This is a genomic window from Streptomyces sp. 3-6, assembly GCF_056323165.1.
Map to the genome: position 1 here is coordinate 343,701 of NZ_JBWHZP010000002.1, position 57,671 is coordinate 401,371.

Annotated in this window: 48 protein-coding genes and 1 pseudogene (1 of these 49 only partly in view); 32 read left to right on the forward strand and 17 right to left on the reverse strand. The window is 71.8% G+C overall.

The genetic code is table 11. The features are described from left to right. Positions 1-122, reverse strand: the 5' portion of a protein-coding gene (locus AC02VZ_RS05670; protein ID WP_164332978.1) for a hypothetical protein. The gene continues 79 nt to the left of window position 1, outside the view; 122 of the gene's 201 nt are visible here — the first part of the coding sequence; it begins with the start codon at positions 120-122; its stop codon lies off the left edge, out of view. Positions 123-302: 180 nt separating this feature from the next. On the opposite strand from AC02VZ_RS05670, the gene AC02VZ_RS05675 reads away from it, so the two are divergent. The 3 genes from AC02VZ_RS05675 to AC02VZ_RS05685 all read left to right on the forward strand — a co-directional run bounded on the left by AC02VZ_RS05675 (position 303) and on the right by AC02VZ_RS05685 (position 2,823). Then, entirely contained in the window at positions 303-1,550 is a 1,248-nt protein-coding gene (locus tag AC02VZ_RS05675) for a sensor histidine kinase (protein ID WP_476474698.1), read from the forward strand. Between the two features lie 94 nt (positions 1,551-1,644). Beyond that, positions 1,645-2,322, forward strand: coding sequence for a response regulator transcription factor (locus tag AC02VZ_RS05680; RefSeq protein WP_164438982.1), 678 nt, complete (start codon positions 1,645-1,647; stop codon positions 2,320-2,322). Between the two features lie 72 nt (positions 2,323-2,394). Next, positions 2,395-2,823, forward strand: coding sequence for a PaaI family thioesterase (locus AC02VZ_RS05685; RefSeq protein WP_164332476.1), 429 nt, complete (start codon positions 2,395-2,397; stop codon positions 2,821-2,823). Between the two features lie 73 nt (positions 2,824-2,896). Here AC02VZ_RS05685 and AC02VZ_RS05690 read toward each other — a convergent pair whose 3' ends face one another. Beyond that, a complete protein-coding gene (locus tag AC02VZ_RS05690; protein ID WP_164335503.1) occupies positions 2,897-3,919 on the reverse strand; it encodes a Gfo/Idh/MocA family protein in 1,023 nt (340 codons plus the stop codon). Between the two features lie 116 nt (positions 3,920-4,035). Here AC02VZ_RS05690 and AC02VZ_RS05695 point away from each other — a divergent pair, with 116 nt between their 5' ends. The 5 genes from AC02VZ_RS05695 (at position 4,036) to AC02VZ_RS05715 (ending at position 12,933) form a co-directional block, all read left to right on the forward strand. Then, a complete protein-coding gene (locus AC02VZ_RS05695) occupies positions 4,036-4,785 on the forward strand; it encodes a GntR family transcriptional regulator (protein ID WP_476474748.1) in 750 nt (249 codons plus the stop codon). A gap of 466 nt (positions 4,786-5,251) precedes the next feature. After that, a complete protein-coding gene (locus AC02VZ_RS05700) occupies positions 5,252-6,400 on the forward strand; it encodes an ROK family glucokinase (protein WP_164335501.1) in 1,149 nt (382 codons plus the stop codon). Further along, positions 6,397-6,975, forward strand: coding sequence for a sugar kinase (locus AC02VZ_RS05705; protein WP_476474699.1), 579 nt, complete (start codon positions 6,397-6,399; stop codon positions 6,973-6,975). Before AC02VZ_RS05700 ends, AC02VZ_RS05705 begins: the two co-directional genes overlap by 4 nt. A 274-nt stretch (positions 6,976-7,249) precedes the next feature. After that, the gene (locus AC02VZ_RS05710) at positions 7,250-10,234 is read left to right on the forward strand and encodes a DEAD/DEAH box helicase (protein WP_476474700.1); all 2,985 of its coding nucleotides are present in this window, start codon (positions 7,250-7,252) and stop codon (positions 10,232-10,234) included. 881 nt (positions 10,235-11,115) lie between these two features. Then, positions 11,116-12,933, forward strand: coding sequence for an SWIM zinc finger family protein (locus AC02VZ_RS05715; RefSeq protein WP_476474749.1), 1,818 nt, complete (start codon positions 11,116-11,118; stop codon positions 12,931-12,933). 169 nt (positions 12,934-13,102) lie between these two features. Here AC02VZ_RS05715 and icmF read toward each other — a convergent pair whose 3' ends face one another. Beyond that, positions 13,103-16,330 (reverse strand): fused isobutyryl-CoA mutase/GTPase IcmF, encoded by a 3,228-nt coding sequence (gene icmF / locus AC02VZ_RS05720; RefSeq protein WP_476474701.1) that lies wholly within the window; start codon positions 16,328-16,330, stop codon positions 13,103-13,105. 294 nt (positions 16,331-16,624) lie between these two features. Between icmF and AC02VZ_RS05725 the strand changes: the two are divergent. Continuing rightward, positions 16,625-18,287 (forward strand): annotated as a pseudogene (locus AC02VZ_RS05725) (ABC transporter ATP-binding protein). Positions 18,288-18,513: 226 nt separating this feature from the next. Here the strand turns inward: AC02VZ_RS05725 and AC02VZ_RS05730 are convergent. Continuing rightward, on the reverse strand, positions 18,514-19,629 hold the full coding sequence (locus tag AC02VZ_RS05730; protein WP_476474702.1) for a winged helix DNA-binding domain-containing protein: 1,116 nt from the start codon (positions 19,627-19,629) through the stop codon (positions 18,514-18,516). A gap of 358 nt (positions 19,630-19,987) precedes the next feature. On the opposite strand from AC02VZ_RS05730, the gene AC02VZ_RS05735 reads away from it, so the two are divergent. Further along, positions 19,988-21,055, forward strand: a complete 1,068-nt coding sequence (locus tag AC02VZ_RS05735) for a glucose-1-phosphate thymidylyltransferase (RefSeq protein WP_476474703.1) — start codon at positions 19,988-19,990, stop codon at positions 21,053-21,055. Beyond that, positions 21,052-22,026 (forward strand): dTDP-glucose 4,6-dehydratase, encoded by a 975-nt coding sequence (gene rfbB / locus AC02VZ_RS05740; RefSeq protein WP_432054896.1) that lies wholly within the window; start codon positions 21,052-21,054, stop codon positions 22,024-22,026. The genes AC02VZ_RS05735 and rfbB overlap by 4 nt, the downstream gene beginning before the upstream one ends. A 33-nt stretch (positions 22,027-22,059) precedes the next feature. Here rfbB and AC02VZ_RS05745 read toward each other — a convergent pair whose 3' ends face one another. Continuing rightward, positions 22,060-22,668 carry a response regulator transcription factor gene (locus AC02VZ_RS05745; protein ID WP_432054895.1) on the reverse strand — a complete coding sequence of 203 codons (609 nt, stop codon included), beginning with the start codon at positions 22,666-22,668 and terminating at the stop codon, positions 22,060-22,062. A 413-nt stretch (positions 22,669-23,081) separates the two neighbouring features. On the opposite strand from AC02VZ_RS05745, the gene AC02VZ_RS05750 reads away from it, so the two are divergent. After that, complete coding sequence (locus tag AC02VZ_RS05750) at positions 23,082-24,104, forward strand: helix-turn-helix transcriptional regulator (RefSeq protein WP_432054894.1); 1,023 nt, start codon at positions 23,082-23,084, stop codon at positions 24,102-24,104. On the opposite strand, the gene rdmE is transcribed toward AC02VZ_RS05750, so the two are convergent. Next, complete coding sequence (rdmE, locus tag AC02VZ_RS05755) at positions 24,082-25,692, reverse strand: aklavinone 12-hydroxylase RdmE (protein WP_432054892.1); 1,611 nt, start codon at positions 25,690-25,692, stop codon at positions 24,082-24,084. The two genes, AC02VZ_RS05750 and rdmE, sit on opposite strands and share 23 nt — an antisense overlap. Before the next feature lie 232 nt (positions 25,693-25,924). On the opposite strand from rdmE, the gene drrA reads away from it, so the two are divergent. The 3 genes from drrA (at position 25,925) to AC02VZ_RS05770 (ending at position 29,463) form a co-directional block, all read left to right on the forward strand. Continuing rightward, positions 25,925-26,917, forward strand: a complete 993-nt coding sequence (drrA, locus tag AC02VZ_RS05760) for a daunorubicin/doxorubicin transporter ATP-binding protein DrrA (protein ID WP_432054891.1) — start codon at positions 25,925-25,927, stop codon at positions 26,915-26,917. After that, positions 26,914-27,765, forward strand: coding sequence for a daunorubicin/doxorubicin ABC transporter permease DrrB (gene drrB / locus AC02VZ_RS05765; protein WP_432054890.1), 852 nt, complete (start codon positions 26,914-26,916; stop codon positions 27,763-27,765). Before drrA ends, drrB begins: the two co-directional genes overlap by 4 nt. Positions 27,766-27,888: 123 nt before the next feature. Next, the gene (locus AC02VZ_RS05770) at positions 27,889-29,463 is read left to right on the forward strand and encodes an FAD-binding oxidoreductase (protein WP_476474704.1); all 1,575 of its coding nucleotides are present in this window, start codon (positions 27,889-27,891) and stop codon (positions 29,461-29,463) included. Here AC02VZ_RS05770 and AC02VZ_RS05775 read toward each other — a convergent pair. Both AC02VZ_RS05775 and AC02VZ_RS05780 read right to left on the reverse strand, forming a co-directional pair. Further along, positions 29,456-30,685, reverse strand: a complete 1,230-nt coding sequence (locus AC02VZ_RS05775; RefSeq protein WP_432054888.1) for a methyltransferase domain-containing protein — start codon at positions 30,683-30,685, stop codon at positions 29,456-29,458. The two genes, AC02VZ_RS05770 and AC02VZ_RS05775, sit on opposite strands and share 8 nt — an antisense overlap. Positions 30,686-30,737: 52 nt before the next feature. Beyond that, entirely contained in the window at positions 30,738-31,517 is a 780-nt protein-coding gene (locus tag AC02VZ_RS05780) for a cyclase family protein (RefSeq protein WP_432054887.1), read from the reverse strand. Between the two features lie 164 nt (positions 31,518-31,681). On the opposite strand from AC02VZ_RS05780, the gene dnmZ reads away from it, so the two are divergent. The 3 genes from dnmZ to AC02VZ_RS05795 are packed head-to-tail and all read left to right on the forward strand — an operon-like array spanning position 31,682 to position 34,524. Continuing rightward, positions 31,682-32,899 (forward strand): amino sugar nitrososynthase DnmZ, encoded by a 1,218-nt coding sequence (dnmZ, locus tag AC02VZ_RS05785; protein WP_432054886.1) that lies wholly within the window; start codon positions 31,682-31,684, stop codon positions 32,897-32,899. 46 nt (positions 32,900-32,945) lie between these two features. After that, the gene (locus AC02VZ_RS05790; protein ID WP_432054885.1) at positions 32,946-33,572 is read left to right on the forward strand and encodes a dTDP-4-dehydrorhamnose 3,5-epimerase family protein; all 627 of its coding nucleotides are present in this window, start codon (positions 32,946-32,948) and stop codon (positions 33,570-33,572) included. A gap of 7 nt (positions 33,573-33,579) precedes the next feature. Continuing rightward, a complete protein-coding gene (locus AC02VZ_RS05795) occupies positions 33,580-34,524 on the forward strand; it encodes an NAD-dependent epimerase/dehydratase family protein (RefSeq protein WP_432054884.1) in 945 nt (314 codons plus the stop codon). A gap of 1 nt (position 34,525) precedes the next feature. On the opposite strand, the gene AC02VZ_RS05800 is transcribed toward AC02VZ_RS05795, so the two are convergent. From AC02VZ_RS05800 to AC02VZ_RS05825, 6 genes are all read right to left on the reverse strand, one after another. Continuing rightward, positions 34,526-35,638, reverse strand: a complete 1,113-nt coding sequence (locus tag AC02VZ_RS05800; protein WP_432054883.1) for a DegT/DnrJ/EryC1/StrS family aminotransferase — start codon at positions 35,636-35,638, stop codon at positions 34,526-34,528. Positions 35,639-35,660: 22 nt separating this feature from the next. Next, entirely contained in the window at positions 35,661-36,344 is a 684-nt protein-coding gene (locus AC02VZ_RS05805; RefSeq protein ID WP_432054882.1) for an AfsR/SARP family transcriptional regulator, read from the reverse strand. A gap of 418 nt (positions 36,345-36,762) precedes the next feature. Next, on the reverse strand, positions 36,763-38,031 hold the full coding sequence (locus tag AC02VZ_RS05810) for a cytochrome P450 (RefSeq protein ID WP_432054881.1): 1,269 nt from the start codon (positions 38,029-38,031) through the stop codon (positions 36,763-36,765). Beyond that, positions 38,028-38,855 (reverse strand): VOC family protein, encoded by an 828-nt coding sequence (locus tag AC02VZ_RS05815; RefSeq protein WP_432054880.1) that lies wholly within the window; start codon positions 38,853-38,855, stop codon positions 38,028-38,030. The genes AC02VZ_RS05810 and AC02VZ_RS05815 overlap by 4 nt, the downstream gene beginning before the upstream one ends. An 83-nt stretch (positions 38,856-38,938) precedes the next feature. After that, on the reverse strand, positions 38,939-39,802 hold the full coding sequence (locus AC02VZ_RS05820; protein WP_432054879.1) for an SDR family NAD(P)-dependent oxidoreductase: 864 nt from the start codon (positions 39,800-39,802) through the stop codon (positions 38,939-38,941). Continuing rightward, positions 39,799-40,053 (reverse strand): acyl carrier protein, encoded by a 255-nt coding sequence (locus AC02VZ_RS05825; protein ID WP_432054878.1) that lies wholly within the window; start codon positions 40,051-40,053, stop codon positions 39,799-39,801. Before AC02VZ_RS05825 ends, AC02VZ_RS05820 begins: the two co-directional genes overlap by 4 nt. 227 nt (positions 40,054-40,280) lie before the next feature. On the opposite strand from AC02VZ_RS05825, the gene AC02VZ_RS05830 reads away from it, so the two are divergent. From AC02VZ_RS05830 to AC02VZ_RS05845, 4 genes are read left to right on the forward strand one after another with little or no spacing between them, the layout of a single operon-like run. Then, positions 40,281-40,736, forward strand: coding sequence for a nuclear transport factor 2 family protein (locus tag AC02VZ_RS05830; protein ID WP_432054877.1), 456 nt, complete (start codon positions 40,281-40,283; stop codon positions 40,734-40,736). A gap of 2 nt (positions 40,737-40,738) precedes the next feature. Further along, a complete protein-coding gene (locus tag AC02VZ_RS05835; protein WP_432054876.1) occupies positions 40,739-42,304 on the forward strand; it encodes an NDP-hexose 2,3-dehydratase family protein in 1,566 nt (521 codons plus the stop codon). A gap of 6 nt (positions 42,305-42,310) precedes the next feature. Next, positions 42,311-43,642: an activator-dependent family glycosyltransferase gene (locus AC02VZ_RS05840; RefSeq protein WP_432054875.1), complete on the forward strand. Its 1,332-nt coding sequence runs from the start codon at positions 42,311-42,313 to the stop codon at positions 43,640-43,642. Positions 43,643-43,651: 9 nt separating this feature from the next. Then, positions 43,652-44,407: an SDR family NAD(P)-dependent oxidoreductase gene (locus tag AC02VZ_RS05845; RefSeq protein ID WP_432054874.1), complete on the forward strand. Its 756-nt coding sequence runs from the start codon at positions 43,652-43,654 to the stop codon at positions 44,405-44,407. Between the two features lie 135 nt (positions 44,408-44,542). Here AC02VZ_RS05845 and AC02VZ_RS05850 read toward each other — a convergent pair whose 3' ends face one another. After that, positions 44,543-45,490, reverse strand: coding sequence for an aromatase/cyclase (locus tag AC02VZ_RS05850; protein WP_432054873.1), 948 nt, complete (start codon positions 45,488-45,490; stop codon positions 44,543-44,545). Positions 45,491-45,519: 29 nt separating this feature from the next. Further along, positions 45,520-46,305, reverse strand: a complete 786-nt coding sequence (locus AC02VZ_RS05855) for an SDR family NAD(P)-dependent oxidoreductase (protein ID WP_432054872.1) — start codon at positions 46,303-46,305, stop codon at positions 45,520-45,522. Positions 46,306-46,494: 189 nt separating this feature from the next. On the opposite strand from AC02VZ_RS05855, the gene AC02VZ_RS05860 reads away from it, so the two are divergent. The 5 genes from AC02VZ_RS05860 to AC02VZ_RS05880 all read left to right on the forward strand — a co-directional run bounded on the left by AC02VZ_RS05860 (position 46,495) and on the right by AC02VZ_RS05880 (position 51,502). Further along, positions 46,495-46,878 (forward strand): antibiotic biosynthesis monooxygenase family protein, encoded by a 384-nt coding sequence (locus AC02VZ_RS05860; RefSeq protein ID WP_432054871.1) that lies wholly within the window; start codon positions 46,495-46,497, stop codon positions 46,876-46,878. After that, complete coding sequence (locus tag AC02VZ_RS05865) at positions 46,875-48,134, forward strand: beta-ketoacyl-[acyl-carrier-protein] synthase family protein (protein ID WP_476474705.1); 1,260 nt, start codon at positions 46,875-46,877, stop codon at positions 48,132-48,134. The genes AC02VZ_RS05860 and AC02VZ_RS05865 overlap by 4 nt, the downstream gene beginning before the upstream one ends. An 86-nt stretch (positions 48,135-48,220) precedes the next feature. Continuing rightward, positions 48,221-49,417 (forward strand): ketosynthase chain-length factor, encoded by a 1,197-nt coding sequence (locus tag AC02VZ_RS05870; RefSeq protein WP_476474706.1) that lies wholly within the window; start codon positions 48,221-48,223, stop codon positions 49,415-49,417. Further along, positions 49,414-50,475, forward strand: a complete 1,062-nt coding sequence (locus tag AC02VZ_RS05875; protein WP_432054868.1) for a ketoacyl-ACP synthase III family protein — start codon at positions 49,414-49,416, stop codon at positions 50,473-50,475. Before AC02VZ_RS05870 ends, AC02VZ_RS05875 begins: the two co-directional genes overlap by 4 nt. 10 nt (positions 50,476-50,485) lie before the next feature. Beyond that, positions 50,486-51,502, forward strand: coding sequence for an acyltransferase domain-containing protein (locus tag AC02VZ_RS05880; protein ID WP_432054867.1), 1,017 nt, complete (start codon positions 50,486-50,488; stop codon positions 51,500-51,502). On the opposite strand, the gene AC02VZ_RS05885 is transcribed toward AC02VZ_RS05880, so the two are convergent. Then, positions 51,480-52,340 (reverse strand): class I SAM-dependent methyltransferase, encoded by an 861-nt coding sequence (locus AC02VZ_RS05885; protein ID WP_432054866.1) that lies wholly within the window; start codon positions 52,338-52,340, stop codon positions 51,480-51,482. The genes AC02VZ_RS05880 and AC02VZ_RS05885 overlap by 23 nt on opposite strands. A 189-nt stretch (positions 52,341-52,529) precedes the next feature. Here AC02VZ_RS05885 and AC02VZ_RS05890 point away from each other — a divergent pair, with 189 nt between their 5' ends. Genes AC02VZ_RS05890 through AC02VZ_RS05910 form a run of 5 tightly spaced genes read left to right on the forward strand, consistent with a single transcriptional unit; the run spans position 52,530 to position 57,647 of the window. Beyond that, positions 52,530-52,967 carry an ester cyclase gene (locus AC02VZ_RS05890; RefSeq protein WP_432054865.1) on the forward strand — a complete coding sequence of 146 codons (438 nt, stop codon included), beginning with the start codon at positions 52,530-52,532 and terminating at the stop codon, positions 52,965-52,967. Positions 52,968-53,011: 44 nt separating this feature from the next. Then, positions 53,012-54,082, forward strand: a complete 1,071-nt coding sequence (locus tag AC02VZ_RS05895; protein WP_476474707.1) for a methyltransferase — start codon at positions 53,012-53,014, stop codon at positions 54,080-54,082. Between the two features lie 30 nt (positions 54,083-54,112). Further along, positions 54,113-55,009, forward strand: coding sequence for an alpha/beta fold hydrolase (locus AC02VZ_RS05900; RefSeq protein WP_432054863.1), 897 nt, complete (start codon positions 54,113-54,115; stop codon positions 55,007-55,009). An 11-nt stretch (positions 55,010-55,020) separates the two neighbouring features. Continuing rightward, positions 55,021-56,334: a cytochrome P450 family protein gene (locus tag AC02VZ_RS05905; RefSeq protein ID WP_476474708.1), complete on the forward strand. Its 1,314-nt coding sequence runs from the start codon at positions 55,021-55,023 to the stop codon at positions 56,332-56,334. Positions 56,335-56,351: 17 nt separating this feature from the next. Next, on the forward strand, positions 56,352-57,647 hold the full coding sequence (locus AC02VZ_RS05910; RefSeq protein WP_476474709.1) for an activator-dependent family glycosyltransferase: 1,296 nt from the start codon (positions 56,352-56,354) through the stop codon (positions 57,645-57,647). Positions 57,648-57,671 lie beyond the last annotated feature (24 nt).

The following is a 57,671-nucleotide window of genomic DNA, read 5'->3' on the forward strand; positions in this document are numbered from 1 at the left end:
TAGCCGTCGAGGAAGCCTACGCGCTGCACCACCCCCCAGTGCCAGTCCGTGAACTCGCTCACGAGACCGGCCAGCCCCTGCACCACGGCGAGAAAACCCAGAACCTCCAGCGTCTGCTTCATGCCGTCGACTCTCGCGCGGCCGCGCCCCCGCCCGGATCGGCCGGGGGACGGCCCCGGGGCGACGGAGGACCATGGTCCGAGGCGGCCGGTGCGCCGAAAGTCTGCGCCGCCGCGACTTCGGTATCCGATCCCGCCCGGGACGCGGCGCGCCGCCCGGCCCCCTGCGTAGATTTGTCGACCGTGACTGGTGACAAGGCGGCGCAGACCGCCCCGGTGCTCACGGGGCCCCGATGGTTCTTCCCGTCCGCCCTCCTGCACGAGCTCGACCCCGGCACGGACCGCTCCGGGCGCCGCCCCCGGCGGACCCTGCGGGACTGGGTCGTCGACTTCGGATGCTTCCTGCTGGCCGTGGTGGTGGGCCTGCTGGGTGCCGAGACGCTCAGTCACAGCGATGTGCCGCCCGCCCTGATCGCCGTCGACCAGCTGCTCGGCGCGCTCTCCTGTGCCGCGCTCTGGCTGCGCCGCCGCTGGCCGCTCGGGCTCGCCGTCGCCATGGTCCCGGTCAGCTTCGTCTCGGAGACCTCCGGCGGCGTGGCCATGATCGCCCTGTTCACGCTCGCCGTGCACCGGCCCTTCCGCTACGTGGCCTGGGTGAGCGCGGCACAACTCGCCCTCTTTCCGCTCTACTTCTGGTGGCGTCCGGACCCCGACCTGCCGTACACCGCCGCGGTCGTCCTGCTCGCCGTGCTGACGGGTGCCGTCGTCGGCTGGGGCATGTTCGTCCGCTCCAAGCGGCAGCTCCTGCTGAGCCTGCGGGACCGGGCCCGGCGGGCGGAGACCGAGGCCCGGCTGCGTGCCGAACAGGCGCAGCGGCTGGCCCGGGAGGCCATCGCCCGAGAGATGCACGACGTCCTCGCGCACCGGCTGACCCTGCTGAGCGTGCACGCGGGCGCGCTGGAGTTCCGCCCCGACGCGCCGCGCGAGGAGATCGCGCGGGCGGCCGGCGTGATCCGGGAGAGCTCCCACGAGGCGCTCCAGGACCTGCGGGAGATCATCGGCGTGCTGCGGGCCGGGGACTCCGACGACGGGGGCCGGCCGCAGCCCACGCTGGCCGCCCTGGAGACCCTGGTCGCCGAGTCCCGCGACGCGGGCATGAAGGTCGTCCTCGCCCTGCGCGTCACCGACGCCGACGCCGTGCCCGCCGCCGTCGGCCGCACCGCCTACCGGATCGCCCAGGAGTGCCTGACCAACGCCCGCAAGCACGCCCCCGGCACCGAGGTCACCGTGACCGTCACCGGCGCACCGGGGGAGGGGCTCGACGTGACGGTGGCCAACCCGCCGCCCGGCGACGTCGTACCGCCCGTCCCCGGTGCCGGGCAGGGGCTGATCGGGCTCACCGAACGGGCGACCCTGGCGGGCGGCACCCTGGAGCACGGGCCCACCCCGGACGGCGGGTTCGAGGTGCGGGCCCGGCTGCCGTGGCCGTGACCCGGCCCCGGCACCGCGCGCCGTCCCCCGCCGCCGGACCGGCCGGCCCGCACCCCGTGTCGCCGCACCGCCCCGCCGTGATTACGTACCGCCCATGACTGCGATCAGAGTGCTCCTCGTCGACGACGACCCGCTGGTGCGGGCCGGGCTGTCCTTCATGCTGGGCGGCGCCGACGACATCGACATCGTCGGTGAGGCCGCCGACGGCGGCGAGGTCGGCGCCCTCGTCGACCGCACCCGCCCCGACGTCGTCCTGATGGACATCCGGATGCCGACGGTGGACGGGCTGGCCGCGACCGAGGCGCTGCGCGGCCGCGAGAAGGCCCCGCAGGTCATCGTCCTCACCACGTTCCACGCCGACGAGCAGGTGCTGCGGGCGCTGCGCGCGGGCGCCGCCGGGTTCGTCCTGAAGGACACCCCGCCCGCCGAGATCGTCGCCGCGGTGCGCCGGGTCGCGGCCGGGGATCCCGTGCTGTCGCCCGCGGTCACCCGGCAGCTGATGGCGCACGCGGCCGGCACCGCCGCCGACACCCGGCGCGCCCGCGCGCGGGCACGGATGCAGACCCTCAACGAGCGGGAGCGCGAGGTCGCCGTCGCCGTCGGGCGGGGCCTGGCCAACGCGGAGATCGCGGCGGAGCTCTACCTGAGCGTCGCCACCGTCAAGAGCCACGTATCCCGCATCCTGGCCAAGCTGGACCTCGACAACCGGGTGCAGATCGCCCTGCTTGCCTACGACGCCGGACTCCCCGAGGACCCGCCCGGGACGCCGTAGCACCCGGCGCCCCCGGACCCCCTTCCCTCGTCTTCCTGCACCTTCCGACGCCTCCTGAGGAGCCCCGCCGCCATGACCCCGCCGCCCGCTCTCGACCTGACCGCCGCCCGGCACGTCCTGGACAGCCAGCCCTTCAGCCGGCTCGTGGGCGCGCGGGTGACCGCCTTCGGGGACGGCGGCGCCACCCTGGAGATCGACGTCCGGGAGGAACTGCACCAGCAGAACGGTTTCCTGCACGGCGGTGTGGTGTCCTACGCCGCCGACAACGCGCTCACCTTCGCGGGCGGCACCGTGCTCGGGCCGCACGTGCTCACCGGAGGCTTCTCCATCCAGTACCTGCGCCCGGCCACCGGACGGACCCTGCGGGCCCGCGCCGAGGTGGTGCACGCGGGCCGCCGCCGGGCCGTCGTCCGCTGCGACCTGTTCACGGTGGACGGCGACGGCGCCGAGACCCTGTGCGCCGTCGCCGAGGGCACCGTCCTGCCGGTCGCGACACCCTGAGCCGGGACGGACGCGGCGCGCGTGCCGAGGGGGCCGCCACGGCACCGGTGAAGGGGGCCACGCCCGTCCCGGCTCAGCCGAAGGCCGCCTCCTGCCCGCCCGGGATCTCCGCCGGACGCACCGCCCGGCGCTCCCGCCGGGACAGCTCGCACGCCTCCGCGATGCGCAGCGCCTGGAGCGCCTCCCGCCCGTCGCAGGGGTTGGGCCGCTCGCCGCGCACCACCTCGACGAAGGCGACGAGTTCCGCCTCGTAGGCCGGCGCGAAGCGCTCCAGGAAACCGGTCCACGGCTTGTCCGCGGCCGGCGGGCCGGTCGGCTCCGTGGACGCGATCGGTGTCCGGTCGTCGAGCCCCACGACGATCTGGTCGCGCTCCCCGGCGAGTTCCATCCGCACGTCGTACCCGGCGCCGTTCATGCGGGTCGCCGTGACCGCGGCGAGCGTGCCGTCGTCCAGGGTGAGCAGGACGGCGCCCGTGCCCACGTCGCCGGCCTCGCGGAACACCGCCGGCCCGGCGTCCGACCCGGCCGCGCAGACGTCGGTGATCTCCCGGCCGGTCACCCAGCGCAGGATGTCGAAGTCGTGGATCAGGGTGTCCCGGAACAGGCCGCCGGACTGGGCGAGGTACCCGGCGGGCGGCGGTTCCGCGTCGCTGGTCATCGCCCGGACCGTGTGCAGCCGGCCGAGCCGGCCGGAGCGCACCGCCTCACGCGCACCGGTGTAGCCCGCGTCGAACCGGCGCTGGAATCCCATCTGGAGGACCGTCCCGGCCGTCTCCACCTCCGCGATGGCCTGTAACGTCCCCGCCAGGTCCAGGGCGATGGGCTTCTCGCAGAACACCGGGAGACCCGCGCGTGCCGCCCGGCCGATCAGTTCGGCGTGGGCGGGCGTGGCGGTCGTGATCACCACGGCGTCCACGCCCCACGTGTAGATCTCGTCCACCCCGGGCGCCGCCGTCTCCCCGAGCCGGTGGGCGAGCGCCTGGGCGCGCGCCGGATCGGCGTCCGTGAGGATCAGCGAGCCGACGTCGCGATGCCTGCTGAGCGTGTGGGCGTGAATGGTGCCGATGCGGCCTGTACCGATGACCCCGATGCGCATGGAATCAAGGTGCGGCCCCCGCCCCTCCCTGTCAATCCGTATGTCCGGACAACCGAACTACACTACTTCCCGTCAACAATCAGCGGGGCTACGCTCGGGCCGTGCCGAAACCAGGAGTGGACCCGACCGGCCGGCTGGAGCTGCGCGTCGACCGCAGTTCCCCCGTCCCGCTGTACTTCCAGCTGTCCCAGCAGCTCGAAGCGGCCATCGAGCACGGCGCACTGACCCCCGGCAGCCTGCTGGGCAACGAGATCGAGCTGGCGGCACGGCTGGGACTGTCCCGGCCGACCGTCCGCCAGGCCATCCAGTCCCTGGTCGACAAGGGGCTCCTGGTCCGGCGCCGGGGCGTCGGCACCCAGGTGGTGCACAGCCAGGTCAAGCGCCCCTTGGAACTGAGCAGCCTCTACGACGACCTGGAGGCCGCCGGCCAGCGCCCGGCGACCCGGGTCCTGGTCAACACCGTGGTGACGGCCTCCGCCGAGATCGCCGCCGCGCTGGGCGTTCCCGAGGCGGCCGACGTGCACCGCGTCGAACGGCTCCGGCTGGCCCACGGCGAACCGATGGCGTACCTCTGCAACTACCTCCCCTGCGGGCTCCTCGACCTGGACACCGGGCAGTTGGAGGCGACCGGGCTCTACCGGCTGATGCGGGCCGCGGGCATCACCCTGCACAGCGCCCGTCAGACCATCGGCGCCCGCGCCGCCACCGCCGCCGAGGCCGAGCGGCTCGGCGAGGACACCGGCGACCCGCTGTTGACCATGCAGCGGGTCACCTTCGACGACACCGGCCGCGCCGTCGAGTACGGCACCCACACCTACCGGCCGGACCGCTACTCCTTCGAGTTCCAGCTGCTCGTCCGGTCCTGAGGGGGTGAGGTCGGGAGACTTCGGGAGTCCGAGACGCCGGGGGGCCGAGTCCTGTGATGCCGAGGGCTCGGGGGCTCAGGGCCTGAGGTCCTGCCGTCGTCGGATCCCCGGACTCGCCGTCGTCGGGTCCCTCAGGTTGTGCCGCCGTGAGGTAGCGGGGGCGCGAGCCCGGGAATCCGCGCCGTCCCGTCTCCGAGACACCGCGCCGTCCTGTCCTCACGGCCCGGGTCCGTGTCCGGTCACATTGTCCGGACAAGTGGACGTTCGCATCCGTGGCACCCGCCGAGCGCTCCCCACGCGCTCCCGCCGAGCGCTCCCCCCGGCCTCCCGCCGAGCCCTCCCCGGTGCCTCCCGTGACGCTCCGTACCGCACCGGGCAACCGACGGTCCGCGGCGGAAAATGATCCACACCACCCTGACCCTGCGCGTACCGCAATCGGGCCACGCGTGCGGCAGAATCGCACCCGATGAGCACCTACCGCGACCTCACCGCCCCCATCGGCTCCCGCCGTGCCCCGGTCCTGAGAACCGTCGGCACCCGGGAGCGACGCTCACACCTGTCGGCACCCCGGGTGCCGACCGTGGGCATCGACATCGGCGGCACGAAAGTCATGGCGGGTGTCGTCGACGCCGACGGCAACATCCTGGAGAAGCTGCGCACGGAGACGCCGGACAAGTCCAAGAGTCCCAAAGTGGTCGAGGACACCATCGTCGAACTGGTGCTGGACCTGTCCGACCGGCACGACGTGCACGCCGTCGGGATCGGCGCGGCCGGCTGGGTCGACGCCGACCGCAACCGGGTGCTCTTCGCCCCCCACCTGTCCTGGCGCAACGAGCCCCTGCGGGACCGCCTCGCCGGCCGTCTCGCCGTCCCCGTCCTGGTCGACAACGACGCCAACTCCGCCGCCTGGGCCGAGTGGCGCTTCGGCGCCGGACGCGGCGAGGACCACCTCGTGATGATCACGCTGGGCACCGGCATCGGCGGCGCGATCCTGGAGGACGGCCAGGTCAAACGCGGCAAGTACGGCGTCGCCGGCGAGTTCGGGCACATGCAGGTCGTGCCCGGCGGCCACCGCTGCCCGTGCGGCAACCGCGGCTGCTGGGAGCAGTACAGCTCCGGCAACGCCCTGGTCCGCGAGGCACGCGAACTGGCCGCCGCCGACTCGCCCGTCGCCTACGGGATCATCGAGCACGTCAAAGGGAACATCGCCGAGATCAGCGGCCCGATGATCACCGAACTCGCGCGGGACGGCGACGCCATGTGCGTCGAACTGCTCCAGGACATCGGCCAGTGGCTCGGCGTCGGCATCGCCAACCTGGCCGCCGCCCTCGACCCGTCCTGCTTCGTCGTCGGCGGTGGTGTCTCGGCCGCCGACGACCTGCTCATCGGCCCCGCCCGCGACGCCTTCAAGCGCCACCTGACCGGCCGCGGCTACCGCCCCGAGGCCCACATCGTCCGCGCCCAGCTCGGCCCCGAGGCCGGCATGGTCGGCGCCGCCGACCTCGCGCGCCTGGTCGCCCGCCGCTTCCGCCGCGCCAAGCGCCGCCGGGTCGAGCGGTACGAGCGCTACGAGCGGTACGTGGAGGCCCGCCGTACCGCCAGGGAGGCGATGTGAGCGCCGACCTCGCCCACCGCAACGGGCTGCCCGGCAGGCCCCGCCCGCCCGAGGACCGGCGGCACATGATCCGCCGCCGGGCCCTCACCCTGCTCATCATCGTGCTGCTGATCGGCATCCCCGCCGGCTACCTGGTGGTCTCCGGGGCGCAGAGCCGCGCCAGCGGCAAGGACAAGGCGGCCAAGTACGCGGCCACCGGCCTGACCGAGGGCTGGCCGTCGAAGGTGCAGCGGCGCATCTACCAGGTGCCCGTCCCGCACCCGGCGTCGTGGGTGGCGTACTACGAGACCAACAACTGGAAGACCAGCCGCCTCTACGTCGAGTTCGAGACCACCGACGCGGGCCTGAACACCTTCCTCACCAGCCTCGGCACCACGGTGGGGGACCTCGACGAGGGCAAGGTCCCCATCAACGAGCGGGACCGCGGGATCACCGGCTGGCGGTTCGACGGCCCCGGCGCCTGGTCGGGCGTCACCCTCGAGCGGAAGGACCCGGCGCCCTCGCACGACATCGTGGTCAACCGGTCCAAGCCCGGCCTGCCCCGGGTGTACGTCGTCGCCGAGACGGTGCCCTGAGCCGTCGACACGGACGCCGACGTCGACACCGTCGCCCTCGCCGACGCGCTCCGACGCCCGGCCGGGAGCCCGCCCCCGTCCCCCGTCCCCCGTGCCCCGTGCCCCGTGCCCCGTGCCCCGTGCCCGGGGCCCGGTGGTCGCCGGAACCTGAGTCCCGGTATCGATGTCAGACCCCGCCCGTAGAGTCGGAGACAGGTGAACGGGCACGTCGACGACACGATCGGCGTGGCCGTGTCGAGGAGTGGGCACGCGCGGGCGGAGGTGATCAGGAGCGATGAGCGGCGACAGCGCACGGGTCGGCACCGCTACGAGGACCGGTACCGGGACGACGGGCGACGCCGAGGGCGGCGGGGCCCCGGTCTCCGTGCGGCTCGCGGCCGTCTTCCTGCCCGCGCCGGTCCCGCGCGAGGGCCGCGTCGCCTTCTGGGACCCGGACGGGACGGACGGGACGCACGGTACGCCCGGGACGGACGGGAAGGGCGGCCCGGAGCGCGCCAACGGCGCCGACAGCACCGACATCCCTGATGCCGCCCACCTCACCGACCTCACCGACCTCACGGTCGTCCGCCCGCACGGCTCCGGTGTACGGCGGCGCACCGCCCCCGCCCGCACCCTTCCCCTCGACGAGGCCCTGCCGCTGCTGGTCGCCGCGCGCCACGACCCCGCCGCCCACCCCGCCACCGCCTGCTGGGGCGCCGCCGCCCTGCACGCGCTGCGGCTCACGGCCCGCGGGCGGCTGCTGCCCGGCCTCACCGCCGACGGCCACGACGCCTGGCGCGCGGGTCCCCTCGACCCGGACGACGTGGCCCACCTGCGCGCGGTGGCCGCCGCCCTGCCCCCGGAGGGGCACGCCGCCCCGCTGCCCGGCCCCGGGCCGATCCGGCTGCCCACCCCGGAGGCCCTCGTCCGCGCCTTCCTGGACGCCGTGGCCGACCTCCTGCCCCGCACCCCGGCGGCGGCCCACGCCTGCGGACCGGCGTTCGCCGGCCGTGAACCCCGGCGCCTGCCCGGCGCCCGCGACTGGGCCGCCGAGGTCGCCGCCGGGATGGACGCGGGCGTCCGCATCTCACTGCGGCTGGACCTGGCGGCGTACGACCTGTTCGACGGCTCCGGGGACACGGCGGGGGAGGAGGGGGAGGGCCGCCGCGCCGCCCGGCACGCGGGCGCGGCGGTCGTGCAGGTGCACAGCCTGGCCGACCCGACCCTGGTCGCCGACGCGGCGTCCCTGTGGGCGGGCGAGGCCGAGGGCGCCTTCGGACCGCGGGCCCGGGTGGACGCCGCCCTCGCCGTCCGCCGCGCGGCCCGCGTCTGGCCGCCGCTGGACCGGCTGTCCGACCAGGACGTCCCCGACGTACTGGCCCTGTCCGAGGACGAGTTGACCGACCTGCTGGGAGTCGCCGCGACCCGGCTCGCCGCGGCCGGCGTCGCCGTGCACTGGCCCCGGGACCTCGCGCAGGATCTCACCGCCACCGCCGTCGTCCGCCCGGCCCCCGGCTCCGCGACCGACGGCAGCGGCTTCCTGGAGAGCGACCAGCTGCTGACCTTCGGCTGGCAGGTCGCGCTGCGCGGCGACCCGCTCACCGAGGCCGAGATGGACGTCCTGGCCGAGGCCCACCGCCCGGTGGTGCGGCTGCGCGACCAGTGGGTGCTGGTCGACCCCGCCCTCGTCCGCAAGGCCCGCAAACGGGACCTGGGCCTGCTCGACCCGGTCGACGCGCTGTCCGTCGCCCTCACTGGCAGCGCCGAGGTCGACGGCGAGACCGTCGAGGCCGTCCCCGCCGGGGCGCTCGCCGCCCTCCGCGACCGTCTGACCGCCGGCGTCCGCCCCGCCGCCCCGCCCCCCGGTCTCGCCGCCACCCTGCGCGACTACCAACTCCACGGCCTGGCCTGGCTGGACCTCATGACCTCCCTCGGGCTGGGCGGCTGCCTGGCCGACGACATGGGCCTCGGCAAGACGATCACCCTCATCGCGCTGCACCTGAAGCGGGCCCGCCCCGAGCCGACCCTGGTGGTCTGCCCGGCCTCCCTCCTCGGCAACTGGCAGCGGGAGATCACCCGCTTCGCGCCGGGCGTCCCCGTACGCCGTTTCCACGGCCCCGACCGCAGCCTGGACGACCTGGCCGGAGGCTTCGTCCTCACCACCTACGGCACCATGCGCTCGGCCGCCCCCGACCTGGCCGAGCGGCACTGGGGCATGGTCGTCGCCGACGAGGCGCAGCACGTCAAGAACCCGCACTCGGCCACCGCCAAGGCCCTGCGCACCATCCCGGCGCCCGCCCGCGTCGCCCTCACCGGCACCCCCGTCGAGAACAACCTCTCCGAACTGTGGGCCCTGCTCGACTGGACGACCCCCGGCCTGCTCGGCCCCCTGAAGTCCTTCCGCGCCCGGCACGCGCGCGCCGTGGAGAGCGGCGAGGACGACGAGGCCGCCCAGCGGCTGGCCCGCCTGGTGCGCCCCTTCCTGCTGCGGCGCAAGAAGTCCGACCCGGGCATCGTCCCCGAACTCCCGCCCAAGACCGAGACCGACCACCCCGTGCCCCTCACCCGTGAACAGGCCGCGCTGTACGAGGCGGTGGTGCGCGAGTCGATGCTCGCCATCGAGACCGCCCGGGGCATGGGGCGCCGTGGCCTGGTGCTGAAGCTGCTGACCGCCCTCAAGCAGATCTGCGACCACCCGGCGCTGTACCTCAAGGAGGACCACGCGAGGACGGACGACGGCCGGCTCGCCCAGCGGTCCGGCAAACTGGCGCTGCTGGACGAGCTGTTGGACACCGTCCTCGCCGAGGACGGCTCGGCCCTGGTGTTCACCCAGTACGTCGGGATGGCCCGCCTGATCACCACCCACCTCACCGGGCGCGCGGTGCCCGTCGAACTCCTCCACGGGGCCACGCCGGTGGCCGAGCGCGAGCGCATGGTGGACCGCTTCCAGAGCGGGGCCACCCCCGTCCTCGTCCTCTCGCTGAAGGCGGCCGGCACCGGCCTGAACCTCACCCGCGCGGGCCACGTGGTGCACGTCGACCGCTGGTGGAACCCGGCCGTCGAGGAACAGGCCACCGACCGGGCCTACCGCATCGGCCAGACCCAGCCCGTCCAGGTGCACCGCCTGGTCACGGAGGGCACGGTGGAGGACCGCATCGCCGAGATGCTCCAGGCCAAGCGCGCCCTCGCCGACGCGATCCTCGGCTCCGGGGAGTCCGCGCTGACCGAACTGACCGACCGCGAGCTGACCGACCTGGTCTCCCTGAGGAGGCCGTCATGACCCCGCCCCCCGCGGCCGACGCCCCCCGCCCGTCGGACCGGGCCCGCGAAGCTCTCCGGGCGGCCCGCGCGGCGATGCGCGCACGCGAGGAGGCGGGCCCGGGCGCCGACGCGAGCCCGGTCCCCGACGCCGACGTCCCGGCCGACGTGGCCGGCACGGCGGACGCGGCGGACCCGGCGACGGACACCGGCGCCGTGGACCTGCCCTCCCCGGAGCCTGCCGATCCCGCTCACCGGGCTGCGGAGGCCGCCGACCCGGGGGCTTCGGCCCCGGCCCCGGACGCCGTCGGAACGCGGGACGCGGGGGGACCGCCTGGACGGGGCGAGGAGCGCCCTGAGCCCGACCGTGCCACGACCGCAGACCCCGCCGGGAGCACCGCCGTTCCGGGTCCCGCGCGCGGCGACAGCCGGCCCGCGGACGTCGCCCGCGAGGCACTGCGCCGTGCCAGGAGCGCCCGGCGGACGGCCGGGTCGGGTACGGCCCCCGAGCCGCTCCCCGGGACCGCGGAGCACGGCGCCACCGCCGCGCAGGCGGCCCCCGGCACCCGCGAGGCGCCGGCGGACCGTGCCGACGCGGTGTCCCGCACGGGCACCGCGCCCGGCCCCGCCGACGTGACGCCCGGCCCCGCCGACGTGACGCCCGGCCCCGACGACGAGACGTCAGGCCCCGACGTGACGTCCCGCCCCCACGAGGAGACGTCAGGCCCCGTCGGCACGGCATCCCGGGCTGCCGACGAGACGTCCGGTGCGGTCGCCGAGGCTCCCGGGACTGCCGGCCGGGCTTCCGGAGGCGCCCGCGACGCCGCCGGGGACGAGACCCCGGCCGGCCGCTCCGGCGCGGCGGCCCCGGAGCGCCGCCCCGGCGACGTCGCGCGCGAGGCGTTGCGTTCGGCCCGTCAGGAGGCGCTGCACGCCCGCGCCGAGGCCGGGCGTCGCGGTGACCGCGCCGCGCCCCGCCGTACCGGAGCCGTACCCGCTCCGGCCCCCCGGCTGCCCCGTACGTCGCGCGGTGACCGGGTGGCCGACGCGCGGGCCCGTGCGGTGCGGGAGGCGCTCGCGGACGCCTTCCGCATGCCCGCGGACCTCGACGAAGCCCCGGACCCGGACCAACTCCCGCCTCCGGACGGGCCCTCGATCTCCTACGAACCCCCAGCTCCGGACGGGCCCTCGGTGTCGTACGACCCTTCGGCCCCGCACGCGTCCTCGGCTCAGTACGACTCCTCGGCGATGTACGAACGCCCGGCTCCGTACGACCCCCGTGCTCCGTACGACCCCCCGGCTCCCGAACCGCGCCCGGGGGACACAGCCCCCGGGGCGTCCCCCGCCCCGCCGCCGGACCGAGGCGCCCCGCACGCCCCGGCGCCCACCGGGCGGCAGCCGTCCACCGGGACGCCGGCCCCGGCGGGTGCGCCCGCCCCGGGCGCGGAGCCCCGCACGCCCCGTTCCATGGCCGCCCCCGACCGCGACGGCGACCACCGCCGCACCTTCCCGGCCTTCCCGCCCCGCGAGAGCGGCGCGGACGGCATCGCCGACACCTGGTGGGGCAACGCCTGGGTGACCGCGCTGGAGGAGGGCGCGCTGGACGCCGCGCGGCTGGCGCGGGGACGGGCGTACGCGCAGCGCGGACACGTCGACGCGATCACCGTGACGCCGGGCCTCGTCCTCGCATACGTCCGGGGCAGCCGCCCGCGGCCGTACCGCGTGCAGGTGGGGCTGCGGACGTTCTCGGACACAGAGTGGGACAGGTTCCTGGACGCGGCCGCCGACCGGCCCGGTCACATCGCCGCCCTGCTGGACAAGGTGATGCCCCAGTCCCTCGCCGACTGCGGCGTCCCGCTGCTGCCGGGCCCCCGAGACCTCGCCCCGAGGTGCAGCTGCCCGGACTCCGGTCACCCCTGCAAGCACGCCGCCGCGCTCTGCTATGCGACCGCGCGTCTCCTCGACGCCGACCCGTTCGTCCTGCTGCTCCTGCGCGGCAGGGGCGAACGCGAGGTGGTCGACGACCTGTCCCGGCGCAGCGCCGCGCGGGCGGCCCGGGACACGCGGCCCGGACCGCTCCCCGGAGTCCGCGCCACCGAGGTCCTCGCCCGGCGCGACCGGCCGCCGCTCCCCGCGCCGCTGCCGCCGCCCTCGCACCCGGAACAGCCGCCGGTGTACCCGGGGGTGCCGGGCGGGCCGGACGCGTTCGCGCTGGACCAGCTGGCCACCGACGCCGCCGCCCGCGCCCACGCCCTGCTGACGACCGGCCGCGATCCGGTCGGGGGTCTCACGCTGTGGCAGGACGCGGTACGGCTCGCCGCGGCCCGCCCCGGATCGGGGCTCACGGCCGCCACCCGCTCCCTCTACGCCTCCCTCGCCACCGCCGCCGGGCGCACCCCCGCCGACCTGGCCCGCGCGGTCGCCGCCTGGCGCCAGGGCGGCCCGGCGGGACTGGACGCGCTGGAGGAGCCGTGGGACCCGCCGGCCGGACGCTTCGACCGGGCCCGTCCGCTGCTGCTGGCCGCCGACCTGCCCGCGTTCCGCCCGTGGCGCAACCGCCTCACCCACCCGCGCGGCCACGTCCAGCTCCGCCTCGGACGCGACCACCTCTGGTACGCCTACGAGTCCGAGCCCGGCCGCGACGACTGGTGGCCGCGCGGCACCCCCGACCCGGACCCGGTCGGGGCCCTGACGGGGATGGACACCCCGGGCCCGTTGTAGGCGCCCCGGGCAGCGGCGAACGCGATGCCGGGGCGGGCCACCGTCCCTCGGCGGGTCACCGTCCCGGGGTGGGCCACCGTCGCTCGGCGGGCCACTGTCTCTGGGCAGGCGACGCCCCGCCGGCACGGTGACGGGGGCGCCCCCGCCCGCCCCCGTGCCGGCCGGGTCGTCAGACGTTGCGCCGGTACTGCCCGCCGACCTCGAAGAACGCCTCGGTCACCTGCTGCAGCGAGCAGACCCGGGCGGCGTCCATGAGGACCTCGAAGACGTTGTCCCCGTTGATCGCGGCCTCCTTGAGCCGGGCGATCGCCCGCTCCGCCTCCTCGGCGTGGGTGGTCCGGAACTCGTGGACCCGCTTGAGCTGGGACTCCTTCTCCCGCTCGGTGGCGCGGGCCAGTTCGAGCTCCTGGGGTTCGGCGTCGCCGCCGGGCCGGCGGAAGGTGTTGACGCCGATGATGGGCAGCGAGCCGTCGTGCTTGCGCTGCTCGTAGAGCATCGACTCGTCCTGGATGCGGCCGCGCTGGTAGCCGGTCTCCATGGCGCCGAGCACGCCGCCGCGCTCGTTGATGCGGTCGAACTCGGCGAGCACCGCGTCCTCGACCAGGTCGGTCAGCTGGTCGATGATGAACGAGCCCTGCAGCGGGTTCTCGTTCATCGCCAGCCCCCATTCCCGGTTGATGATCAGCTGGATCGCCAGCGCGCGGCGCACCGACTCGGCCGACGGGGTCGTGACGGCCTCGTCGTAGGCGTTGGTGTGCAGCGAGTTGGCGTTGTCGTAGATGGCGATCAACGCCTGGAGCGTGGTGCGGATGTCGTTGAAGTCCATCTCCTGGGCGTGCAGGGAGCGTCCGGAGGTCTGGACGTGGTACTTCAGCTTCTGGCTGCGCTCGTTGGCGCCGTACTTCTCCTTCATGGCGATGGCCCAGATGCGGCGGGCGACCCGGCCGAGGACCGAGTACTCGGGGTCCATGCCGTTGGAGAAGAAGAACGACAGGTTCGGGGCGAAGTCGTCGATGTGCATGCCGCGCGCCAGGTACGCCTCGACGTAGGTGAACCCGTTGGCGAGGGTGAACGCGAGCTGGCTGATGGGGTTCGCGCCGGCCTCGGCGATGTGGTACCCGGAGATCGACACCGAGTAGAAGTTGCGCACCCGCTGCCGGATGAACCACTCCTGGATGTCGGCCATCATCCGCAGGGAGAACTCGGTGGAGAACAGGCAGGTGTTCTGCCCCTGGTCCTCCTTGAGGATGTCGGCCTGCACGGTGCCGCGCACGGTGGCCAGGGCGTGCGCGCGCAGTTCCTCCGCCTCCGACGGGGACGGCTCGCGGCCCTGGTCGGCACGGAACCGCTCGATCTGCTGGTCGACGACCGCGTTGAGGAAGAAGGCCAGCACGGTGGGTGCCGGGCCGTTGATCGTCATCGACACCGAGGTGGTGGGCGCGACCAGGTCGAAGCCGTCGTACAGCGCCTTCATGTCGTCCAGCGTCGCGACGGAGACTCCGGAGGTGCCGACCTTGCCGTAGATGTCCGGGCGCGGGTCGGGATCGCGCCCGTACAGCGTCACCGAGTCGAAGGCGGTGGACAGCCGGGTGGCGGGCTGGTCCTCGGACAGCAGCTTGAACCGCCGGTTGGTGCGGAACGGGTCGCCCTCACCGGCGAACATCCGGGCGGGGTCCTCGCCGTCGCGCTTGAACGGGAACACCCCGGCGGTGAACGGGAAGTGACCCGGCAGGTTCTCCCGCCGCCAGAACCGCACCAGTTCCCCGTGGTCGGTGAAGGCGGGCAGCGCGACCCGCGGCACCTTGTTGCCCGACAGGGACTCCCGGGTCAGCTTGGTGCGGATCTCCTTGTCCCGGATCCTCACGACCTGCTCGTCACCCGAGTAGGACTCCACGACGGCGGGCCAGTCGGCGATCTGCTGCACGACCTCGTGCGGAAGCTGCCTGCGCGCGCCCTCCAGCAGCGACTCCACGTCCCCGCCGTCGGACCCGGCCCGGACCAGTTCGCCGTGCACGAGGTCCAGGCGCTGCACCCGCCGGGCCGCCTCGGCGAGCCGTTCCGTCTCGGCGTGGTAGGCGCGGACCGTCTCGGTGATCTCGGAGAGGTAGCGCACCCGCTCGGCGGGCACCACCTGCCGGATGCCGGAGGAGTGCCGCACGTCGACGGCCGGCAGGGTGCCCTCGGTCAGCGGGAGCCCCTTGTCGCCCAGGGCGTCCCGCAGGTGCTGGTAGAGGGCGGTCACGCCGTCGTCGTTGAAGGTGGCCGCCGCGGTGCCGAACACCGGCATGTCCTCGGGGCGCTTGTCGAACGCCTCGCGGTTGCGGACGAGTTGGCGGGCCACGTCGCGCAGGGCGTCCTTGGCGCCGCGCCGCTCGAACTTGTTGATCGCCACCACCTCGGCGAAGTCGAGCATGTCGATCTTCTCGAGCTGCGAGGCGGCGCCGAACTCCGGCGTCATCACGTACATCGGGATGTCCACGAACGGCACGATCGCCGCGTCGCCCTGGCCGATGCCCGGCGTCTCCACGACCACCAGGTCGAAGCCGGCGGCCTTGACGACGTCGATGACCTCCGACAGGTGCTCGGGCAGTTCGTGGCTGCCGCGGGTGGCGAGGCTGCGGAAGAAGATCCGGTCCCCGTCGAGGGAGTTCATCCGGATCCGGTCGCCGAGCAGCGCGCCGCCGCCGCGCCGGCGCGTCGGGTCGACGGCGATCACCGCGATCCGCAGCCGGTCCCGCTGGTCGACCCGGAACCGGCGGACCAGCTCGTCCGTCAGGGAGGACTTGCCGGAGCCGCCGGTCCCGGTGATCCCGAGGACGGGCACGACCCGCTCGGCCACCGCGGCACGCAGCCGCCCGAGGAAGTCGGCGGGCAGCTTGCCGAGTTCGGCGCCCGTGATGGCCCGGGCGATCGCGAACCGGTCGCCGGCCAGGACGGCGTCGGCGTCGGCCGCCCCGCTGTCCCACAGGTCGGTGTCGCAGTCCCGGATCACGGAGTTGACCATCCCGGCCAGGCCCATCCGCTGGCCGTCCTCCGGGGAGAAGATGGTCACGCCGCTCCCGCGCAGCCGGTCGATCTCCTCGGGCACGATCACGCCCCCGCCGCCGCCGACCACCCGGATGTGGCCCGCCCCCCGCTCGCGCAGCGACTCAACGAGGTACTCGAAGTACTCGACGTGCCCGCCCTGGTACGACGAGACCGCCACGCCGTGCACGTCCTCCTCCAGCGCGGCGTCCACGACCTCCCGCACCGACCGGTTGTGTCCGAGATGGATCACCTCGGCGCCCTGGGACTGGAAGATCCGCCGCATGATGTTGATCGACGCGTCGTGCCCGTCGAACAGCGCCGAAGCGGTGACCAGGCGGACGGGGTGCACGGGGCGGTGCAGAGCGTTCATCGGTGCCTTCCCGGACAGGACGGGGGAGTGGTGGCCGAGGAGATATTAGGACGTCCTAGTAAATTGCCGTAGGCGAGAGGAGTGTGACGGCGAGCACATGGGTGCGGAGGCCGGCGCGTACGCAAGGCCGGGCGACCCGGGCGTGCGCCCTCCCGGCGACATCACCACCTGATACCTCCCTCGCGATCCCCTGCACTCCCATATGTCCATTTCTGGTCGGTCCTCCGTAAATGCGTGGACCGGCATCTCGCCCCGACGGGACACTGCCTCCTTTCACGCACCCCGGGGAGAGTGATGGGAACCACAGAGACACCAGGGCCCGCGCCGGGCCGGAGCGCGGTCCTCCTGGCGCTGCGCCTCTACGGCCGGGAACTGAACCGCTTACGGCGGTTCGCCGCACCCGCACTGCAAGGACGCGACGTTCTTCCACGACAACTTCGCCGGCTCCCTCACCAAGCGGGTGCTGAGCTTCGGCAAGCGCTTCGAGGACTTCGTCGACACCCTCGCCTTCCGGATCGTGGGCAGTCTCGTCCCCCTGGTGTTCGGCGTGGTCGTGCTGTGGAGCTACGCGCCGATGCTGGTCGCCGGCCTCCTGCTGATGATCACGATCACGGTCGTCGCCGTCGTCCCGCTGATCCGTCGGCGACAGCGGCTCGTCAACCGCCGCGAGGCCGCCGTCGCGCGCGTTTCCGGCCATGTCGCCGACAGCCTCATGAACATGGAGACCATCCGGGCGTTCGCCGCCGAGGGCCGGGAGGCCGACGAACACCGCAGCCGGGTCGCGCACGCCCGGCGCCTGACGCTGAAGTCGTTCGACTACGCCAACCTGCGCGTCGACGTCCTGGTCGCGCCCATGTCCGTGCTGACCAACGTGCTGGGCCTGTTGGTCGCCGTGGCCTTCGGCGGCTCCGGGCAGGGCGTGGAGGCGGTCGTGGTGGCGTTCACGTACTACTCCAACGCCACCCGGATCATGTTCGAGTTCAACCAGATCTACCGGCGCCTGGAGAGCTCGATGACCGAGGCCGCCCAGTTCACCGAGCTGCTCCTGGACCCGCCCACGGTGCTCGACCCGCCGGACCCCGAGCCGCTCGCACCCCGCGACAGCTCCGTCCGCTTCGAGGCGGTCACCTTCGCCCACGCGGGCGCGCCACCCATCTTCGAGAAGCTGGACCTGGACGTCCCCCCGGGCGCCCGGATCGGCCTGGTCGGCAGGTCCGGCGGCGGCAAGACCACCCTCACCCGGCTCCTGCTGCGCATGTCCGACCTGGACGGCGGGCGCATCCTCGTCGGCGGGCAGGACATCAGCCGCCTGCGCCAGAGCGACCTGCGCTCACTGATCGCCTACGTCCCCCAGGAACCGGCCATGTTCCACCGCAGCCTGCGCGACAACATCGCCTTCGCGCGGCCCGGCGCCACCGACGAGGAGATCCACGCGGCGGCGGACGCCGCCCACGTCACCGAGTTCGCCGACCAGCTCCCCGACGGTTTCGCCACCCTGGTGGGGGAGCGGGGCGTCAAACTCTCCGGCGGCCAGCGCCAGCGCGTCGCGCTCGCCCGGGCCATCCTGCGCGACGCCCCGATCCTGCTCCTCGACGAGGCGACCAGCGCGCTCGACTCGGAGAGCGAACTCCTCGTCCAGGACGCACTGTGGCGCCTGATGGAGGGCCGCACCGCCCTCGTGGTCGCCCACCGCCTGAGCACCGTCGCCGGCATGGACCGCCTCGTCGTCCTCGACCGGGGCACCGTCGTCGAACAGGGCAGCCACGACCAGCTCCTCGCCGCCGAAGGCCCCTACGCCCGGCTCTGGCGCCACCAGTCGGGCGGTTTCCTCGGCGCGACCGAGGAGGGTGCCGGCGAGGGGGCGGACGGCACCGGGCTGGACGAAGACCCCGCGCCCGAGGGCACGATGGTGCCGACGGGGGCAGGGCGGGACGGTACGGGCCCGGCCGGCGTCTGACGGGCAGCCGGTAAGCGGCGAGGCCCGGGCAACCGGAGGTGCCGCTGGGCAGGTGAGGATGACGGCGGGGACCGGCATGGGGGGCGAGCGCGGGAGACGGCGGAGGACGGGCTCCGGACGCCTTGCAGGGGTACCGAGCCCGGCCCTCACCGCCGAGGGCGTGTCTTTCGCTCCCGTGTCCTCCCGGTCCGTCCACCGGGTATCCGACCGGAACCGGGGCGGGGCATCAGACGGTCCGCACCGACATCGTGTACGACCGGCCGTGGCACGCCTCCAGGTGCCCGACCTCCGCCTCCAGCGCCTCCTTCGGCACCTCGCCGCTCTCGGAGAACAGCTGCACGTCCACGGTCCCGTCGGAGACCTCCCACACCCCGGCGACCCGCCCCCGGTGCACCACCACGGGCGTGATCCAGCCGGACGTGCGGCTCACCGCCTTGCGCCGCTGCGACCGCAGGACGCGCGTGTCGGCCGTGCCCGGACCCAGCACGTACTGGTCGAACCCGGCCAGCAGCCGCACCTCCTCGGACGGCTCGGCGGCCGCCAGCGCGTCCACGTCCTCAGCGCGCAGGTAGCACACCGTCCCGTCCACCTCAACCTGCGCCAGCTCCTCACCGAGCGAGGCGAACCAGCCGCGGACCGCGGTCTTGCGGTGCGCGTTGCGCGTGAGCCAGGCGTCGAAGGTCTCCGGTGTCGCCGGCCCGTGCGCCCCGAGATACGCGGGGATCACGATGCGGGCCGCCTCCTCCGGCTCCATCGTCCCGGACCAGCCGGGCACCCGGTCGCGCGGTGAGGCGAAGGTGATGCGGTTGCCCTGGTTCGGTCCGTGACACAGCTTCCCCGTCCAGGCCAGCGGCTTGAGCACCGTCCCCCACCCGGAGGTCAGCTGCCCCTCCAGGGACGCGAACTCCTTCTGGGCGACCAGTGCCTCGGTGAGTTCCTGACGGGTCAGGGACCGGCCGACGAGGAGCTCGTCGACGGCTTCGCCCAGGGCCGTCATCTGCTCCGGCGTGACCCCGAAGGTCCGCTGCCAGGCGGGCTTCTCCCAGGTCTTGGCCGCCGCCATCAACGACAGGTAGGCCGCCGCGTGTTCCACCGCCACGAGATGCAGCGTGCCCCGCATGACCCAGGTCTTGACGACCTCGCGAGCGTCGAGCGCCTGCTGGACGGCGTCGGCCTTCGGCTTCCGCTGCCGGACGGCGAGGGCGAGCTCCGCCGACGAGGCCACCTGCGCCTGAACGCCCGCCAGTTCCCGCACGAGGGTGGCGACGGACGACGTCCCCCGCGGGGCCAGGCTCTGCTGTCGCAGCCGCCAGGCGAGCACCTGGTCATGGGTCACGTGCATGTTGCGCTCCTCGTCGACTTGGTCATGGACCGCTCGCCATCGTGCCCGAACGGCGTCCCGGGACGCGCTCGTTCCGCTGGAGAACGGCTGAAGTGATGCGGTGCATGCTCGGCTCGGCGCCTGCGCACGGTGGCGCGCAGGCACAGCCCGTCCCCTCGGCGTGGTCCGGGCGCGTCGCGATGTCCGCCGAGTCGTCACTCGGGACTCGGCCCGGAGGCGAGGTCAGGCCGTCGGCGACCGCCGCTCCATGAGGGAATCGTCACCTCCGCGGGCCTCGGAAGGTGCCTCACCGTCAGCTGTCGCGCCCCACGATCCGGACACCAGTCGGGCTTGAGAGGTGACGCCTAGGCTCCGGGGCATGAAGGCTCTCGTCCTGTCCGGAAGGCCGGGCACGCGCCTGCGGCCCTTCACACACACGTCTCCCAGGCAGTTGGTGCCGGTGGCGAACAAGCCGGTCCTCTGTCACGTCCTCGAGGACATCGCTCAGGCCGGCATCACCGAGGTCGCCATCGTCGTCGGGGAAACGTCCAACGAGATTCGCAAGGCCGTCGGGAGCGGCGACGGTTTCGGACTCCGTGTCACCTACCTCCCGCAGAAGGCGCCGCTGGGGCCGGCTCACGCTGTCCTCATCGCCCGCGACTATCTCGGGGAGGAGGACTTTGTCGTGTATCTCGGGGACAGCTTCGTCGTCGGCGGCATCGCTGACATCGTCGACGCGTTCCGCGCGGAGCGTCCGGATGCCCAGACCCTGCTCACCCGTGTCTCCGACCCGTCCGACTTCGTCGTGGCGGAAATAGCCCGGGACGGCACGGTCGTCGGGCTGGAGGAAAAGCCGGGGCACCCGCGCAGTGATCTCGCCGTGGTCGGGATCTACTTGTTCACCCCGGTCGTACACGAGGCGGTGCGCGCCCTCACGCCGTCGCGGCGGGGCCGGCTGGACATCACGGACGCCCTCCAGTGGCTCCTCGACGGACCCTACGACGTACGGTCCACCACCATCTCCGGACACTGGAAGGACACGGGAAACGTCGCCGACATGCTGGAAGCGAACCGCACCGTTCTGGAGGGGATCGAGCCGGGCATGGAAGGCCAGGTCGACGCGGCGAGCGAGCTGGTGGGGCGGGTGCGGATCGAGAAGGGTGCGCGGATCCGGGCGTCGCGCATCGTGGGACCCGCCGTCATCGGGTCCGGGACGGTGGTGACGGGATCGTACGTCGGGCCCTACACGTCGATCGCGGAGAACTGCTCGATCGAGGACAGCGCGATCGAGTTCTCCATCATGCTGAGCGATTCCCGGCTCACGGGCACGCGCCGGGTCCAGCATTCGCTCCTGGGGCGGAACGTGACCGTCGCACCGGCCCCCCGCGTGCCCGCAGGTTCCCGTCTCATCCTCGGTGACGACAGCAGGGTGGAGATCCGCTCATGACCACGAAGATCTTGGTGACAGGCGGTGCCGGTTTCATCGGCTCTCACTACGTCCGCGCGCTGCTCGGCCCGCGCGGCGACGGTTCGGTCCAGGTCACCGTTCTGGACGGTTTGACCTATGCGGGCAATCCGGCCAACCTGGACTCCGTCCGCGGCCACGAGCGGTTCGCCTTCGTCCACGGTGACGTCTGCGACGCCCCACTCGTCGACCGGCTGGTCGCCGAGCACGACGAGATCGTCCATTTCGCAGCCGAGTCACACGTCGACCGCTCCGTGCGCGGGGCCGCGGAGTTCGTGCGCACGAATGTGATGGGTACGCAAACACTGCTGGACGCGGCCCTGCGCCACGGCCCCAGGACCTTCGTCCACATCTCCACTGACGAGGTGTACGGCTCCGTCGATGCCGGTGCCAGCACGGAGACCGATCCGCTGCGCCCCAGTTCCGCGTACGCGGCCACGAAGGCGTCGAGCGATCTGCTGGCGCTGTCGTACCACTGCACGCACGGGCTGGACGTCCGGATCACCCGGTGCTCGAACAACTACGGCACCCATCAGCATCCGGAGAAGGTCATTCCGCGCTTTGTGACGACTCTGCTGAGCGGTGGGCGGGTGCCGCTCTACGGTGACGGCGGCAATCTGAGGAACTGGCTGCATGTCGGGGACCACGTCGACGCGGTGGAACTGGTGAGAGAGAAGGGCTCCCCGGGGGAGATCTACAACATCGGCGGCGGCACGGAGCTGTCCAACAAGGAACTGACGGCTCTCCTGCTGGACGCGGTGGGTGCCGGCTGGGACGCCGTGGAGTTCGTCGCCGACCGCAAGGGACACGACCGGCGCTACGCCGTCGACCACGGGAAGATCAGCGCGCTGCTCGGGTACCGGCCACGCCGGGACTTCCAGGACTCGCTCGCCGAGACGGTGGCCTGGTACCGCGGCAACCGCTCCTGGTGGGCACCACTCACCGGATCCTGAGCCGACGGGCCTCCGTCGCCGGTTGTCGGTGGTTCAGATCCAGCCGGACCTACTGGCGATGCGTACCGCGTCGAGCCGGTTGCGCGCGTCCATCTTCCGGACGGCCGTCGCCAGGTAGTTGCGGACCGTCCCGGGGGACAGCGACAGCTTGACCGCGATCTCGTTGACGTCGTCCCCCGCGGCGGCGAGCTGGAGTATCTCCATCTCCCGCTCCGTGAGTGGACATCCGGTGTTGCCCCAGGCGGCGAGGGTGAGTTCGGTGTCGAAGACGCGGCGGCCCTCGTGGACGCTGCGTATGGCATCGCTGAGGTGCGCCGGCGGGGCGTTCTTCAGCACCAGGCCGCCGAGGCCGGATGCCAGCGACTGGCGGACTGTGGCCAGCCGGGCGAAACTCGCGGTGAGCAGTGTGCGGCAGTCCGGGAGATGCTCCTGAATCGCCAACGCGGAGAGAAGCCCCTCCTGCTCGTGCGTGTCGACGTCGATGACCGTCACGTCGGGGCTGTACTCCAGAGCGGTCCGGATCAACTCACTGCCGACGCCTGCGGAAGCGATGACTTTGATGTCCGGTTCACGTTCCACCAGGAGAACCATGGCGGCACGCACCATTTCCAGTTGTTCAGCTATCACGACTCTGATGGTCATGAAATTCCCTTCCCCCGTCGATGCGAATTCGCCCCTCCGCTATGTCATTTCGGCCACCATGACCGAATCGCCATGAGCGGATTCTGCGGCCGGGGGCGCAGCGATCGGTCCTCGAGGGACCGGCCCGCCCTCTCAGGTACCCTCCCCGTTTGTGCTGTCTGTTCGGCAAGGCCCCGGCGGACTCTCCCGGGAGTAAACGGGCAGGCGAGTTCCCAGCAAAGGCCCGCGACCGAGTGCTGCTCATCGACTCCCCCGTCTTCTCGGCAAGAAACTGGCGTGGTCTCCGCAAACCGATCTTGCGTACGACTATAAGACGTGATTCAGGGAGTTGCTACGGGCGCCTGTGAGGCCCGGAGGAAGAATGACGGGAATCGAGGCCATGGCTTGACCGCGATTCGTGTCACCCTGGAAACATGACCGAGACGCCATCCCGCATGCTCCGTCTGCTGTCCCTCCTGCAGAACAGCCGGGACTGGCCAGGACGCGAGCTGGCGAAGCGGCTCGGCGTCAGTCCGCGAACACTGCGTCGGGACGTGGAGCGATTGCGGGATCTCGGATATCCGGTTCAGGCCATACCGGGCGTCGGCGGGGGCTACCGTCTGGAGGCGGGCGCCAGTCTCCCGCCACTGCTCCTCGACGACGACGAGGCGGTCGCCATCGCGGTCGGGTTGCGAACGGCCGCGGGGGGAAGCGTGGCGGACATCGAGAACACCTCGATCCGCGCGCTGGCCAAGCTGGAGCAGGTGCTGCCCAAGCGGCTGCGGAGCCGGGTCAACGCCCTTCAGGCGTACACGGTTCCGATGTTCACGGTGACCCCGACCGTGAGCCCCGAGTGTCTCGCGTCGGTGGCTCAGGCGTGCCGTGACCAGCAGCGGCTGAGATTTACCTATCGCAAGCGCGACGGGGAGACGAGCAGCCGTCTGGTGGAGCCGTACCGTCTGGTCCATGTGAACCGGAAGTGGTACGTGCTGTCCTATGACATGGGACGGCAGGACTGGCGCACCTTCCGCGTGGACCGCATGGAATCGCTGCTGTTGACGGGGGTGCGTTTCCAGCAGCGCGAGTTGCCTGCCGAGGACGCGGCGGCCTACGTGGCGCAGTCGATCACCTCCTCGCTGGCCCGATTCCGGGCGCTGGTCACCCTGCACGCACCGGTCGAGGTGGTGGCGGAGCGGATCCGCCCGCGCGACGGAATCCTCACGGCGGTCGATCACCGGACGTGCCGGCTGCGTTCGGCCGCCGATTCGCTGGAGTGGCTGGCGCTCACCATCGGGATGTTCGGCGTCGAGTTCGAGGTGCACGAACCGCCCGAACTGATCGATTATTTGCAGGAGTTGTCGGGGCGTCTGGCCCGCGCCGCGGCGCCGGGTGCGGGTCGCATGGTGACGGCGCCGTCGGCGCGGGACACTCCGGTCAGCGGGCCAGCAGCCGGGTGAGCAGGGTGTTCAGCTGGTCCTGTGCCTCTGCTCCCGGTGCTGCCGCTGTACGCCAGGCGACCACACCGTCCGGGCGCACCAAGCCGGCTCCGGCCCGGCCGATCCCATAGGTCCGCGTCAGTTCCCCGGAGGGGGCGGTGACATCGCGGCCGACGAGGTGGACGTCGAGGCGGACGCCCAGATCCCCGGCGACGCGGGCAGCCGCCCGGCCCCAGGCGTCGCCCTCCGGCGCGGCCAGGAGCACCCAGCTATCGCCGAACAACTCGACGGTGGAACGCCGTGTCCCGTCCTGCTCGATCCAGACGTGGGGTGCGCGGAAGCCGGGGCGCCCGGAGGGGCGTCGCGGGTCCTCGGTCGGCTCGGGGTCGTCGTTCTCGGCGGCAACGGCGTCGGAGCGGTAGCGGAAGCCCATGACGACCTGGGCCGTACCGCGTTCCTCGGGAACACTGCCGAGCAGGTGGGGGGCCATGCGCTGGGCGTAGATGGCGAGTGACTCGTCGACGACGAGGCGGGCCACGAGCGACCGCTCCGTTCCGTAGCTGTCGAGGAGCCGCTCGCCCGCCTCGCCGCGCAGCACGGCGGCCAGCTTCCAGGCCACGTCGAACCCGTCACCGATGGCGGTGTTGCCGCCCATGCCCCCGGTGGGCGGGGTGACCTTGGCGGCATCGCCGACCAGCAGCACCGGCCCTTCGCGCCACCGGTCAGCGATGTACGCGGCCATGTCCCAAACCTGGATGTCGAGGATGTCCGGGACGAGCCCAGGCGCGTCGACAGCCAGCCGGATCAGCTCGGTGCAGCGCTGCGGACTGTAGTCCTCGGGCCTCTCACCACGTTCCGGGTCGTAGCGGACGTAGAAGGTATGCCGGTTGGGCCGGTCGGTGGGCCCGAATGTGCCGGTGAAGTCCGGGTGCTGGAGGTAGTACCAGCCGGTGGACCCGGGCGGTACGACGGCAGTGAGGTCGGCCTCGAAGATGACGCCCACGAAGCGGGCCAGGGTCCCCTGACCGTGCCGGGTGATGCCCAGATTCTCCCGGATCGCGCTGCGGGGTCCGTCGGCGGCGACCAGGTAGCGGGCTCGCACGGTGCTTTCCGCTCCCGTGCCCAGGTCGCGCAGGCGTGCCGTGACACCGTCGTCGCCCGTCTGGAAAGAGGTCAGTTCGGTGGCGAACCGGATCTCCGCGCCGTGCTTGGCGGCGTGGGCCACCAGGACGGGCTCCACCCGGTCCTGGGGAGCGAGCGCCCAGGGCATGGGCGTGCACTGTTCCGTCGCGCCCACCAGTTCCTCGAAGCTCTCCGCGAAGCTGTGCAGGACGCGACCGCCCACGCGCTCCACGACCTTGATGGTGAAGTCGCCCTGAGCGCCGCGGATGTCGTCCGTGGCCAGGATCTCGTCGGCCACGCCGCCGAAGTGGAACAGTTCCATGGTGCGCGGGTTCTGGCCCGCCGCCTTGGGCAGGACCGAGGTGGTGGCGTGCCGTTCCACCAGCAGCACCCGCACCCCCCGGCGGGCGAGGAACAGGGCGGTGGACAGCCCCCCGAGACCGCCGCCCACCACGAGGACTTCGACATCCGACGTCGTCAAGGCCACCTCAAACCTCCCGGTTCGCGGCGCGTGCCGCCGCACCCCCAGCGTCGGGCGCCCCACTCGAAGGGGTCACGAGGCTCGGTGGAGCCTCGTACGGAAAATGGCTCGGCGGACGAGGCCATCGCGGCCATGAAGTGTCCTCATTGGGGTCTACGGTACTCAACGTGAACCCGATCGACCGAAATGAATTACCGTGCACGCTTTGTCCGCTCCGTGCGACTCCTGGGGGCGTTCTGTGAACACGCAGCCGACATCGGCCATCGAAACGTCCGGCCTCGTCAAGGTCTACAGCGGGACGAGGGCGGTGGACGGCCTGGACCTCGACGTCCCGGCCGGTCTCGTCTACGGCATCCTTGGGCCGAACGGCGCCGGCAAGTCCACCACGATCCGCATGCTGGCGACGCTGCTGCGTCCGGACGGCGGTACGGCCCGGGTCTTCGGTCACGACGTGACGAGGGAACCCGATACGGTCCGGCGCAGAATCAGTGTGACCGGCCAGTACGCCTCCGTCGACGAGGGCCTGACCGGTACGGAGAACCTCATCATGATGGGCCGGCTCCAGGGCTATTCCTGGGCCCGGGCCAGGGAGCGCGCCGCCGAGCTGATCGACGGCTTCGGGCTGGGCGACGCCCGCGACCGGCTTCTGAAGACCTACTCCGGTGGCATGCGACGTCGGCTCGACATCGCCGCGAGCATCGTCGTCACCCCCGACCTGCTGTTCCTGGACGAACCGACCACCGGTCTCGACCCGCGCAGCCGGAACCAGGTCTGGGACATCGTGCGGGCCCTGGTGGACGCCGGCACGACGGTGCTGCTGACGACGCAGTATCTCGACGAGGCGGACCAACTGGCCGACCGCATCGCGGTCATCGACCACGGCCGGGTGATCGCGGAGGGCACCACCGGAGAGCTGAAGTCCTCGCTCGGGTCCAACGTCCTGCGGCTGCGCCTGCACGACGCCCGGTCGCGCGCCGAGGCGGAGCGGCTGCTGAGCGCGGAACTGGGCGTAGCGGTCCACCGAGACTCCGATCCGACGGCGCTGAGCGCGAGGATCGACGACCCCAGGCAGGGCATGCGTGCCCTGGCCGTGCTGTCACACACGCAGGTGGAGGTACGCAGTTTCTCCCTCGGCCAGTCCAGCCTCGACGAGGTCTTCCTGGCGCTGACCGGCCGGCCCGCGATTGACCGGCCCGCGGAAGAAGCGGCCGAAGAGGAGAAGGTGGCATGACGACGTCCCCCGACACCATGGAATCCACGACCCCTGTGAGCGACCGGCTGAGGACCGTGCTGTCCACAGGTGAACGGCCGGCCCGCGCGACGGCGGTGTCCGCCACCACGACCCATCTGTGGCGGGCGATGATGGCGTTCAAGCATTTTCCGGTGCAGCTGATCGACATCGTCCTGATGCCGCTGATCTTCCTGCTGATGTTCACGTACCTGTTCGGCGGGGCGTTCGCGGACTCTACCGAGGAGTACCTGCAGTTCTACCTCCCGGGCGTCACGGTGCAGGCGGTCGTCATGATGACGGTCTACACCGGCACCTCGCTCAACACGGACATCCACAAGGGCGTGTTCGACCGTTTCCGGACACTCCCCTTCTGGCAGCCGGCGACGCTCGCGGGCAGTCTCCTCGGTGACGTGCTCCGGTACGTCGTCGCCCTGGCGACCACGGTGTCCCTCGGGCTGCTGCTGGGCTTCCGCCCCGACGGCGGTTTCCTCGGCGTGGTCGGCGCGATGCTGGTACTGATCCTCTTCGGGTTCAGCGTGAGCTGGATCTTCGCCGCCCTGGGCGTGGTTGCCAGCGAGCCCGAACGGGTCTCCGGGACCAGCATGATCGTGCTGTATCCGCTGTTGTTCATGAGCAACATCTTCGTCATGCCGGAGACGATGCCCGGCTGGATGCAGACCATCGTCGACGCCAATCCGATGAGCCACGCGGCGACGGCCTCGCGGGAGCTCATGCACGGCACGGCCGGCTTCTGGGACGTGGGTCTGGTCCTGTGCGTGTCGGCAGGACTGGTGGCCGTCTTCGCACCGCTGACCATGCGTCTGTACCGCAACAAGAACGCTCACTGACCACAGGTACCGGAGTGCCGCTCGCACCGCGCTGGAGCTTCGTTGAGGGGTGTGAGCGGCACACCTACTGTCCCCGGAGACACATCCCGGAGATTTGACAGACACCTGGAAGGGGCGTCTCCCGTGGCCCGGTACCCACAGGTTCCCTCGGCACCGCATACACAGGTCCGGCCGTCCTCCGTCGTCGGCCGGCACGATCCCCGATATCCCGATCTGGTCAGTCGCGGCATCAACGCCCGCTTCACCCCCGACCCCGACACCGTCCGGGTGGTGGCCACCGCGGAGCAGGCCGTGCAGGCGGTGCGGGACAGCGTGCGCGACGGCCCCCGGCTGGCGGTGCGCAGCGGGGGGCACTGCTTCGAGTCGCTCGTGGACGACCCTGCTGTCACCACGGTGATCGACGTGTCGGAGATGCGTTCGGTGTACTTCGACGAGGAACTGAACGCGTTCTCCGTCGACTCGGGAGCCACCCTCGGCACCATGTACCGGAGCCTGTACCTCGGGTGGGGCGTGACCGTCCCGGCCGGACGCTGCCCCGAGGTCGGGGTCGGCGGCCACATCGCGGGAGGCGGGGGCGGAGCGTTGTCCCGCACGTACGGACTGTCGGTCGACCATCTCCACGGAGTCGAGGTCGTGGTGGTGGACTCCGGCGGGCGGGCCCGGCTGGTGCGGGCCACGCGGGAACCGTCGGACCCGCACCGTGACCTGTGGTGGGCGCACACCGGTGGGGGCGCCGGCAGCTTCGGTCTGGTCACGCGCTATCTGTTCCGTTCCCCCGGCACGGACGCGGGGTCCCGGCTCCCGGACCCGGGCCGGCTGCTGCCCAGGCCGCCGGGTTCAGTGCTGCGCAAGACGGTGCGCTGGAACTGGGACAGCGTCGACGAGACCGCCTTCTGCACGCTCGTACGGAACTTCGGGGCGTGGCACGAGCGGCACGCGGCCCCCGGTGATCCGGGAGCCCGGCTCGACAACAGTCTCGCCCTGCCCCGTACGGGCGGCGGCCCTCTGACGCTGGAGACGGCAGTCGATGCCACGCGGCCCGACGCGGAGGAGCTCACCGACCTGTTCATCCGTGAGGTGTCGCAAGGCGTCGGCGCCCGCCCCGAGGTGTCGGTGACGACGCTGCCGTGGCTCGCCGCGACGCTTGTCCCTGACGAATTCGCCGGGATGAAGGGCCGGTTCAAGTCCAAGGCGGCCTTCCTGCGCACCGGCTGGAGCGAACGGCAGGCCCGGATGGTGTACCAGCGGCTCACAGACACCGCCGACTACCACAACCCCGCCGCGACGGTCTACCTGCTCTCGCACGGGGGTGAGGTGAACCGGCCCGGCCCGGCGGACACGGCCATGGCACACCGCGACGCGGTACTCAAGACCTACTGGTCGGTGTTCTGGTTCGACGAGCGGGAGGACGCCCTCCACCTGGACTGGATTCGGGCGTGCTACGCGGAGTTCTTCGGTGACGCCGGCGGAGTGCCCGATCCGCGCCGCGGCTACGGGGGCGCTTTCGTGAACTACGCCGACGCCGACCTGACCGACCCGGACCTCAACCGCAGTGGCGTGCCCTGGCACCATCTCTACTTCCGGGACAACTACGCCGCGCTTCAGCGGGTCAAGGAGCGCTGGGACCCGGACGACGTCTTCCGGCACGCCCTCTCTGTCCGGAGGTCCGGGGACGGCTCCGCCCCCGGCATCAGCTGATCCGGAACTCCGGGACGTACAGGATCCAGCGACCCCCCTGCTTCGTGAACTCTGCTTCCCGGCACTGGACTTCGTCCAGGTGGTTCCACGCGAAGAGCAGCGCATAGTCGGGGTAGGGCGCCCGGAACTCCTCGGCGGAGCGAATGGGGATGTGGGACCCAGGCAGCCGACGGCCGATCTTGGCCGGCGTGGTGTCGTAGACGCACGGCAGCAGATCGGGGCCGATCCCCGCGTAGTTGAGTACGGTGGCGCTCTTGGCGGTCGCCCCGTACCCGACGACGTAGAAGCCGAGGTCGCGCAGCTCGCGCAGACGGGCCACCAGGTCCCAGCAGGCCCGTTTGACCTGGGCGCCGAACTTCTCCAGCGTCGTCAGGTCGGCGAGTCCGCGGCGACTCTCCTCGGCGATCAGCTCGCCGACCCGGCAGCTCGGCTGCCGCCGTCCCGCGCGGGCGATGGTGTAGCGGACCTCGCCGCCGTGCACCGGGAGCCGCTCCACATCGACCAGTTCGAACCCGAAGCGCTGGGCCGTGGTGCTGACCGAGCGGGCGGTGAACAGATAGAAGTGCTCGTCGTAGATCTGGTCGAAGGTGTTCTTCTCGACGATGTCGCCGAGGTAGGGGTCCTCGAAGACGAAGACGCCGTCCGGCGCGAGGAGGGCGTCGACCCCGCGGAAAACGGAGTCGAGGTACGGGATGTGGCAGATCGTGTTGGCAGCGTAGATGACGTGCGCGGGCCCGTGTTCCCGCTCGATCTCGCGGGCGGTGGACTCCTCGAAGAACGCCGTCCGCACGTGGATGCCCTCGGCCCGGGAGGCGTCGGCGACACCGCCGGAAGGTTCTACGCCGAGGTGCCGGACACCGGCGTCGCGCATCGTGCGGAGCATCACTCCGTCGTTGCTGCCGATCTCCACGCAGAACGAGTCCGGTCCGGTCAGTTCTGTACCGATCAGCCGACGGGCGGTCGCCGCGAAGTGCTCACGCATCCGCTCGGACCCCGAGGAGTGGTACGGGTAGTCGTAGCGGAACATGCGTTCCCTGGGCACCTCCTCCAGCAGCTGGACCATGGTGCACGCGACGCACATCCCGACCGCGAGCCGGAAGAAGAACTCGTTGTCGAGCTCCTCCTCCGACGGGAAGTAGTCGGACAGCGGCTGGCGGCCGAAGTCGAAGAACTCCCGTACACGGCCACCGCAGATACGACATGTCGATTCGTTCGGCTCCATGATCCCTCTCGATGCTGGGTGGCCGCCGCTCCGGGGCCACCGCCCGGAACGTTCATTCGTCGACGAAGGCGACCGCGCGGGTCCAGCCGGCCCCCGCGCCGGTGATCTTCACGGGGAAACAAGCGACCTGGAAGCCGTCGCACCCCGGCAGCGCGGCCAGGTTCCCCAGCCGCTCGATCTGGCAGTACTCCCGGTGGCGGCCGGTGACATGAACCGGCCAGAGCACCGACCGGTCACCTGTCTCCCGGTACCGCCGGATGACGGCGCCGAACGGCGCGTCCAGGCTGAACGCGTCGGTCCCGATGACCCGCACGCCGTGGTCGAGCAGCAGGTTGACGGCGGGGCCGTCCAGACCGGTGAAGTCGGTGAAGTACTGCTCGCTCCCGGCACGCTCGGCGGCACCGGTGCGGAGCAGGACGATGGTGCCCGGCTCCGGCACCCGGCCGATGCGGGCCAGTTCCTTCTCCAGGTCCCCGGCGCCGGCCGTCGGTCCCTCGCAACCGGTGAGGTCGAGGAGCAGCCCTGGCCCGTAGAACCAGTCGAGCGGTAGCTCGTCGATGTTCCGCGGCCTGCCGTCGCCGTAGTGCGTCCGTGAGCCGTAGTGGGAGGGAGCGTCGATGTGCGTGCCGGTGTGGGACGTGAGCGTGAGCCGGTCCAGCGACAGGAACTCGCCGTCGGGCAGCTCGTCGGGGTCGAACGCGACACCGAAGTGACGCCGCATCTCCTCGCTCATGTGGACGGCGCCCTCCCGAGGGCTGAGCACCTCGTGCCGTACCTCGTCGGGCTCCCACCCCGACGCGTCCACCGCGCTGGAGATGTCGATGATCCGCATGGTCGTCGCCTCCGCTCCTCTCGGCCCACCACAGCACACCGGCCATTGCTCGAACGGTGGCGGAACACGGGTGGACCACGTGCCCGGGACCTTCGCTCCAGTGACGCTCGAAGGCCGATCGGCAACCTGCTCCCAGGAGTTGTCCGCGATCCGTACGAGGAGTCATGACGAAGCCATCTGTGCACGATCACCCCGGCGTCCTGGCTGACAACGGCCTCCGGGACCCCAAAACGCCGGCCGGGCGACGGCTGCTCGACCTTCTGGAGCGTTACCTGCCGACCCTGGAGGCGGAGAGCCGCACCAACGACCGCGAAGCCGCTCTGCCGGTCCACCTTTTCGACCGGATGCGCAAGGAAGGCGTACTGGGGGCCACCGTCCCGGAGGACCTCGGGGGGCTCGGCGTTCACTCGTTGCACGACGTCGCACTGGCTCTGGCCAGGATCGCCGGCCGGGACGCGGGCGTGGCGCTGGCTCTGCACATGCAGTTCAGTCGGGGCCTGACCCTGGACTTCGAGTGGCGGCACGGGGCACCGTCGACGCGACCGCTCGCGGAGGACCTGCTCCGGCAGATGGGTGCGGGCGAGGCGGTGATCTGCGGAGCGGTGAAGGACGTGCGCGGCACCACCGTACTGACCCGTGCGACGGACGGGTCCTACCGCTTGAACGGCCGCAAGACGCTGGTCAGCATGGCCGGCATCGCCACTCACTACGTGGTGTCGACCCGACTGGAGGAAGAGGGCTCCCCGGTCCGGCTGGCCGCACCTGTCGTCGCGCGCACCACCCCGGGCCTGAGCGTACTGGACAACTGGGACGGAATGGGCATGCGGTCGTCGGGCAGTGTGGACATCGTCTTCGACAACTGTCCCGTGGACCGGGACCGGGTACTGCCACGCGGCGAGCCGGGCGTCCGCGACGACGCTGCGCTCGCCGGCCAGACGGTCAGCTCGATCGCCATGTTGGGCATCTACGTCGGCATCGCCGAGGCTGCTCGCACCATCGCCCTCACCGAACTGCGCAGGCGCGGCGGGGCGCCGGCCGGGGTACGGACCACCGTGGCGGAGATGGACGCCCGCCTGTTCGCGCTGCACACGGCGGTGGCGAGCGCGCTGACCACCGCCGACCGGCTCGCCAACGACCTGAGCGGCGACCTCGCCGCCCGCGGCCGAGCCATGATGACGCCCTTCCAGTACGCCAAGTTGCTGGTCAACCGGCACTCGGTGGGAGTGGTGGACGACTGCCTGATGCTCGTGGGCGGGGCAGGATACAGCAACTCCCACCCGCTGGCTCGCTTGTACCGCGACGTCCGGGCAGGCGGATTCATGCATCCTTACAACTTCACGGACGGCGTCGACTACCTGAGCGAAGTGGCGTTGGGCCGATGAGCAGCGAGCGATGGGGGACCGGGAACCCTGGAGCCGGAGGACGCGGATGAAGGCGCGGGAGCTGGCGGTGCGCGGGGCGTACACGTTCGAGCCGGAGGTGTTTCCTGACGAGCGGGGGCTGTTCGTCTCACCGTTCCGGGAGGATGCGTTCACGGCCGCGGTCGGCCACCCGCTCTTCCCGGTGAGGCAGTCGAATCACAGCCGGTCCCGGCGTGGGGTGGTGCGGGGCGTGCACTACACCGTGACGCCGCCGGGCTCGGCCAAGTACGTGTACTGCGCTCGTGGCAGGTCGCTGGACATTGTCGTCGACGTGCGGGTCGGCTCCCCGACGTACGGCCGGTGGGACGCCGTCGAGCTGGAGCCGTGTGCGTTCCGTGCGGTGTACTTCCCGGTCGGGGTGGGACACGCCTTCGTGGCCCTGGAGGACGACACCGTCATGTCCTACATGCTGTCCGGGGAGTACGTGCAGGCCAACGAACTCGCCGTGTCCGTGCTGGACCAGGCCCTCGGACTGCCCGTGCCGGACGATCTGGAGCCCGTACTGTCCGGACGGGACCGGGCCGCGCCGCTCCTGGAACAGGCACGGGCCGACGGGACCCTTCCGGACTACGCCGTGTGCCGCGCGGTCGAGGCGAAGCTGTGGCCGTCGGCCGGACCACGCGGAGACGGGTGAGGCAGACATGCGGGTCGTGGTTCTGGGGGCGACGGGCAGCGTCGGCCGGCAGGTGTGCGCTGCGTACCAGGCGCACGGGTGGGACGTGCACGGGGTGGCCCGCCGCCCGGCGCCGTTTCTGAGCGGGTGCGGGTTCACGGCGCTGGACCTCGCGGCCGCTGCGCCCGGGCGGATCGCCACGGTGTTGGGCGATCCCCCGACGGACGTCGTGGTCAACGCCGCGGGCGGCTGGGGCGACACTGAGGAGGAGATGACGTACTCGCATCTGCGCCTGGTGCGGCGCCTGGTGGATGCGCTCGCGCTGCTCCCGTTCCGGACCCGGCTGGTCCATCTGGGGTCGGTGCACGAATACGGTCCCGTACCGGCCGGTACCTTGTTGCGGGAGGACCTGCTGCCGGAGCCGATCACGCCGTACGCGCGGGTCAAACTGGAGACTTCGTCGGCCGTCCTGACCGCAGCGCGGGCCGGTGTCCTGGACGCGGTGGTGCTGCGCGCGGCGAACATGTCGGGCCCACATCCGCCGCAGGAGAGTTTTCTGGCCGCCTTGATGACCCGTGTCGGCACAGCCCTCGCGCAGGGCGGGCGGCTGGAGTTGAGCGTCGCGGACGCACGACGCGACTTCGTCGACGTGCGGGACGTCGCGCAGGCGGTGGTGCGTGCCGGGCAGGCTGCGGCGGTCGGCGGGCTGGTCGTCAACATCGGGCGCGGGGACGCCGTGCCGATCGGTGATCTGGTCGGCTGGCTGCTGGAGGCCGCCGCTTTTCCGGAGGACCGGGTGGACCGCCGGACGGCACCGGTGCGGAGCAAGGGCGGCGACTGGACCCGGCTCGACATCGGGCGGGCCCGGCGGTTGCTGCCCTGGGCGCCGCGCATCGGCCTGCGGGACTCCGTCCACAGCATGTGGCGGACCGCGCACGGCGCCCCGGCCCAGGGGGTGTCCGACAGCCCCTAGCTCACAGGCTTCCGACGACCTCCCGCACCGCGTCGATCACCTTCTCCTGAGCGTCGGGACGCAGCGAGGGATACATCGGCAGGGAGAAGATCTCGCCGGCCAGCCGTTCGGTCACCGGCAGGTCGCCGGAGCCGTAGCCGAGGTGGGCGAATCCGCTCATGGTGTGGACGGGCCAGGGGTAGCTGATGTTGAGATGTATGTCGTAGGCGGTGAGCGCCTCCAGGATGCGGTCACGTTCGGGGTGACGTACCACATACACGTAATAGACGTGGTCGTTCCCCTCGGCGGTCGTGGGCAGCACCAGACCGTCGAGGTCACCGAGTCCCTCCTCGTAGCGTCGGGCGACGGCTCGGCGGCCCTCGACATACGTTTCGAGGCGGCGCAGTTTCCGGCGCAGGATCTCGGCCTGCACTTCGTCGAGCCTGCTGTTGTGGCCGGGGGTCTCCACGACGTAGTAGCGCTCCTCCATGCCGTAGTAGCGCAACCGTCGCAGCCGCCGGTCGACTTCCTCGTCCGGCGTGACGACGGCACCGCCGTCACCGTAGGCGCCGAGGACCTTGGTCGGGTAGAAGGAGAAAGCCGCCGCATGACCCTGAGTGCCGACCAACTGTCCGTGGCGGCGGGCACCGTGGGCCTGGGCGCAGTCCTCCAGCACCTTCAGATCATGTTCGGCGGCGAGCTCGAGCACGGGCGTCATGTCCACGCTTTGTCCGTAGAGATGGACGGGCAGCAGACACCGGGTGCGCGGTCCGATCACCGACCGGAGCCGGCCGGTGTCCATGAGCTGGCTGTCCTCGTGCACGTCGACGAAGACGGGGGTGGCGCCCACGGCGTCGATGGCCACCACAGTGGGGGCCGCGGTGTTGGAGACCGTCACGACCTCATCGCCCTGGCCGACGCCGAGCGCCCGCAGGCCGAGGACCAGTGCGTTCGTGCCGTTGTCGACGCCGGTGCAGTAGGGCACTCCGTGAAAGGCGGCGAACTCCTCCTCGAAAGAGCGCACGCTGGTCCCGAGGATGAGCTGGCCGGACTCGAATACGGTTTCCACCGCATCGAGAATGTCGGCGCGTTCTTCCCTGTATTCATCGAGGTATTGCCAGACGTGGGTGGACACGTGACTCCTTGTCGGGGCGCGGTCAGGCAAGTGCGGCGGACACGGCTGCCGGGACGTCCGGACCGATTCGGTCGATTCCGGGGTCGGCCCGCAGTATGGCGTGCTGCAGGTGCTGGAGACGGGCGGACGGTTCCACCCCCAGCTCGTTCACCAATGTCCTGCGGAGTTTGATGAAGGCCTCGAGTGCCTGGCTCGTCCGCCCCGAGCGATGGAGCGCGATCATGAACTGTGCCCACAGGTTCTCGTGCATGGGGTGGCGGGCGGTGAGCGCCGACAGCTCGGGCAGCAGGCCCGCGTGCCGACCCAGCCTCAGGTCGGTCTCCATCCGGGCCTCCAGGACGCCGAGCCGACTCTCCTCCAGACGCGCCACCTCCATGCCGATCCGCATGCCGGCGTGCACGTCCACCAGCGCGTCTCCGCGCCACAGGTCGAGGGCCTGGCGGAAGTGTGCGGAGGCCGGTTCCAGCTCCCCGCGCTCGCACGCCCGCTTGCCCTCCTCGGCGAGACGCTCGAAGGCGTATACGTCGGTGTGGGTGGGGTCCACGTCGAGCAGGTAGCCGCCGTAGCAGGTGCGCAGCATGTCCTTGGCGGGTCCGTTGTGACTTGCGCCGAGGGCCACGGTGATGCCCCGGCGCACTTGAAGGATGTAGGTCTGAAGAGTGGTCAGCGCGCTTGCCGGAGGCTGGGTTCCCCAGAGCTCCTCCATCAGCGCGGGGACCGGAACGACGGTTCCTGCCTGAAGAGCGAGCAGTGAGAATACCTGCCGGGGTTTTCTGGCTATCGGGGTCACCGACGTGCCATTGTGATGTGCAACGAGCGGGCCCAACATATTGATCTGCATTGCCGGTGCTCCCTCTGTGGCGTTCCATTCGCGTCAACAGGTGGCATACTTCCGGCGGCCGTAGGGTGTCTCGGGCGGCCCCGTGTGCTCACTCCATCCTCGCAAGTGAATGTCCGCCATGAAAGTGTGCATGGCACTTGCTGGGATTATTTCGTCACGTCTCGATGTGAGAAAGTCACAGGGGGAGCGAGCGTCGGGAGAGGACCGCACCGGGCGACCGGCACGGGACCGCCCACCGCGCGATGGGCGGTGGGCGGTCCCGTGCCGGGTCGCGGTCGGCCCATCAACGCAGCCAGACGGGCAGGTCAGTGAGCCGCGCTGTCTGGGCCCCCTTCCTGCACCACCGCAACTCCTCGTACGGCACGGCCAGTCGGGCTTGGGGGAACCTGCTGCGCAGTACGCCGATCATCGTGCGCGATTCCAGCTGGGCGAGCTGCTCCCCGATGCAGTAGTGCGGCCCGTCGCCGAAGGTGAGCCGCCGCCTCGAAGGGCGGTCCGGGTGGAAAGCGTGCGGGGCGTCGTGATGGCGGCCGTCGGTGTTGGTGCCCTCGATGTCCACCAGTACCGGCGCTCCGCGGGGCAGCCGGACACCGCGGATGACCACCTCCGTGGCAGCGAACCTCCACAACGTGTAGGGCACCGGCGGGTGGTGGCGCAGCGCCTCCTCCACGAACCGGGAGATGGCGTCCCCGTCGGCGTCCGCCGCGAGACGGCCCGCCAGGACCTCCGCAAGCAGGAAGCCCAGGAACGAGCCGGTGGTGTCGTGGCCGGCGAAGATGAGTCCGGTGATCATGTAGACGAGCTGGTCGTCGGAGACCGAGCCGAACTCTGCCTGTGCGCGTTCATAGAGCACGCGGGTCATGGTCCGGGTGTCTTTCCGCCGGGCCGCGTGCACGGCTTCGAGGAGAAGGCTCTCCAGCGCCGACGTGTCCGGCACGTCCCCGGCAGGGTCCGTGCCGTCACCGCCGGCGCTCTGCGGGCCGCCGAGGCCGAGTGCCTTGAGCACGCCGACGGCCTCGCGGGCCATTGCCGGATCGGTGACCGGCACGCCGAGCAGTTCGCAGATGACCAACAGCGGGAAGTGGTACGCGAAGCCGCCGATCAGCTCGGCCGGTTCGCCCGACCGGTCGGAGGAGCCGGCGAGTTCGGTGAGCAGCCGGTCGGCGATGGCGGCGATGCGATCCGTCCGCTCGGCCAGCCGGCGCGGGTTGAACGCCGGTGCGTGGATGCGGCGCAGACGCCGGTGGTCCTCACCGTCCACGGCGATGAGCGTGAACGGACGCAGCTCCGGAACGGGGATGTCGAGACCGTCGTCCACCCCCCGCCAGGCGGTGGGCGCGAGATCGGGGTCCTTCACGAACCGGGGATCGGCCAGCACCTCGCGGGCGAGGGCGTCATCGGTGATGACCCAGGCGGGTCCGCCCGCGGGGGCGTTCACCTCGACGACGGGGCCCGCCTCTCGGAATGCGTCGTGCACCTCGGGTTTGCGCTGCATGGTCATCATGGGACACGAGAACGGGTCGACGGCCACCCGCGGCGCCTCGCCGCTCATGAGGCACCGTCCGCCGCCGCGGGGTACGCCTCCCGCAGTTCGACCACCGAGAAGCCGGCCCCGTGCGGGTCGAGCAGGTCCGCCCGCCGCCCCCTGGGGGTGTCGACGGGCTCGTTCTCGACGGAGCCGCCGAGTTCGACGGCCCGCCGGACCGTCGCGTCGCAGTCGTGCACGGAGAACAGCACGGCCCAGTGGGGCCGTACCGCGCCGGTCGTGCCCAGTTCCCGGGTGCCGGCGACCGGTGTGTCATGGATGTGCCAAACCGGGTCGGTGACGCCCTTGCGTCCGGTGTCGGCCGGAGCCAGGCCGAGGGTCGCACGGTAGAAGCCACGGGCGGTCCCGATGTCGTCGGTCACCAGTTCCACCCAGCCGACCGAGCCGGGCACGCCCGTCACCTCCGCGCCCTCCATGACGCCCTTGCGCCACACCGCGAACGCGGCCCCCGATGGGTCGGCGAAGACCGCCATCCGGCCGAGACCGAGGACGTCCATCGGGGTCATGATGACGTCGCCACCCGCCGTCTCGACCCGTTTGGTCAGTGCGTCGGCGTCGTTGGTGGCGAAGTACACGGTCCAGATGGCCGGCATGCCGTGCTGGTCGTTGCCGGGCCCGTACGGACGGTGGTAGGGCGTGTCGATCTGATGGCGGGCGACCGCGGCGACCAGCTTCCCGTCGGAGCTGAACGTCGTGTATCCCCCGGCACCCGGGTCGCTGACCACGGTCGCGGTCCAGCCGAAGAGGCCGGTGTAGAAGTCGGCCGAGGCGGCGACATCGGGCGACCCGAGGTCGAACCATGCGGGGGCGCCGGGCGCGAACCTGGTCACGAATCGTTCCTTTCGACGGATCGGCACACGAGCGTCTGCGCTCGCGGATGAGACGGGCATGCGGGCGGGGAGGCCCGCCGCGGTCAGCGCGCGGTGTCGCCGACGGCGGCCGCGCTGGCCTCCCAGAGCTTGGCCGCGAGGCCGGCGTCGGCGGTCGGGCCGCTCACCGGGGACAGCCGCCGGTCGCTGTAGTAGCCGCCCGTGGTCAACTCCTCGGCCGGCGCGGCCGCCAGCCACACGAGAGTGTCGGCGCCCTTGGCCGCGGACCGCAGGAAGGGGTTGAACCGGAAGTAGGTCGAGGCGACTGTGCCCCGCCCGATGCGGGTGCGGACCTCGCCGGGGTGGTAGCTGACCGTCAGCACGTCCGGCCAGCGCCGGGCGGCCTCCGTGGCGGTCATGATGTTGGCCTGTTTGGACGTGCCGTACGCCTGGCCCGCGCTGTAGCGGTGACGGTCGCCGTTGAGATCGTCCGGGTCGATCCGGCCCTGGGTGTACGCGTCGGACGAGGTGAGGATCAACCGCCCGCCCGCGAGCCGCTCCCGCAGCAGCCGTGCCAGCAGGAAGCCCGCGAGATGATTGACCTGGAGGGTGGCCTCGAACCCGTCCTGGGTCGTGGTGCGCGACCAGAACATGCCGCCGGCGTTGCCGGCCATGACATCGATGCGCATGTACCGGTCCCGCAGCCGCTCTCCCAGCTCGCGTACCTGGCGCAGCTCGGCGAAGTCCGCGCGGAAGGCGTCCGGGGCCGGGCCGGCGGTCCGGGCCACCTCGTTCGTGACGGTCCGAAGACGCTCGGGGTCCCGGCCGACGAGCACGACGCGGGCCCCCTGGCGGGCGATCGCGAGGGCCGCCGCCCGGCCGATGCCGGACGTGGCCCCGGTGATCAGCACCGTCCGGCCCGACAGGCCGCCGTGTGGTGTCCCGTGGCGCGGGGTGGGGGCCGTCATACCGCGGCTCGCAGCCTCTCGTTGACGAAAATCAGCATGCTGTGAGGCGTCCTGATCTCCGCCAGTTCCTCCTCGGGCAGCTTCACGCCATAGGTCCGCTCGATGTGGTTGACCGTTTCCAGGACGGCCAGGGAGTCGAGCCCGAGATCCTCGAAGGTCACGGTGTCGGCGTCCGCCAGGTCGGGGACCTCGTCCTCTCCCAGGCTCTGCCGCATGATCTCCCGCAGTTCCGCCAGGCTGAGCTCAGCCATCCCTGCTCCTCCGCACCGGTTGCTGCACGACATGTACGGCCCGGTCAGGACCGCGGCGACCACCCTCGGTTCCGCAGGTCCAGTCGCACTGGAGCGGTGGTGGACCGGCGATTGTCCGTTCTGCCTCGAGACGCGCGGAACAGGTTGGGCACGGCCCGGCCGGCAGGCGCACGCGATCAAACCGGGACCGGGCCACCCGAGGCCATCACACGACCCTAGGGGCAACCATGGACGCGCTTCCGGCGGACGACGCGCCGACGACAGAGTCGGCGGATTCTGCGGACCCCGGCATCTACCTCCAGGTACAGCGGTTCTACGCCCGTCAGATGCAACTCCTGGACGACGGCAGGGCCGAGGACTGGGCGCGCACGTTCGTGCACGACGGTGTCTTCGCGGTGGGCGGCGAGGCCGTACGCGGGGTCGCGGACATCGCGCGTGCGGCACGGCGGACCACGGACCGGTTCGCCGCCGAGGGGATTACCCGGCGGCACTGGATCGGCATGCTCACCGTCGACGGCAAGCCCGACGAGGTCACGGCCCGGAGCTACGCGGTGGTGCTGGAGACGCCGCCCGACGGTGACCCGGTGTTCCGGCGCAGCACGGTGTGCACGGACATCCTGGTGCGAGAAGCGGGCGAGTGGCGCGTCAGGCACCGCACCGTCACCCGGGACGGGCTGGATTGACCATGCGTGCTCTCCCGGCCCTTTCCGTGCGCCGGCACAGTGCTGCCGCGACGACCGTCCAGATCGCCCGCTCCGTCCTCGCCCGGGACGGCCTGGGCAGCGGCATGGACCGGTTCTGGGCGTGGTACGCCGAGCGCTCGGCGCGGGTGGTGCACCGCACCGAGCGGATTCCGCTGGATGCCCTCAAGGGGTGGAGTCGCCACCCGGTCACCGGGACCATCTCCCATCACACCGGAAGGTTCTTCAGCATCGAGGGACTGGACGTGCACATCCCGGGCGCCCCGGTGCCACGCTGGTCCCAGCCGATCGTGAACCAGCCCGAAGTGGGCATCCTGGGCTTCCTGGTGAAGGAACGCGGCGGGATCCTCCACTGCCTCGTCCAGGCCAAGTTCGAGCCGGGCAACCCCGGCGGACTTCAGCTCTCCCCCACGGTCCAGGCCACACGGAGCAACTACACGCGGGTGCACGGCGGCAAGACCATCCCGTACCTGGAGCACTTCCGCGACACCTCCGGACGGCAGGTGGTCGCCGATGTGCTCCAGTCGGAACAGGGCTCCTGGTTCTACCGCAAACGCAACCGCAACATGATCGTCCAGGTGTTCGACGAGGTCCCGCTGCGCGAGGACTTCCACTGGCTCACGCTGGGTCAGCTGCACCGGCTGCTGGGGGTCGAGAACCTCGTGAACATGGACGCCAGGACGGTGCTGGCCTGCCTGCCGTTCGCGAGCGAGGGAGCGCACCCGCTGGCCGACGCGGAGCCCGCCGGAGCTGACGGCCCCGGGGGCGGCCACCCCGTGGTCCCCGCTCGGCCCGACGGCGGCGGGTCTCCGGTGGACGCCGGTTTCCACCACTCCCTCGTGCGATCGTGCGCGGCGGCCGAGGGCAGCCTGCACAGCACGGTGGACATCGTCAGCTGGATCGCCGACCTGCGCAGCCGGACCGATGTGGTCACCCGCCCGACAGGGCTGAACTCGCTGCCGCACTGGTACGAGCGGGACGGCGTGATCGCCCACGAGAGCGGGCGCTTCCTGGAGGTGATGGCCGTGGATGTGACGGCCGCCTCGCGAGAGGTGCCCGGTTGGAGTCAGCCGATGATCGAACCCAAGGACCGAGGGGTCGCGGCCTTCCTGGTCCGGCGGATCGACGGGGTTCTCCACGCCCTGGCGCACGCGCGTGTGGAGCCCGGCTACGTCGACGTGGTGGAGATCGCGCCGACCGTGCAGTGCACCCCCGGCAGTCTGCACGCCCTGCCGGCCGGAGCCAGGCCCCGCTTCCTCGACGCCGTCCTGGAGGCGCCCCCCGAGCGCGTGCGCTACGCGACCGACCTCGCGGAGGAGGGAGGACGCTTCCACCACGCGGTGAACACTTACATGATCGTCGAAGCCGACGATGACATCCCGGACGGTGGTGAGTTCCGGTGGCTGACGCTCCACCAACTCGTCGAGCTGCTGCGTCACTCCCACTACGTCAACGTCCAGGCCCGCACCCTGGTCGCCTGCCTGCACAGCCTGTCCGTGGGCACGCCCGTCACCCGCTCGGCCGTGCCGTCCGCCCCGCCTCGGAGGTGAGTTCCCGTGCGCGTCCTGTTCGCCACCATGGCCGCGCGGTCCCACGTCTACGCCCAGGTCACCTTGGCGTCGGCACTGCGGACCGCGGGGCACGAGGTGCTCGTGGCCAGCCAGCCCGACGTCCTCGACGACATCGTCCGGGCCGGTCTCACCGCCGTGCGGATCGGAGAAGACCTCAACATCGAGGAGGAGACCCGGGAGGCCAACGCCAGCTTTGAGGACGACCGCAACCTCGGCGGCCTCGCTATGAGCAACACCCGTGACGATCCCTTACCGTGGGACCACGCCCTCGGCATGTTCACCGCGATGACCGCCATGGTCTTCCAGAACGTGTGCCCCGAACCCATGGTCGACGACCTCGTCGGCCTCGCCCGCGACTGGCGGCCGGACCTCGTGGTCTGGGATCCGCTGACCCTGGCCGGGCCGGTGGCAGCCCGGCTCAGCGGCGCGGCGCACGCCCGGCTGCTGTTCGGCCCGGATCAGATGGGCCGGAACAGGACGGCGTTCCGCGCCCTGCTCGACCGGCAACCGCCCGAGCTGCGTGACGACCCGCTGGCCGAGTGGCTCACCTGGACGCTGGAGCGGTGCGGCGGCAGCGCCTGGGACATGAGCGAGGAACTGGTGCTCGGGCAGTGGACGATCGACCCCACACCACCGTCCATGCGCATTCCCCTGGACCTGCCCTGCGTGCCGGTGCGCTACGTGCCGTACAACGGGCCCTCCCTGCTTCCCGACTGGCTGCGCGAGCCGCCCCGCCACCCGCGGCGCCTGTGCCTGACGCTCGGTGTGTCCCTCGGCGAGGCGACGGGCGCCGGTACGGTCGCCGCCTCCGACGTCCTGGCAGCCGTGGACGGCCTGGACGTGGAGGTCGTCGCCACCCTGTCGCGGGAACTGCGCGAGGAACTCGGCACCCTGCCGGCGAACGTACGGGCGGTGGACTTCGTCCCGTTGAACGCCCTGCTGCCGTCCTGCTCGGGCATCATCCATCACGGCGGGTCCGGCACGTTCATGACGGCCCTGGCGCACGCGACGCCGCAGCTGATCGTGCCCGACATGATGTGGGACGCCATGGAGAAGGCACACGGCCTGGCCCGCAGCGGTGCGGGCGGTTACGTGGACGCGAAGGACGTCTCGCCCGAACTGCTGCGTGAGCGCGTCCTCGACCTGTTCGACGATCCGTCCTATGCCGTCGGGGCACGCCGCGTGCGCGCCGAGATCGTCGGAACGCCGAGCCCGAACGACATCGTGCCCGTGCTGGAACGGCTGACCGCCGAGCACCAGGCCGGCGGGCCGGAGCGGAGCCCGGCGCTCAAGTCGCCTTCCACCGGCGGTGCCTAGCCTCGCCGTATGGAGAACACACAGCGATCCGTGATCGTGACCGGCGGCGGCTCCGGCATCGGACGAGCCGTCGCCCGCGCTTTCGCCGCCCGGGGCGACCGCGTCCTCGTCGTGGGTAGGACCGCCGGTCCGCTGGCCGAGACGGTCGACGGGCACAAGGACGCGCACACGCTGGCCGTGGACATCACCGACCCCGCAGCGCCGCAGGCCGTCGTCCGGGAGGTGCGCGAGCGGCTCGGCGGCGTGGTCGACGTGCTCGTGAACAATGCCGCCACTGCCGTCTTCGGGCACCTGGGGGAGCTGGACCGCACCGCGGTGGAGGCGCAGGTGGCCACGAACCTCGTGGCCCCCGTGCTGCTGACCCAAGCACTGCTCGACCCCCTGGAGACCGCCTCCGGGCTGGTCGTGAACATCGGTTCGGCGGGCGCGCTGGGCCGGCGGGCCTGGCCGGGGAACGCCGTGTACGGAGCGGCCAAGGCCGGGCTGGACCTGCTGACGCGGTCCTGGGCCGTGGAACTCGGCCCCCGCGGAATTCGCGTGATCGGGGTCGCCCCGGGAGTGATCGAGACGGGCGCGGGAGTCCGGGCCGGGATGTCCCAGGAGGCGTACGACGGGTTCCTGGAAGCCATGGGACAACGCGTCCCGCTCGGCCGGGTGGGCCGGCCCGAGGACGTCGCGTGGTGGGTGGTGCGGCTCGCCGATCCCGAAGCCGCGTACGCCAGCGGTGCCGTGCTCGCCGTGGACGGGGGGCTGTCGGTGACCTGAGAGGCCCGGTCGGACCTGCACAGGTCGCCCTCGCTCGCCGGAGGGCGACCTGCGGGGTGGTGTCCTGCCGGGGACACGGAGGCCCCCGCCCGAGGGGGTCGGGACGGGGGTTCCGTACGGGTCGGGACGCTCGTCTCAGGCGCTGGACTCGGCGTACCGTCTGGCCGCTTCCAGGGTCAGCAGACTGTTGCGGCCCAGGGCCCGGCGGACGAAGTCCACGGCGTCCGTCTCATTCGCCCCCGCACCTAGGATGCCGGGGATCGCCGAGCGGGCCACGGACACGGTGTGGGCCGACGTGACGGCGATCCCGTCCCCGTCGCCGGCGGGACGGACCGACCAGCGGCCGAGATGGAGCGCCAGCAGCGGCGGCGTGCGCAGTTGCTTGTAGACGATGAGGCGGCGTTCGGGGAAGCACACGCGCACCGACGCGGTGGTGTGTACCGAGCCGTCCGCGGTGAGGGTGTCCATCTCCATGTGCTGCAGGCCCGGTTCCTCCTCCTTGACCGCGATCCGCGCGACGTGGGAGAGCCGCTTCTCCCAGAGGTCGCTGCGATGGAGGAAGCGGTAGATGTCCTCGGCACTGCCACGGACGACGACGGTGTCCTCGAAGGTCGTCGGAGCGGTGCCGTCGGGTCCTTCCAGCGCGGTGCGCAGCGACGCCAGTTCCGCTTCGCTGTTGCGGTCCACGGCCCGATGGATCCAGCCGATCGTCTCCGGGTCGTCGTCCACGGCCCGGAAGTCGTGCGTCAGCCGCACGCGGGTGCCGCCGTCACCGGCTTCCTCGACGATCCATTCGCCGCCCATGGCTGCGACGGGGTGGGCGGACGTCTCCTGCCGGAAACGGATGCGCCGGACCCGCTCGTCGAGCTCGCGCCGCGACGTCCAGGTACGAAGCGAGCCGTTGGCAGTGGCCCAGATGCGGATGCGTTCGCTGGAGTCCGCGCACTCCAACTGTTCGACGTGGACACTGGGCGGGAACACGGCGGGCCAGGACCGCACGTCGGCCAGCACGGCGAACACGGCGTCCGGCGCGGCCGAGGTATGGATCTCGTGCTCGGTCTGCTGAAGCGGCGACTCGGACATCTGCCCTCCTGAGCTCGGGTCGTGGACGGTCAGTAACTGCCGAGGCCACCACAGACATTGATGGCCTGGGCCGTGATCGAGTCGGCGCTGTCGGAGACCAGGTAGTGCACCATTCCGGCCACCTCGTCGGACGTCGAGTAGCGTCCGAGCGGGATCTTCGCCCGGAACTTCTCCAGGACGTCGTCCTCGGTGATCCCCCAGAAGGCGGCGTATCGCTGCCGCACGCCTTGGGCCATGGGCGTCTCGACGTACCCCGGGCAGACGGCGTTGACCGTGATGCCCGTCCTGGCCAGCTCCAGTGCAACAGCCTTCGTGAAGCCGATCAGGCCGCTCTTGGAGGCGGAGTAGGGAGCGCCGAGGGCCACTCCCTGCTTGCCGCCGGTAGAGGCGATGTTGATGATCCGGCCCCAGCCGTGCTCCTGCATGCCGCCGCCGGTGAGGACGGCGCGGGTGACCCGGAAGGCCCCGCCGAGGTTGGTGTCGACGACATCGGACCACAGGTCGTCCGTGATCTGGGCGGTCACTCCTCCACCACCGCGGCCGGCGTTGTTGACGACGATGTCGATCGGCCCGAAGCGGTTCCGGGCCGTTCGGACCAGCCGGTCGACGTCGTCGGTGCTCCGCACGTCGCAGGACGTGCCCTCCACCTCCAGTCCCGATGCCTGAAGTTCCTTCACGGTGCCGGTGACGGCGCTCTCGTCACGAGCGCACAGGAACACCCGGGTCCCGTCCAGGGCGAGCTTGCGCGCCACCGCGAGACCGATGCCGCTGGTTCCCCCGGTGACAAGTGCGACCCGGTCGGCTGCGTCGGACATGATCCTCCCTTCGACGGAGGGCCCACCCTCACACCTCGCGCTCGAGCCGCGCTTGACGACCCGGCTTCCAGAGGAGGTCGAGCGGCGCCGCAGAACCTCGGAGTCCGGCGTGACCGCACCTGCGGACGCGGCCGCACCGTCGCACCGACGTCCACCCCACACCTGGACCAACGGACCCGTGGAGCAGCGATGCCTCTGCCAGAACCGAACGACGCCGGCTCCGGGTCGGTGACCTTCGTCAACCGATTCACCCTGAGCGGATCAGCCGAGGACTTCGAGGCGGCGTTCGCCGAAACGGCCGAGTTCCTGTGTCGCCGACCCGGCTTCCGCTGGCACGTCCTGCTGGCGCCGACCGGCTCCGGCTCGGCCGACGTCCGCCCGCAGTACGTGAACATCGCGGTCTGGGACGACGAGGCCTCCTTCCGTGCCGCTGTGGCGCACCCGCAGTTCCCGGCCCACGCGGCCGTCCTGCGGGCGCTGAGCACCAGCGAACCGACCCTGTACCGGTCCCGTCAGATCCGTGTCGCGCCGGGCGCCCCGGCCATGAGCAGGCCCGAAGGGCGGACGACGTGAACCGACGGGTCGTCATCACCGGGATGGGTGTGGTGGCCCCGGGAGCCATCGGCATCAAGTCGTTCTGGGAGCTGCTGCTGTCCGGGACCACCGCCACCCGGGCCATCACCACGTTCGACGCCACGCCCTTCCGTTCCCGGATCGCCGCCGAGTGCGACTTCGATCCGGTCGCGGCAGGGCTGTCCGCGGAGCAGGCCCGGCGCCTCGACCGGGCCGGGCAGTTCGCGCTGGTCGCCGGTCAGGAGGCGCTCACTGACAGCGGGCTGCGCATCGGGGAGGACTCCGCCCACCGGGTCGGGGTGTGCGTGGGTACCGCTGTCGGCTGCACGCAGAAACTGGAGTCCGAGTACGTGGCTCTCAGCGCGGGCGGTGCGAACTGGGTCGTGGACCCCCACCGGGGGGCGCCCGAGCTGTACGACTACTTCGTGCCGAGTTCCCTCGCCGCCGAAGTGGCTTGGCTCGCCGGGGCGGAAGGGCCCGTGAACATCGTCTCGGCCGGGTGCACCTCGGGGATCGACTCCATCGGGTACGCCTGCGAACTCATCCGCGAGGGGACGGTGGACGTCATGCTCGCGGGAGGCGTGGACGCCCCCATCGCACCGATCACGGTGGCCTGCTTCGACGCCATCAGGGCGACCTCCGACCACAACGACACACCCGAGACCGCCTCGCGCCCCTTCAGCCGCAGCCGCAACGGCTTCGTGCTGGGCGAGGGTGGTGCGATCGTGGTTCTGGAAGAGGCAGAGGCGGCCGTGCGCAGGGGCGCGCGAATCTACGCCGAGATCGGCGGGTACGCCTCACGCGGCAACGCATACCACATGACGGGGCTGCGCGCAGACGGCGCCGAGATGGCTGCGGCGATTACCGCGGCCCTCGACGAAGCCCGCCGCGCCCCCTCGGACGTGGACTATGTCAACGCCCACGGAACAGCGACGCAGCAGAACGACCGGCACGAAACCTCCGCGTTCAAGCGCTCGCTGGGGGATCACGCATACCGGGTTCCCATCAGCTCCGTGAAGTCGATGATCGGTCACTCCCTGGGGGCCGCCGGCTCGCTCGAAGTGGCGGCGACCGCACTGGCGGTGGAGTACGGGGCGATCCCGCCGACCGCGAATCTGCACGACCCGGATCCCGAACTCGACCTGGACTACGTGCCGTTGACGGCGCGAGAAAAGCGGGTGCGGCATGCGCTGACGGTGGGCAGCGGCTTCGGCGGCTTCCAGAGCGCCATGCTGTTGAGCCGTCCCGAGAGGTGAGCGCCATGACACGTCCAGCTGAAGGGGCCGCATCCTCGCGGATCCGCGCATCATCCTCGGGCCGGCGGTGCCTCAAGGGCCGCGCGGTGGTGACGGGTCTCGGGATCGTCGCCCCCAACGGGCTCGGTGTGGGCGCGTACTGGGACGCCGTCCTGAACGGCCGCAACGGCATCGGACCGCTGAGGCGGTTCGCCGACGACGGTCGCCTGGGGCGGCTGGCCGGTGAGGTGAGCGACTTCGTCCCCGAGGACCATCTGCCGAAGCGGCTGCTGGTGCAGACAGATCCGATGACCCAGTACGCGCTGGCCGCCGCCGAGTGGGCCCTGCGGGAGGCCGGCTGCTCGCCGTCGTCGCCGCTGGAGGCGGGGGTGATCACGGCCAGCGCTTCCGGCGGCTTCGCGTTCGGCCAGCGGGAATTGCAGAACCTGTGGAGCAAGGGGCCGGCCCACGTCAGCGCCTACATGTCGTTCGCCTGGTTCTACGCCGTCAACACCGGGCAGATCGCCATCCGCCACGACCTGCGTGGTCCGGTCGGAGTGGTGGTGGCCGAGCAGGCGGGCGGCCTTGACGCCCTCGCCCACGCCCGCCGCAAGGTCCGGGGCGGAGCCGAGCTGATCGTCTCGGGCGCCATGGACTCGTCATTGTGCCCGTACGGTATGGCGGCCCAGGTGAGGTCCGGTCGGCTGAGCGGCTCGGACGACCCGACGGCCGGGTATCTGCCGTTCGACCGGCGAGCGGCCGGACACGTGCCCGGTGAGGGGGGCGCGATCCTCGCCGTCGAGGACGCGGAGCGCGTCGCCGAACGGGGCGGGAAGGTGTACGGGTCGATCGCCGGGTACGGCGCGAGCTTCGACCCGCCCCCCGGCTCCGGCCGCCCCTCCGCCCTCGCCCGTGCCGTCGAGACGGCGCTGGCCGACGCGGGGCTGGACCGCTCCGACATAGCCGTGGTGTTCGCCGACGGCGCGGCCGTCGGCGAACTGGACGTGGCCGAGGCGGAGGCCCTGGCGGCGGTCTTCGGACCGCGCCGGGTGCCGGTGACCGTCCCCAAGACGCTCACCGGCCGACTGTACTCGGGCGCCGGGCCGCTGGACGTGGCCACCGCACTGCTGGCGCTGCGGGACGAGGTGGTCCCGGCGACCGCCCACGTCCACCCGGACCCCGATCTGCCGCTGGACGTGGTGACCGGGCGGCCCCGGGCGATGGCCGACGCCAGGGCGGCTCTCGTCGTCGCCCGGGGCCACGGGGGTTTCAATAGCGCTCTGGTCGTCCGGAGGGCGGCGTGAGCACGCTGCCGGGAGCACCTGGGGACCTCTACGTGGCCGGTTGCGGTGTCTGGCTGCCCCCGCCGGTGACCACGGATCAGGCCCTGGCCGCCGGTCACTGCGACCGCAGGCTCGCCTCCTCGACGCGGATGCTGTCGGTGGCGGTCGCCGACAAGGAGACACCGGCGGAGATGGCGGCCTCGGCGGCCCGGACCGCTGTGGACCGCTCCGGCGTCCCCCCGGCCCGCATCGTCCTCGTCCTGCACGCCAGCCTGTACTTCCAGGGGCACCATCTGTGGGCTCCCGCCTCCTACGTCCAGCGGGTGGCCCTCGGGAACCGTTGCCCCGCCATGGAGGTGCGGCAGGTGTCCAACGGCGGCATGGCCGCCCTGGAGCTCGCCCGCGCGTACCTGCTCGCCGCCCCGGACCGGACGGCCGCTCTCGTCACGACGGGCGACCGGATGAGTCCGCCGGGCTTCGACCGCTGGAACAGCGACCCCGGCACGGTGTACGCCGACGGCGGCACCGCCCTCGTACTGTCCCGGCAGGGAGGCTTCGCCCGGCTGCGTAGCCTGGTGACGGTCTCCGAACCGGTGCTGGAGGGCATGCACCGGGGCGGACACCCGTTCGGCCCGCCGTCCGCGGAGGAGCAGCGGACCGTCGACCTGGACGCGCACAAGCGGGCGTACGTGGCCGAGGCGGGAGGCTCGTTCAGCGTCGCGCGGGTCTCGGCGGGCCAGGAGGAGGCTCTGGCCGGCGCGCTGAAGGCCGCCGGGGTCGGACTCGACGACATCAGCCGGGTCGTGCTGCCGCACATGGGCTGGCGCAGGCTGAGCGCCGCCTACTTCGGAAAGTGGCCGGTTCCGCCCGAGCGGACCACGTGGGAGTTCGGGCGACGGACCGGCCATCTGGGCGGCGGCGACCCGATCGCCGGGTTCGACCACCTCGTGGGCTCCGGCCGCCTCGCCCCGGGGGAATTGTGTCTGCTGGTCAGCGTCGGTGCCGGCTTTAGCTGGTCGTGCGCCGTCGTGGAGTTGCTGGAACGCCCGTCGTGGGCGGCCGCCCCGGCCGCCCGGTGAGGAGACCGTCATGGACGTGCCCGCGATTCTCCTGATGTTCCCGGGGCAGGGGTCCCAGCACGCGCGGATGGCAGCCGGGCTGTACGGATCCGAACCGGTCTTCACCGCTGCCATGGACGAGGTCCTCGCCGCGTACGATGCCGCCGGCGACTGTGAGGGCCAGCGGCTGCGTGCCGACTGGCTGAGCGACCGTCCAGCCGTGCCGCTGGACCACGTCACCCGGTCCCAGCCGCTGTTGTTCGCGGTGGACTACGCCCTCGGCAGGATGGTACTGGCCACGACGGGCCGGCCGTGGGCCCTGCTCGGGCACAGTGTCGGCGAGATGGCGGGGGCCGCGCTCGCCGGGGTGTTCACGCTGCGCGACGCGGCCTGCCTCCTGCTGGACCGGGTGCGACGGCTGGCCCAGGCACCGCCCGGGGGGATGCTGGCGGTCGCCGCGGGCGAGGACGTGCTGGGCCCGTATCTCGTGGAGGGGGAGGTGGCGGTCGCGGCCGTCAACTCGCCCCGCCAGACCATCCTCGCCGGCCCCGTCGCACCGCTCGCCGCGGTCGCCCGGGCACTGCGGGAGGCGGGGCTCACATGCCGTGAGGTGCCCTCGCTGACCGCATTCCACAGTCCGGTGCTGGCCCCGTACACGACGGGGGCGGCCGAGCGGTTCGCATCGACGCGCGTGGCGGCGCCGTCCATCCCTCTCCGCTCCGGGTACCGGCCGGGCGCGGTGACCGGGCGACTGGCCGCCGACCCGTCCTACTGGGCCGGACATCCCGTGGAGACGGTCCGCTTCTGGCCGGCACTGGACGCGATGCTCCGCTCCCGCACGGGCGTCGTCTGCCTGGAGACCGGGCCGGGGCAGGGGCTCAGCACCGTCGCCCGCCGCCATCCGACGGTGCGGTCGGGGAGGAACGCGGTGGTGTCGCTGCTGCCGCCGCGGGCCGGCACCGCCGAGATGGACCGGACGTCCGTGGCGGCGGCGCTGACCGCAGTGCGCGAGCGGGGCGCTGTGCTCAGTGGGCGACCCGGGCGGTGACGAAGCGGACAGGCACGTCGATGGCGAGGGCCCCGGTGGCGTCGCTCAGCTTGTCGAGTCCCTCGACGAGCCGTGCGCGCAGTTCCGTTCGCTGCGGCTGCGGGAGGTTCTGCCACAGCAGACGCATGCCCTGGGTGTGGGACCAGTCCACCCACGTCTCGCTGGACGGGGCCGTCATCCGCACCGGCTCGTCGATGACGGAGACCGAGGCGTAACCGCAGCCTTCAAGGGTACGGACAAGATCCTCGGCTCGCTCCAGCCAGCTGTTGAACCGCCGGACCAGCGCCTCGGGCCGCCACTGCTCGGGGAGGTGCTCCAGCAATGCCTGGGGGATGAGCGGGGTGAACTCCGGCGGCAGGAACGGGAACGTGCCGGCACGGAAGACCGGGCTGGTGAACGCGATCCTGCCGCCGTGGTCCAGGATGTCGGCGTAGCGCGCGAGGGCGCCCACGGCATCCGGCAGGAAAATGACGCTGTAGCTCCCCATGACCAGGTCGAAGGAACGCGCCGGAAATCCGGGTGTCTCCGCATCCATCACCATGAGGCTGATATTCCGCAGACCGCGTTCGGTGGCTTCCTTGCGAGCTTCCTCGATCATTCCGGGAGCGATGTCGATACCGTGGACGCACCCCTGGGAGCCGACCTTTTCCGCAGCCGGGAAAAGGCATGCGCCGCGCCCGCAGCCGATGTCGAGCACTCGTTCACCCGTGACCGGCTCCGAGATGTCCACCAGGCGGCGACCCATGGGCGTGAAGAATTCCACCCCCAGTCGATCATAAGTGGACGACGACTGGTCGAAGGCCTGAGTCACCTGTTTCTTGTAGGACGAATCCTGCACCTTCGGCTCCTGCCTCTGCGATGTGGGCTCTTCCCTGATCACCAGTGTTCGACCTGCACTTGAAGGGCGGTGGAGTGCCGTTCGAGGTGCCCCGGAAGCACTTGTACGCCGTCCCTGGAAGAAACAACAATCGCTGACGCGGTCACCGCTGGTGCCGCCGTTTCCGATACGGCTTTCGGGAGGGAAACCATGAGCCCGCAGATCGATCTGGTCCGCCGCATGGTGGAGGCGTACAACACGGGAAAAACCGATGATGTCGCGGAGTTCATTCATCACGAGTACCTGAACCCCGGCGCGCTGGAGCACAACCCGGAGCTGCGAGGCCCGGAGGCGTTCGCAGCTGCCGTCACGTGGCTTAAGTACGCCTTCTCCGAGGAGGCGCACCTGGAGGAGATCGGGTACGAGGAGAACGGCCCGTGGGTCCGCGCGAAGCTCGCCCTCTACGGGCGGCACGTCGGCAACCTCGTCGGCATGCCGGCAACGGGGCGCCGGTTCTCCGGTGAGCAGATCCACCTCATCCGCATCGTCGACGGCAAGATCCGTGATCACCGCGACTGGCCCGACTATCTCGGCACCTACCGCCAGCTCGGCGAGCCCTGGCCCACTCCCGAGGGCTGGCGACCCTGACCCCCACCGCCCCGCCGACGCCACGACAGGAGCACGGACACACCATGACAGCCGAACCGACGGTCGCGGCCCGGCCGCAGCAGATCGACGCCCTCAGGACCCTGATCCGCCTCGGAAGCCTGCACACGCCCATGGTCGTCCGGACGGCTGCCACCCTGCGGCTCGTCGACCACATCCTGGCGGGGGCCCGCACCGTGGAAGCCCTGGCGGCCAGAACCGACACGCGGCCGGAAGCACTCCTGCGACTGATCCGCCACCTGGTGGCGATCGGCCTGCTCGAGGAGGACGCACCGGGCGAGTTCGCCCCGACCGAGGTCGGCAAGCTGCTCGCCGACGACCACCCGGCCGCTCAGCGTGCCTGGCACGACCTGACGCAGGCCGTGGCGCGTGCCGACATCTCCTTCACCCGCCTCCCCGAAGCCATCCGTAGCGGCCGCCCCACGTACGAGTCCGTCTACGGCAAGCCGTTCTACGAAGATCTGGCCGGCCGCCCCGACCTGCGCGCGTCCTTCGACTCGCTGCTCGCCTGCGACCAGGACGTCGCCTTCGACGCTCCGGCCGCCGCTCACGACTGGACGAACGTCCGGCACGTGCTCGACGTGGGGGGTGGCAAGGGGGGGTTCGCCGCGGCCATCGCGCGCCGGGCCCCACATGTGTCGGCCACCGTGCTGGAGATGGCGGGCACCGTGGACACCGCCCGCTCCTACCTGAGGGACGCGGGCCTCTCGGACCGTGTCGACGTCGTCGAAGGGGACTTCTTCGAGCCGCTGCCCCGCAGGGCGGACGCGATCATCCTCTCCTTCGTCCTCCTCAACTGGCCGGATCACGATGCTGTCCGAATCCTTACCCGCTGTGCCGAGGCCCTGGAGCCCGGCGGGCGGATCCTGATCCACGAGCGCGACGACCTCCACGAGAACTCGTTCAACGAACAGTTCACCGAGCTCGATCTGCGGATGCTGGTCTTCCTCGGCGGTGCCCTGCGCACCCGCGAGAAGTGGGACGGCCTGGCCGCGTCGGCGGGCCTCGTGGTCGAGGAGGTACGGCAACTGCCTTCGCCGACCATCCCGTACGACCTCTCGCTCCTCGTCCTCGCCCCCGCGTCCACCGGCGCTTGACACACGAGGTACGGGAAGGAGCCATCAGCAATGCCGACACGCATGATCACCAAGGACGAGGTGACCTTGTGGAGCGAAGGAATCGGCGATCCGGCCGACGCTCCGTTGCTCCTGATCGCCGGCGGCAACCTTTCGGCCAGGTCATGGCCGGACGAGTTCGTTGAACGCCTCGCCGCGGCCGGGCACTTCGTGATCCGCTACGACCACCGGGACACAGGGCGCTCCTCCCGGTGCGACTTCGCGCTCCACCCCTACGGCTTCGACGAGCTGGCCACCGACGCGCTGGCCGTCCTGGACGCCTGGCAGGTCCGCGCCGCCCATGTGGTGGGCATGTCGCTGGGCCATACCGTCGGCCAGTTGCTCGCCCTGGACGCTCCGGAGCGTCTCCTGACACTCACCGTGATGCTGGGGGGTGCGCTCGATGTCGACTTCGACGCCGACCTGGAGGCGGCGCTCAAAGGTGAGCCTTCCGTCAGCGGACTGCCGGTGCCCAGCCGACGGTTCCTCGACATGATGATGCTTCTTCAGCAGCCGGCCGGGACGGACGAGGAACTACTAGAGCGCCGGGTGGAGAAGTGGCGCCTGCTCAACGGGGAGGGAGTGCCTTTCGACTCCGACGAGTTCCGGCGCCGTGAACTCCTGGCCGCCGGTCACGCGGGAACGTTCGACGAGCCGATCGTGCACCACATGATCCCGCAGCCGCCGGTGTCGCGGGGGGCGGAGTTGGCCCGCATCACGACACCGGTACTGGCGATCCAGGCGATGTGCGACCCCGCGGCCCCGCCGCCGCACGCCCGGCACCTGGCCGACCGAATTCCCGGCGCCCGGGTCGTGGAGATCGAGAACATGGGGCACGCGCTGCCCCTCGCGGTCCACGAACCGCTGGCCGCCGCCATCTGCGCCCATACCCGGGCCGCGACCGTGTGAGGAGCATGACGATGCCCACACCCACGTCCGCGCCGCCGGCCGCCCCGACCAACAGCGAGCTGGGGCGCCATCTGCTGACCGTGCGCGGCTTCCACTTCGTCTTCGGCGCGCTGGGCGACCCCTATGCCCGGCGACTGCGCGGCGAAGCCGATCATCTGTCTCTCGGTGAACTGGTCCGCGACCGAGGTCCGCTCCACCGCAGTGCGCTGGGCACCTGGGTGACGGCGGACGGAGAAACATCGGCCGGCCTGCTGGACGATCCGCTGCTGGGCCCTCGGCACCCCGCCTCGGAAGGGCTGCAGGAGCACGTTCGGGACAACGTCTGGGAGACCTGGCGGACCTGCCACGTCACTCCGCTCGGTGAGGACCTGCTGACACCCTCCGCCGCCGACCGCGACCGTCTCGCAGCCCTGCTCGGTCCGGTCCTCGGGCCCCGTACGTGCGCCGCGTGGCGGGTGGACGCCGAGCGTGCGGTGCACCAGGTGCTGGACGGCCTGCCGCCGCACTTCGACCTGGTATCGGATCTCGCCCGGCCTGCGATCGCGGGCTCGCTCACCGCCGTCCTGGGTCTTCCGGACGCGACACGGGCGGAACTGCTGGACCTGCTGGTCGCCTGCGGCCCTGCGCTCGACTCCGTCCTGTGTCCGCCGCGCCTCCCGGTGGCCCGGGCGATGACGCAGGCGCTGCGCCGCGTCCGGGAGCTGATGGCGGCGGCCGTGGCCGACCACCTCATCGCACCGACGGACGGGGCGATGAGCGCCCTGCTGGCCGTGGGCCCCGGCGGACGCGATCCCGGGGACACCGTCATGGCGGCCTTGCTGAGCACGGTGGTCGGGGCCGAGACGGCGATCACCACCGTGGCGAACGCCGTCATGGCCCTGCTGCAGCACGACGAGCAATGGGCGCTGATGCGGGCCGATCCCGGCAGGGCGGCGGACGCGGTCGAGGAGACCCTCCGCTGGGCACCTCCTGTGACGCTCCGCAGCCTGATCACCCAGGCAGAGGTCCAGATCGGTGGCGAGACGCTGGAGGCGGACCAGCACGTGGTGGTGCTGGTCGACGCCGCCCAGCGGGACCCGGCGCTGTACGAGGATCCGGACCGATTCCGTCTCGACCGCCCCCGCGGTCCCGGCTTCACGCACATGGCGCTGACGGGCCGGGACCATCTGGGGCTGGTCGCTCCGCTCGTCCGCATGCAGTGCACCGCCGTCCTGCGGGCGGTGGCCGAACGGCTTCCCGGGCTGCGGGCCGAGGGCGAGCCGCTGGGGCGCGGGCGCTCACCTGTGGTCCGCGCCCCGCTCTCGCTGCGGCTGGCCCAGAAGTGACCCGGGGAGGATGACACATGAAGGTGCTCGTGACGGCGTTCGCCATGGACGCGCACTTCAATGGTGTGGTGCCCCTTGCCTGGGCGCTGCGGGCGGCCGGACACGACGTCCGGGTGGCGAGCCAGCCCGCTCTCACCGACAGCATCACCCGTGCGGGACTCACGGCTGTACCGGTGGGTACGGACCACCAGGTGCAGGCGGCGATGGGGGCCATGGCGCCCGGCGTGTTCGCGCTGCACCGGAACTCCGACTACCTGGAGAACCGGCCGGAGCTGCTCGACCTGGAGTTCCTCGAAGCGTCCACGTCGATGCTGACGGCGGCGTTCTACGCCCAGATCAACAATGACTCCATGATCGACGAGTTGGTGGACTTCGCCGATTGGTGGCGGCCGGACCTGGTCGTCTGGGAGCCCTTCACCTTCGCCGGCGCGGTGGCCGCCCAGGTGACCGGCGCGGCGCAGGCCCGCCTGCTGTGGGGCCCGGACCTCTTCCTACGGGTGCACGACCGGTTCCAGCAGGCGCTGCACGAGGTGCCGGCCGAGCACCGGGACGACGCCCTGGAGGAGTGGCTGACGTGGACGCTGGAGCGGCACGGCGCGGCCTTCGGACCCGAGGTGATCAGCGGTCACTGGACGATCGACCAGATGCCGCCGAGCGTGCGGTTCGCCACGGACCGCCCGACGGTGCCCATGCGGTTCGTCCCGTACAACGGCCCGGTCCCGGCAGTGGTGCCGCCGTGGCTCCGGGAGGACCCGGGACGCCCGAGGGTCCTGCTCACCCAGGGCATCACGGAGCGCTCGACGGGCTTCACCGGGCTGCCCCGGGTCGGTGAGCTGCTGGCCTCGATCGCGGAGCTGGACGCCGAGGTGGTCGCCACGGTCAAGGCCGAGGAGCGCGAGGTCCTGCCGCCCCTGCCCGGGAACGTGCGGGTGGTGGACAGTCTGTCCCTGCACGTCGTCCTGCCGAGCTGTGAGGTCGTCGTGCACCACGGCGGCGCCGGAACCTGGGCGACGGCGGCCCTGCACGGGGTGCCTCAGCTCGCCCTCGCCTGGCAGTGGGACGACGTCTTCCGGGCCGGGCAGCTGGAAAAGCTGGGCGCGGGGATCTTCCTCCCGCCGCACGGTGAGGGCGCCTCGGCCGACCGGGTCAGGGACAGGCTGGCTCAGATACTGGCCGAGCCGTCCTTCCGGCAGGGCGCCGCGCGGATCCGCGCGGAGATGCTGCGGACCCCGGCACCCGGTGCGGTGGTGCCGACGCTGGAACAGCTGACGGCCCGGCACCGTGTGTCGGCCGGGCAGCGTGTCCGGCGCTGAGCCCTGTCCGGTGACCTCTGGTCC

Bases quoted from the DNA above. Each gene is read 5' to 3' on its own strand.
- AC02VZ_RS05680 (WP_164438982.1), top strand. From the start codon at position 1,645: ATGACTGCGATCAGAGTGCTCCTCGTCGACGACGACCCGCTGGTGCGG.
- AC02VZ_RS05685 (WP_164332476.1), top strand. From the start codon at position 2,395: ATGACCCCGCCGCCCGCTCTCGACCTGACCGCCGCCCGGCACGTCCTG.
- AC02VZ_RS05690 (WP_164335503.1), bottom strand. From the start codon at position 3,919: ATGCGCATCGGGGTCATCGGTACAGGCCGCATCGGCACCATTCACGCC.
- AC02VZ_RS05700 (WP_164335501.1), top strand. From the start codon at position 5,252: ATGAGCACCTACCGCGACCTCACCGCCCCCATCGGCTCCCGCCGTGCC.
- AC02VZ_RS05710 (WP_476474700.1), top strand. From the start codon at position 7,250: ATGAGCGGCGACAGCGCACGGGTCGGCACCGCTACGAGGACCGGTACC.
- icmF (WP_476474701.1), bottom strand. From the start codon at position 16,330: ATGAACGCTCTGCACCGCCCCGTGCACCCCGTCCGCCTGGTCACCGCT.
- AC02VZ_RS05730 (WP_476474702.1), bottom strand. From the start codon at position 19,629: ATGCACGTGACCCATGACCAGGTGCTCGCCTGGCGGCTGCGACAGCAG.
- AC02VZ_RS05735 (WP_476474703.1), top strand. From the start codon at position 19,988: ATGAAGGCTCTCGTCCTGTCCGGAAGGCCGGGCACGCGCCTGCGGCCC.
- rfbB (WP_432054896.1), top strand. From the start codon at position 21,052: ATGACCACGAAGATCTTGGTGACAGGCGGTGCCGGTTTCATCGGCTCT.
- AC02VZ_RS05745 (WP_432054895.1), bottom strand. From the start codon at position 22,668: ATGACCATCAGAGTCGTGATAGCTGAACAACTGGAAATGGTGCGTGCC.
- AC02VZ_RS05750 (WP_432054894.1), top strand. From the start codon at position 23,082: ATGACCGAGACGCCATCCCGCATGCTCCGTCTGCTGTCCCTCCTGCAG.
- drrB (WP_432054890.1), top strand. From the start codon at position 26,914: ATGACGACGTCCCCCGACACCATGGAATCCACGACCCCTGTGAGCGAC.
- AC02VZ_RS05775 (WP_432054888.1), bottom strand. From the start codon at position 30,685: ATGGAGCCGAACGAATCGACATGTCGTATCTGCGGTGGCCGTGTACGG.
- AC02VZ_RS05780 (WP_432054887.1), bottom strand. From the start codon at position 31,517: ATGCGGATCATCGACATCTCCAGCGCGGTGGACGCGTCGGGGTGGGAG.
- dnmZ (WP_432054886.1), top strand. From the start codon at position 31,682: ATGACGAAGCCATCTGTGCACGATCACCCCGGCGTCCTGGCTGACAAC.
- AC02VZ_RS05790 (WP_432054885.1), top strand. From the start codon at position 32,946: ATGAAGGCGCGGGAGCTGGCGGTGCGCGGGGCGTACACGTTCGAGCCG.
- AC02VZ_RS05795 (WP_432054884.1), top strand. From the start codon at position 33,580: ATGCGGGTCGTGGTTCTGGGGGCGACGGGCAGCGTCGGCCGGCAGGTG.
- AC02VZ_RS05805 (WP_432054882.1), bottom strand. From the start codon at position 36,344: ATGGAGGAGCTCTGGGGAACCCAGCCTCCGGCAAGCGCGCTGACCACT.
- AC02VZ_RS05810 (WP_432054881.1), bottom strand. From the start codon at position 38,031: ATGAGCGGCGAGGCGCCGCGGGTGGCCGTCGACCCGTTCTCGTGTCCC.
- AC02VZ_RS05820 (WP_432054879.1), bottom strand. From the start codon at position 39,802: ATGACGGCCCCCACCCCGCGCCACGGGACACCACACGGCGGCCTGTCG.
- AC02VZ_RS05825 (WP_432054878.1), bottom strand. From the start codon at position 40,053: ATGGCTGAGCTCAGCCTGGCGGAACTGCGGGAGATCATGCGGCAGAGC.
- AC02VZ_RS05830 (WP_432054877.1), top strand. From the start codon at position 40,281: ATGGACGCGCTTCCGGCGGACGACGCGCCGACGACAGAGTCGGCGGAT.
- AC02VZ_RS05835 (WP_432054876.1), top strand. From the start codon at position 40,739: ATGCGTGCTCTCCCGGCCCTTTCCGTGCGCCGGCACAGTGCTGCCGCG.
- AC02VZ_RS05845 (WP_432054874.1), top strand. From the start codon at position 43,652: ATGGAGAACACACAGCGATCCGTGATCGTGACCGGCGGCGGCTCCGGC.
- AC02VZ_RS05850 (WP_432054873.1), bottom strand. From the start codon at position 45,490: ATGTCCGAGTCGCCGCTTCAGCAGACCGAGCACGAGATCCATACCTCG.
- AC02VZ_RS05855 (WP_432054872.1), bottom strand. From the start codon at position 46,305: ATGTCCGACGCAGCCGACCGGGTCGCACTTGTCACCGGGGGAACCAGC.
- AC02VZ_RS05860 (WP_432054871.1), top strand. From the start codon at position 46,495: ATGCCTCTGCCAGAACCGAACGACGCCGGCTCCGGGTCGGTGACCTTC.
- AC02VZ_RS05880 (WP_432054867.1), top strand. From the start codon at position 50,486: ATGGACGTGCCCGCGATTCTCCTGATGTTCCCGGGGCAGGGGTCCCAG.
- AC02VZ_RS05890 (WP_432054865.1), top strand. From the start codon at position 52,530: ATGAGCCCGCAGATCGATCTGGTCCGCCGCATGGTGGAGGCGTACAAC.
- AC02VZ_RS05895 (WP_476474707.1), top strand. From the start codon at position 53,012: ATGACAGCCGAACCGACGGTCGCGGCCCGGCCGCAGCAGATCGACGCC.
- AC02VZ_RS05900 (WP_432054863.1), top strand. From the start codon at position 54,113: ATGCCGACACGCATGATCACCAAGGACGAGGTGACCTTGTGGAGCGAA.
- AC02VZ_RS05905 (WP_476474708.1), top strand. From the start codon at position 55,021: ATGCCCACACCCACGTCCGCGCCGCCGGCCGCCCCGACCAACAGCGAG.
- AC02VZ_RS05910 (WP_476474709.1), top strand. From the start codon at position 56,352: ATGAAGGTGCTCGTGACGGCGTTCGCCATGGACGCGCACTTCAATGGT.